The organism is Microbacterium sp. CSI-V (genome assembly GCF_001984105.1).
In the GTDB taxonomy this organism is placed as follows: Bacteria; Actinomycetota; Actinomycetes; order Actinomycetales; family Microbacteriaceae; genus Microbacterium.
On the sequence record NZ_MTQM01000007.1, the window covers coordinates 509731 to 565296 of the forward strand.

58 protein-coding genes and 1 tRNA gene (2 of these 59 cut by a window edge) are annotated in these 55566 nt (G+C 70.5%); 20 read left to right on the plus strand and 39 right to left on the minus strand.

The annotated features are described in order from the left end of the window. Positions 1-813 carry the start of a carboxypeptidase regulatory-like domain-containing protein gene (locus CSIV_RS06425; RefSeq protein WP_160897488.1) on the minus strand. Its footprint begins 2679 nt before the window's first position, so only the first 813 of its 3492 coding nucleotides appear in the window; the start codon lies at positions 811-813; its stop codon lies beyond the left edge, outside the window. A gap of 204 nt (positions 814-1017) precedes the next feature. Between CSIV_RS06425 and CSIV_RS17835 the strand changes: the two genes are divergently transcribed. Both CSIV_RS17835 and CSIV_RS06435 read left to right on the plus strand, forming a co-directional pair. Continuing rightward, positions 1018-1938, plus strand: a complete 921-nt coding sequence (locus tag CSIV_RS17835) for a D-alanyl-D-alanine carboxypeptidase family protein (RefSeq protein ID WP_160897489.1) — start codon at positions 1018-1020, stop codon at positions 1936-1938. Positions 1939-1955: 17 nt separating this feature from the next. Continuing rightward, on the plus strand, positions 1956-2582 hold the full coding sequence (locus tag CSIV_RS06435) for a DUF1684 domain-containing protein (RefSeq protein ID WP_077050558.1): 627 nt from the start codon (positions 1956-1958) through the stop codon (positions 2580-2582). Between the two features lie 3 nt (positions 2583-2585). On the opposite strand, the gene CSIV_RS06440 is transcribed toward CSIV_RS06435, so the two are convergent. The 3 genes from CSIV_RS06440 to CSIV_RS06450 all read right to left on the minus strand — a co-directional run bounded on the left by CSIV_RS06440 (position 2586) and on the right by CSIV_RS06450 (position 9546). Further along, a complete protein-coding gene (locus tag CSIV_RS06440; protein ID WP_077050559.1) occupies positions 2586-3650 on the minus strand; it encodes an SseB family protein in 1065 nt (354 codons plus the stop codon). A gap of 50 nt (positions 3651-3700) precedes the next feature. Further along, positions 3701-6136, minus strand: a complete 2436-nt coding sequence (locus tag CSIV_RS06445) for an ATP-dependent helicase (protein ID WP_077050560.1) — start codon at positions 6134-6136, stop codon at positions 3701-3703. Between the two features lie 80 nt (positions 6137-6216). Then, entirely contained in the window at positions 6217-9546 is a 3330-nt protein-coding gene (locus CSIV_RS06450; RefSeq protein ID WP_077050561.1) for a lamin tail domain-containing protein, read from the minus strand. 145 nt (positions 9547-9691) lie between these two features. On the opposite strand from CSIV_RS06450, the gene CSIV_RS06455 reads away from it, so the two are divergent. Further along, positions 9692-10099 (plus strand): YccF domain-containing protein, encoded by a 408-nt coding sequence (locus CSIV_RS06455; RefSeq protein WP_077050562.1) that lies wholly within the window; start codon positions 9692-9694, stop codon positions 10097-10099. A 3-nt stretch (positions 10100-10102) separates the two neighbouring features. On the opposite strand, the gene CSIV_RS06460 is transcribed toward CSIV_RS06455, so the two are convergent. Together CSIV_RS06460 and CSIV_RS06465 are read right to left on the minus strand one after the other, a co-directional pair. After that, positions 10103-11053 carry a hypothetical protein gene (locus CSIV_RS06460; RefSeq protein WP_077050563.1) on the minus strand — a complete coding sequence of 317 codons (951 nt, stop codon included), beginning with the start codon at positions 11051-11053 and terminating at the stop codon, positions 10103-10105. A gap of 59 nt (positions 11054-11112) precedes the next feature. Beyond that, a complete protein-coding gene (locus CSIV_RS06465) occupies positions 11113-11481 on the minus strand; it encodes a VOC family protein (RefSeq protein ID WP_077050564.1) in 369 nt (122 codons plus the stop codon). 55 nt (positions 11482-11536) lie between these two features. Between CSIV_RS06465 and CSIV_RS06470 the strand changes: the two genes are divergently transcribed. The 4 genes from CSIV_RS06470 to CSIV_RS18325 all read left to right on the plus strand — a co-directional run bounded on the left by CSIV_RS06470 (position 11537) and on the right by CSIV_RS18325 (position 13734). Beyond that, a complete protein-coding gene (locus CSIV_RS06470) occupies positions 11537-11977 on the plus strand; it encodes a MarR family winged helix-turn-helix transcriptional regulator (protein WP_077050565.1) in 441 nt (146 codons plus the stop codon). Positions 11978-12009: 32 nt separating this feature from the next. After that, positions 12010-12915 (plus strand): DMT family transporter, encoded by a 906-nt coding sequence (locus CSIV_RS06475; RefSeq protein WP_077050566.1) that lies wholly within the window; start codon positions 12010-12012, stop codon positions 12913-12915. Between the two features lie 7 nt (positions 12916-12922). After that, positions 12923-13588 carry a GntR family transcriptional regulator gene (locus CSIV_RS06480; protein WP_077050567.1) on the plus strand — a complete coding sequence of 222 codons (666 nt, stop codon included), beginning with the start codon at positions 12923-12925 and terminating at the stop codon, positions 13586-13588. 70 nt (positions 13589-13658) lie between these two features. Beyond that, a tRNA-Met gene (locus CSIV_RS18325) sits at positions 13659-13734 on the plus strand. A gap of 52 nt (positions 13735-13786) precedes the next feature. Here the strand turns inward: CSIV_RS18325 and CSIV_RS06485 are convergent. After that, complete coding sequence (locus tag CSIV_RS06485; protein WP_202969668.1) at positions 13787-14722, minus strand: hypothetical protein; 936 nt, start codon at positions 14720-14722, stop codon at positions 13787-13789. A 133-nt stretch (positions 14723-14855) separates the two neighbouring features. Continuing rightward, positions 14856-16187 carry a CotH kinase family protein gene (locus CSIV_RS06490; protein ID WP_238592341.1) on the minus strand — a complete coding sequence of 444 codons (1332 nt, stop codon included), beginning with the start codon at positions 16185-16187 and terminating at the stop codon, positions 14856-14858. A 64-nt stretch (positions 16188-16251) separates the two neighbouring features. On the opposite strand from CSIV_RS06490, the gene CSIV_RS06495 reads away from it, so the two are divergent. After that, entirely contained in the window at positions 16252-16767 is a 516-nt protein-coding gene (locus CSIV_RS06495; RefSeq protein WP_077050569.1) for a DUF1697 domain-containing protein, read from the plus strand. A 61-nt stretch (positions 16768-16828) separates the two neighbouring features. On the opposite strand, the gene CSIV_RS06500 is transcribed toward CSIV_RS06495, so the two are convergent. The 3 genes from CSIV_RS06500 to ykgO form a co-directional block, all read right to left on the minus strand. Next, positions 16829-17125 (minus strand): hypothetical protein, encoded by a 297-nt coding sequence (locus tag CSIV_RS06500; protein ID WP_077050570.1) that lies wholly within the window; start codon positions 17123-17125, stop codon positions 16829-16831. Then, positions 17122-17430 carry an ArsR/SmtB family transcription factor gene (locus CSIV_RS06505; protein ID WP_077050571.1) on the minus strand — a complete coding sequence of 103 codons (309 nt, stop codon included), beginning with the start codon at positions 17428-17430 and terminating at the stop codon, positions 17122-17124. Before CSIV_RS06505 ends, CSIV_RS06500 begins: the two co-directional genes overlap by 4 nt. A gap of 70 nt (positions 17431-17500) precedes the next feature. Beyond that, positions 17501-17623 carry a type B 50S ribosomal protein L36 gene (gene ykgO, locus CSIV_RS06510; protein WP_077050572.1) on the minus strand — a complete coding sequence of 41 codons (123 nt, stop codon included), beginning with the start codon at positions 17621-17623 and terminating at the stop codon, positions 17501-17503. An 84-nt stretch (positions 17624-17707) separates the two neighbouring features. On the opposite strand from ykgO, the gene CSIV_RS06515 reads away from it, so the two are divergent. Together CSIV_RS06515 and CSIV_RS06520 are read left to right on the plus strand one after the other, a co-directional pair. Then, positions 17708-18694, plus strand: coding sequence for a GTP-binding protein (locus tag CSIV_RS06515; RefSeq protein WP_077050659.1), 987 nt, complete (start codon positions 17708-17710; stop codon positions 18692-18694). Between the two features lie 58 nt (positions 18695-18752). Next, positions 18753-18950, plus strand: a complete 198-nt coding sequence (locus tag CSIV_RS06520) for a hypothetical protein (protein ID WP_077050573.1) — start codon at positions 18753-18755, stop codon at positions 18948-18950. A 37-nt stretch (positions 18951-18987) separates the two neighbouring features. Here CSIV_RS06520 and CSIV_RS06525 read toward each other — a convergent pair whose 3' ends face one another. The 4 genes from CSIV_RS06525 to CSIV_RS06540 form a co-directional block, all read right to left on the minus strand. Then, the gene (locus CSIV_RS06525; protein ID WP_077050574.1) at positions 18988-20067 is read right to left on the minus strand and encodes an ABC transporter permease; all 1080 of its coding nucleotides are present in this window, start codon (positions 20065-20067) and stop codon (positions 18988-18990) included. Beyond that, positions 20064-21029 carry an ABC transporter ATP-binding protein gene (locus CSIV_RS06530; RefSeq protein WP_077050575.1) on the minus strand — a complete coding sequence of 322 codons (966 nt, stop codon included), beginning with the start codon at positions 21027-21029 and terminating at the stop codon, positions 20064-20066. The genes CSIV_RS06525 and CSIV_RS06530 overlap by 4 nt, the downstream gene beginning before the upstream one ends. A gap of 237 nt (positions 21030-21266) precedes the next feature. Beyond that, positions 21267-22196 carry an NAD(P)/FAD-dependent oxidoreductase gene (locus CSIV_RS06535; RefSeq protein WP_077050576.1) on the minus strand — a complete coding sequence of 310 codons (930 nt, stop codon included), beginning with the start codon at positions 22194-22196 and terminating at the stop codon, positions 21267-21269. A 46-nt stretch (positions 22197-22242) separates the two neighbouring features. Then, positions 22243-23232 (minus strand): glycerophosphodiester phosphodiesterase family protein, encoded by a 990-nt coding sequence (locus tag CSIV_RS06540; protein WP_077050577.1) that lies wholly within the window; start codon positions 23230-23232, stop codon positions 22243-22245. A gap of 144 nt (positions 23233-23376) precedes the next feature. Here CSIV_RS06540 and CSIV_RS06545 point away from each other — a divergent pair, with 144 nt between their 5' ends. Together CSIV_RS06545 and ligD are read left to right on the plus strand one after the other, a co-directional pair. Further along, a complete protein-coding gene (locus CSIV_RS06545; RefSeq protein ID WP_077050578.1) occupies positions 23377-24264 on the plus strand; it encodes a Bax inhibitor-1/YccA family protein in 888 nt (295 codons plus the stop codon). 363 nt (positions 24265-24627) lie between these two features. Next, entirely contained in the window at positions 24628-25851 is a 1224-nt protein-coding gene (gene ligD / locus CSIV_RS06550) for a non-homologous end-joining DNA ligase (RefSeq protein ID WP_077050579.1), read from the plus strand. A gap of 97 nt (positions 25852-25948) precedes the next feature. On the opposite strand, the gene CSIV_RS06555 is transcribed toward ligD, so the two are convergent. The 8 genes from CSIV_RS06555 to CSIV_RS06590 all read right to left on the minus strand — a co-directional run bounded on the left by CSIV_RS06555 (position 25949) and on the right by CSIV_RS06590 (position 33987). Continuing rightward, positions 25949-27301: a glycosyltransferase gene (locus CSIV_RS06555; RefSeq protein ID WP_077050580.1), complete on the minus strand. Its 1353-nt coding sequence runs from the start codon at positions 27299-27301 to the stop codon at positions 25949-25951. Beyond that, positions 27298-27750, minus strand: coding sequence for a nitroreductase family deazaflavin-dependent oxidoreductase (locus CSIV_RS06560; protein ID WP_077050581.1), 453 nt, complete (start codon positions 27748-27750; stop codon positions 27298-27300). Before CSIV_RS06560 ends, CSIV_RS06555 begins: the two co-directional genes overlap by 4 nt. Before the next feature lie 14 nt (positions 27751-27764). Beyond that, positions 27765-28991 carry an MFS transporter gene (locus CSIV_RS06565; protein ID WP_077050582.1) on the minus strand — a complete coding sequence of 409 codons (1227 nt, stop codon included), beginning with the start codon at positions 28989-28991 and terminating at the stop codon, positions 27765-27767. Between the two features lie 227 nt (positions 28992-29218). Next, entirely contained in the window at positions 29219-30799 is a 1581-nt protein-coding gene (guaA, locus tag CSIV_RS06570; protein WP_077050583.1) for a glutamine-hydrolyzing GMP synthase, read from the minus strand. Then, complete coding sequence (locus CSIV_RS06575) at positions 30796-31317, minus strand: DUF3817 domain-containing protein (RefSeq protein WP_077050584.1); 522 nt, start codon at positions 31315-31317, stop codon at positions 30796-30798. The genes guaA and CSIV_RS06575 overlap by 4 nt, the downstream gene beginning before the upstream one ends. 10 nt (positions 31318-31327) lie before the next feature. Next, on the minus strand, positions 31328-32131 hold the full coding sequence (locus CSIV_RS06580; RefSeq protein WP_083735030.1) for an SURF1 family protein: 804 nt from the start codon (positions 32129-32131) through the stop codon (positions 31328-31330). Between the two features lie 79 nt (positions 32132-32210). Then, positions 32211-33326, minus strand: a complete 1116-nt coding sequence (locus CSIV_RS06585) for a GuaB3 family IMP dehydrogenase-related protein (RefSeq protein ID WP_077050586.1) — start codon at positions 33324-33326, stop codon at positions 32211-32213. Positions 33327-33372: 46 nt separating this feature from the next. Further along, positions 33373-33987: a TetR/AcrR family transcriptional regulator gene (locus tag CSIV_RS06590; RefSeq protein WP_077050587.1), complete on the minus strand. Its 615-nt coding sequence runs from the start codon at positions 33985-33987 to the stop codon at positions 33373-33375. Between the two features lie 72 nt (positions 33988-34059). Between CSIV_RS06590 and CSIV_RS06595 the strand changes: the two genes are divergently transcribed. After that, complete coding sequence (locus tag CSIV_RS06595; RefSeq protein WP_077050588.1) at positions 34060-35490, plus strand: DHA2 family efflux MFS transporter permease subunit; 1431 nt, start codon at positions 34060-34062, stop codon at positions 35488-35490. Between the two features lie 22 nt (positions 35491-35512). On the opposite strand, the gene CSIV_RS06600 is transcribed toward CSIV_RS06595, so the two are convergent. Both CSIV_RS06600 and guaB read right to left on the minus strand, forming a co-directional pair. Beyond that, positions 35513-36196: a TMEM175 family protein gene (locus CSIV_RS06600; protein WP_083735023.1), complete on the minus strand. Its 684-nt coding sequence runs from the start codon at positions 36194-36196 to the stop codon at positions 35513-35515. A 73-nt stretch (positions 36197-36269) separates the two neighbouring features. Continuing rightward, a complete protein-coding gene (gene guaB / locus CSIV_RS06605) occupies positions 36270-37772 on the minus strand; it encodes an IMP dehydrogenase (RefSeq protein ID WP_077050589.1) in 1503 nt (500 codons plus the stop codon). Positions 37773-38024: 252 nt separating this feature from the next. Here guaB and CSIV_RS06610 point away from each other — a divergent pair, with 252 nt between their 5' ends. From CSIV_RS06610 to CSIV_RS06630, 5 genes are read left to right on the plus strand one after another with little or no spacing between them, the layout of a single operon-like run. After that, positions 38025-39374: a branched-chain amino acid ABC transporter permease gene (locus tag CSIV_RS06610; RefSeq protein WP_077050590.1), complete on the plus strand. Its 1350-nt coding sequence runs from the start codon at positions 38025-38027 to the stop codon at positions 39372-39374. An 11-nt stretch (positions 39375-39385) separates the two neighbouring features. Then, positions 39386-40366 carry a branched-chain amino acid ABC transporter permease gene (locus CSIV_RS06615; RefSeq protein WP_077050591.1) on the plus strand — a complete coding sequence of 327 codons (981 nt, stop codon included), beginning with the start codon at positions 39386-39388 and terminating at the stop codon, positions 40364-40366. Then, positions 40359-41291, plus strand: a complete 933-nt coding sequence (locus tag CSIV_RS06620) for an ABC transporter ATP-binding protein (RefSeq protein ID WP_077050592.1) — start codon at positions 40359-40361, stop codon at positions 41289-41291. Before CSIV_RS06615 ends, CSIV_RS06620 begins: the two co-directional genes overlap by 8 nt. After that, complete coding sequence (locus CSIV_RS06625; RefSeq protein WP_077050593.1) at positions 41291-42073, plus strand: ABC transporter ATP-binding protein; 783 nt, start codon at positions 41291-41293, stop codon at positions 42071-42073. Before CSIV_RS06620 ends, CSIV_RS06625 begins: the two co-directional genes overlap by 1 nt. 35 nt (positions 42074-42108) lie before the next feature. Further along, the gene (locus CSIV_RS06630) at positions 42109-42915 is read left to right on the plus strand and encodes a hypothetical protein (protein ID WP_139340621.1); all 807 of its coding nucleotides are present in this window, start codon (positions 42109-42111) and stop codon (positions 42913-42915) included. A gap of 139 nt (positions 42916-43054) precedes the next feature. On the opposite strand, the gene CSIV_RS06635 is transcribed toward CSIV_RS06630, so the two are convergent. From CSIV_RS06635 to groES, 3 genes are all read right to left on the minus strand, one after another. Continuing rightward, a complete protein-coding gene (locus CSIV_RS06635) occupies positions 43055-44335 on the minus strand; it encodes an ABC transporter substrate-binding protein (RefSeq protein WP_077050595.1) in 1281 nt (426 codons plus the stop codon). A 138-nt stretch (positions 44336-44473) separates the two neighbouring features. Beyond that, positions 44474-45412 carry an EamA family transporter RarD gene (rarD, locus tag CSIV_RS06640; RefSeq protein WP_077050596.1) on the minus strand — a complete coding sequence of 313 codons (939 nt, stop codon included), beginning with the start codon at positions 45410-45412 and terminating at the stop codon, positions 44474-44476. Positions 45413-45527: 115 nt separating this feature from the next. Further along, on the minus strand, positions 45528-45824 hold the full coding sequence (gene groES, locus CSIV_RS06645; protein WP_076491199.1) for a co-chaperone GroES: 297 nt from the start codon (positions 45822-45824) through the stop codon (positions 45528-45530). Between the two features lie 131 nt (positions 45825-45955). Here groES and CSIV_RS06650 point away from each other — a divergent pair, with 131 nt between their 5' ends. Continuing rightward, positions 45956-47146, plus strand: coding sequence for a class I SAM-dependent methyltransferase (locus CSIV_RS06650; RefSeq protein ID WP_077050597.1), 1191 nt, complete (start codon positions 45956-45958; stop codon positions 47144-47146). Positions 47147-47158: 12 nt separating this feature from the next. Here the strand turns inward: CSIV_RS06650 and CSIV_RS06655 are convergent, their stop codons facing one another. From CSIV_RS06655 to tsaB, 4 genes are read right to left on the minus strand one after another with little or no spacing between them, the layout of a single operon-like run. Further along, positions 47159-47581 carry a hypothetical protein gene (locus CSIV_RS06655; protein ID WP_077050598.1) on the minus strand — a complete coding sequence of 141 codons (423 nt, stop codon included), beginning with the start codon at positions 47579-47581 and terminating at the stop codon, positions 47159-47161. Then, positions 47578-48681 (minus strand): tRNA (adenosine(37)-N6)-threonylcarbamoyltransferase complex transferase subunit TsaD, encoded by a 1104-nt coding sequence (gene tsaD / locus CSIV_RS06660; protein ID WP_077050660.1) that lies wholly within the window; start codon positions 48679-48681, stop codon positions 47578-47580. Before tsaD ends, CSIV_RS06655 begins: the two co-directional genes overlap by 4 nt. Next, positions 48681-49142: a ribosomal protein S18-alanine N-acetyltransferase gene (gene rimI, locus CSIV_RS06665; protein WP_202401054.1), complete on the minus strand. Its 462-nt coding sequence runs from the start codon at positions 49140-49142 to the stop codon at positions 48681-48683. Before rimI ends, tsaD begins: the two co-directional genes overlap by 1 nt. A gap of 38 nt (positions 49143-49180) precedes the next feature. Beyond that, a complete protein-coding gene (gene tsaB / locus CSIV_RS06670; RefSeq protein ID WP_077050600.1) occupies positions 49181-49816 on the minus strand; it encodes a tRNA (adenosine(37)-N6)-threonylcarbamoyltransferase complex dimerization subunit type 1 TsaB in 636 nt (211 codons plus the stop codon). 118 nt (positions 49817-49934) lie between these two features. Here tsaB and CSIV_RS06675 point away from each other — a divergent pair, with 118 nt between their 5' ends. Next, positions 49935-50852 (plus strand): alpha/beta fold hydrolase, encoded by a 918-nt coding sequence (locus CSIV_RS06675; RefSeq protein WP_077050601.1) that lies wholly within the window; start codon positions 49935-49937, stop codon positions 50850-50852. Between the two features lies 1 nt (position 50853). On the opposite strand, the gene tsaE is transcribed toward CSIV_RS06675, so the two are convergent. The 7 genes from tsaE to CSIV_RS18330 form a co-directional block, all read right to left on the minus strand. Then, positions 50854-51357, minus strand: coding sequence for a tRNA (adenosine(37)-N6)-threonylcarbamoyltransferase complex ATPase subunit type 1 TsaE (gene tsaE / locus CSIV_RS06680; protein ID WP_077050602.1), 504 nt, complete (start codon positions 51355-51357; stop codon positions 50854-50856). Continuing rightward, positions 51354-52475: an alanine racemase gene (alr, locus tag CSIV_RS06685; protein WP_077050603.1), complete on the minus strand. Its 1122-nt coding sequence runs from the start codon at positions 52473-52475 to the stop codon at positions 51354-51356. The genes tsaE and alr overlap by 4 nt, the downstream gene beginning before the upstream one ends. After that, positions 52472-52876, minus strand: coding sequence for a holo-ACP synthase (locus tag CSIV_RS06690; protein ID WP_077050604.1), 405 nt, complete (start codon positions 52874-52876; stop codon positions 52472-52474). The genes alr and CSIV_RS06690 overlap by 4 nt, the downstream gene beginning before the upstream one ends. A 74-nt stretch (positions 52877-52950) precedes the next feature. Next, the gene (locus tag CSIV_RS06695; RefSeq protein WP_077050605.1) at positions 52951-53445 is read right to left on the minus strand and encodes a hypothetical protein; all 495 of its coding nucleotides are present in this window, start codon (positions 53443-53445) and stop codon (positions 52951-52953) included. A gap of 39 nt (positions 53446-53484) precedes the next feature. After that, positions 53485-53970 carry a hypothetical protein gene (locus tag CSIV_RS06700; protein WP_139340622.1) on the minus strand — a complete coding sequence of 162 codons (486 nt, stop codon included), beginning with the start codon at positions 53968-53970 and terminating at the stop codon, positions 53485-53487. A 51-nt stretch (positions 53971-54021) separates the two neighbouring features. Beyond that, on the minus strand, positions 54022-54507 hold the full coding sequence (locus tag CSIV_RS06705) for a hypothetical protein (RefSeq protein WP_077050607.1): 486 nt from the start codon (positions 54505-54507) through the stop codon (positions 54022-54024). Positions 54508-54562: 55 nt separating this feature from the next. Further along, positions 54563-55566: part of a hypothetical protein coding region (locus tag CSIV_RS18330; RefSeq protein ID WP_202969669.1), annotated on the minus strand (this coding region is incomplete at its 5' end). Its footprint extends 962 nt past the window's final position; the window shows 1004 of its 1966 annotated nt.

The following is a 55566-nucleotide window of genomic DNA, read 5'->3' on the forward strand; positions in this document are numbered from 1 at the left end:
CTGGAGATCGTCGGTGCGCAGAAGGCGGAAATCGATGTCGCCGCCGCCGGCCGACGTGACGTGTCCGCTCACGCTCCCGGGCTTCTGCAGCACGACCTCCGAGGTGGTGTTTCCCGTCACCTCCAGCGACGAGGAGACACCGGCGAGGTCACCACTGGACGGATAGACGCGGAATCCGTACGGACCTGCCACCACACTGGTGAGGGACGCGTTTCCGGACGCGTCGGTCTGGCCCCAGTAGTAGTGCGAGTCGCCCGCCAGTTCCACGTACGCGCCCTGCTGCGCGACACCGCCTTCGTCGACGACATGCACCGTCACCGTGTAGGTGGCCTCCGACGCTCCTGCCTTCAGAGTGGTCGCCCCAGCGGACGGCGCGACCTCCGGAGCGTCGTCTGCCGGGGAGGGGCTCGCCGTCGACATCGTCACCGGCGCGCCGGCCACGATGTCGATTCCCGTCACGGCGGCCGCCTCGGCGACCTCAACAGTCTGCGCGTCGCCCAGGGTCGTGGCATTCGGCCAGAACACGGGGTCGGATCCCTGCGCGGCGACGGAAACGTAGTATTTGCCGGCGGGGAGATCGGGCACCGTATACCCGCCCTGCGAACCGGTCGTCGCGACGGCCGTCGTGCCTCCGTCGGCATCCGTGACCGACACCTGGGCGCCGGCGACCGCCGCCGCCGCGGGATCGGTGACCGTGCCCGAGATCGACCCGCTGCCCACCGACGTCGCCACGGGCGACGGGACGTCCGTCGCGGCAACGGCCGGAGCGCCCCCGAGTGCGAGCATTCCCACGAGCGCGCCCACGATCGCCACGCGTGCGCTTCGCGCGGTCGAGCGCTGTTTGACGTTGAACATCGTCCCCCCAGAGATGCGTCGCGAATCAGAGCTCGCGAAGTGCGTGGCAGACCGACGGCCCACCCGCTGAACCCGATTGTGTCGAAGGTGATCGCCCCGCACGATGGGGACAATGCCCCATCCCGCGCGGAGGTCACCGATCGATCCGCCTACGATGACGACGTGGATCGGGCTCGGGGGCGCATCGCGACGGGGCGTCGCTCGCTGGGCATCGCCGCACTGACCCTCGGAGCGACGCTCGTGCTGGTGTGCGGGACGTGGGCGCTCCTCGCTCTACAGCCGTCCGAGAACGGGGAGCCTCCGATCATCTGGCCGGAGACCGGAGCGGCGGCGGTGGGAGCGGGAGATCAGACCGCCCTCTCCCCCGGCGCCGAAACGGCCCGCCCCATCGCGAGCCTGACGAAGCTGATCGTGGCCCTGGTCGTGCTGGAGAGCGCCCCGCTGGATGCCGAGGATCCGGGGCCGACCTTCACGATGGATGCCGCGGATGTCGCCGCCTACGAGCAGGAGCGCGCCTCGGGTGGTCAGGCCCTTCCCGTGACGGGGGGCGAGGTGCTCACCGAGCACGACCTCCTCGAGCTCGTGGTGGTCGCCTCTTCGAACAACCACGCGCTGAGCCTGACCCGCCACGTATTCGGTGACGACACCCGCTTCCTCAGCGCCGCACGGTCATGGCTGTCGGCGCGAGGGCTGGATTCCGTCACGCTCGCGGACGCCACGGGCATGTCGCCCGAGAACCGCGCCTCCGCCGCCGACCTGCTCGATCTTGCTCGGATCGCGGAGGGTTCCCCCGTCGTACGCGCGCTCGCCGCGCAGGATCGGACGAAGGCCCTTCCCGCACCGGACGGCGGAGCGCGGCGATCCTTCGCGGCCACGAACGACATGCTGAACGCGATGGGCATCGACGGTCTGAAGACGGGGCACACCGATGCCGCGGGCTTCACGGCGGTCATCACGGCGCCCCTCGAGCAGAACGACCCGGACGGGCCGCGGGTCACCGTGGTCATCCTGGGCGCTCCCTCAGCGGCGCAGCGCAGCCTCGACGTCGCGCGCCTCCTCGCCTCCGCCCGGGGCGCCGGGTAGCGCCATAGGCTCGGAGCATGACCTCCCGCGCCGCCCGCACCGCCCTCGACGTCGCCGACTGGCGGCGCCGCGTCTTCGCGCTCTACGCCGCCGTGCGGGAGGCGGATGACCCCGAAGACGCGCACGAGCTGTGGCGGATCGAGCGCGACGCCCTGTTCGCCGAGCACCCGGCCACTCCCCTGCTTCCCGAACAGCGGGACGGCTTCGAGGGGCTGCCGCTGGCGCCGTACGACGCCGCCTGGCGGTTCGAGGCGACTCTGCTCGAGGCCGACGAGGCGTCCTTCGTGGCGACGACCGGCACCGACGGCGACGTCGGGTTCGAGCGCATCGGCCGCGTGGAGCTCCCGGACACGGGGTCGCTCGACGTGTGGCGCCTGACCTCGTACGGCGGCGGGCTGTTCGTCCCAGTGCGCGACGCGTCGGCCGGACGCCCCGGCGGCACCTACGGCGGCGGCCGCTACCTGCTCGACACGATCAAGGGCGCCGATCTCGGCACCGGTACCGCGCCCGACACCCTCGTGATCGACTTCAACTTCGCGTACAACCCGTCGTGCGCGTACGACCCCGCGTGGGCGTGCCCGCTCGCCCCGGTCGGCAACGTGCTGCCGGTGACCGTGCCGGTCGGCGAGCTCTACGGGGTGTGAGATCTACTCCGCGAGTGCCAGCACCCCGGCCAGGTCGTCGCGGTTCAGCCGGATCCATGGGCCGGCGGGGTCGACCAGCAGCCCGGTGAGACCGTCATCGCCCGCGAGCGCCTTCGCCAGCTGCTCGGTCTGCAGCGGCACGGCCTGATCTCCGCGGCCGAGCGCGAGCAGTTCGAGCGGGTGCGAGAACACCTCGAGGAACCGCTCGCCGGTCGCCGTGCGCGACTCGGCCACACCCACCGGGCCGCCCTCTTCGGACTGCGCGACGGCGATCCACAGCGGCGCCCCCGCGAGGACCGCGTCGACGATCGTGGATGCCGTCGACTCGGTGCGCTTCTCGCTGAGCGCCGTCTTGACCCGCAGGTCGGGGTCGGCCTCGGACACCATGCGTTCCAGGAGCGCCGTGGGCAGGACGGCGCGGGCGTCGCCCGAGCTGTGATCGAGGACGACACCGGCGTACGGGCCGCCGATGACGTGTCGCATGAGCGCCATGACCGGCTGCCCCATGGCCGAGGTGTCGCGGTCACCGTCGGCCTCGACGCTCTGGGTCAGGGCCCGACCGCTGCTGTAGGCGAGCACGAGCTGCTCGTCGCCGCGCGTCGCGACGGCGAGCGGAAGGTCCTTGCCCTCGGCGAGGAGTGCGCGGGCATCACCCTTGACGCGCAGGAAGACGTGCCCCTGCAGGAGCTGACGCGCGACGTTGAGGAGCTGTGCGGGTTCGGGCTGTCCGGAGATCTCCGCGAGGGCGATCGCCAGCAGCGCGTTGTCGCGCAGGCCGGGGATCGACTCGAGCCCTTCGGGCGCCTCCATCGGGCCCGGCTGGCGCGCCGAGGGCCGCGCGGCGACCGGCGGCGTCGAATCGGTGACGGGCGCCGCATCGACCGGAGCGCCGACGCCGCGGAACGACGACGTCGAGATGTTCACCTGCGGGACCGGAGCCGCGGGGGCCTCCGACGCGGGAGCATCCGCGGGGTCGACGGGCTGCTCGCCCGGTTCGATCACGTCGTCGGGGCGGTCGGCCGACACGTCATCGGAATCGGACTTCTTGCGGCGCGAGAAAAGTGCCATTGCTCGAGCCTATCCGTGGGCGGGCCTCGACCGGCGTGTCGCCGGAGGCCTCAGACCTTCGAGATCGGCGCGATCTTGACGAGGAGCTTCTTCGCGCCGACGGTGTCGAAGCGCACGTGCGCCACCCTCTTCGCGCCCTCACCGGTGATGGCATCCACGCGTCCTTCTCCGAAGTCGTCGTGACGGATGCGATCGCCGGCGGCCAGCTCCATGTCGCCGTTGTCGCGGACCTTCGCCGGAATGCGGTTCGGGAACTTGCTCGGGTCGGCGGGGGCCCGCTTCGGCAGGGGCACGAGGTCGTCGCCGTAGCGGCTGCCGCCCGTGGTCTGGCCGGGGCGCCGCCCGCGAGCGTTCAGCGCGCGCGACTGCATCCCCCCGCGGCCGTTGACGTCTCCGGGCGACTGGCGCCAGTCGATGAGATCGGCGGGGATCTCCTGCAGGAACCGGCTGGGCATCGCGACCGTGACCTCGCCGAACTGAGCGCGGGTCATCGCGAGCGAGACGTGCAGGCGCTTGCGGGCGCGGGTGATGCCCACGTAGAACAGGCGTCGCTCCTCCTGCGGTCCGCCCGGCTCGTTCGCCGAGATGCGGTGCGGGAGCAGGTCTTCCTCGACGCCCGTGAGGAAGACCGCGTCGTACTCGAGGCCCTTCGCGGTGTGCAGGGTCATGAGCGAGACCGAGCCGGATGCGTCGTCGAGGTCGTCGGCATCCGCCACGAGCGTCACCTCGGTGAGGAAGTCGATGATCGTGCCCTCGGGGTTGTTGCGCGCGAACTCGCGGGTCACCGCGACGAGCTCGTCGAGGTTCTCGAGGCGGGCTTCGTCTTGCGGGTCTTTGCTGGCGCGCAGCGCGTCGAAGTATCCGCTCTTGTTGAGCAGCAGCGTGAGCCCCTCGGTCACGGAGGTGGAGGGGGCGAGCTCACCGGATGCCGGGAGCATCACGGCCGTGGCCTCGCTCAGCACCGCGTCGAGCTGATCGATCGCCTTCTGCAGCTTCGGACCGACACCGAGCTGGGCCGAGTTGGCGAGGGCGTCGCGGAACGTGATGTCGTGCTCGGCCGCGTAGCGGGCGATCGCCGTCTCGGTCACGTCGCCGATGCCGCGGCGCGGGCGGTTGAGGATGCGCCGCAGTGCCATCGAGTCGGCCGGGTTGGCGACCGCCACGAGGTAGGCCAGGGCGTCCTTGATCTCGGCGCGCTCGTAGAACTTCGTGCCGCCCATGATCTTGTAGGGCACGGCGGAGCGGATGAAGATCTCTTCCAGCGCACGGGACTGCGAGTTGGTGCGGTAGAACACCGCCATCTGGGAGTAGTCGACGCCCTTGCGGTGCAGCGACTCGATCTCGTCGGCCACGAACTGCGCCTCGTCGTGCTGCGAGTACCCGGTGAACCCGATGATCGGATCGCCGGCTCCGACGTCGGTCCACAGCTTCTTGTCTTTGCGGTCGAAGTTGTTCGAGATGACCGCGTTGGCCGCCGAGAGGATGTTCTGTGTGGAGCGGTAGTTCTGCTCGAGGAGCACGACCTTGGCTCCGGGGTAGTCGCGTTCGAACTCGCTGATGTTGCGGATGTCGGCGCCGCGGAAGGCATAGATCGACTGATCGGAGTCACCGACCACGGTGAGCGACGCCCCGCTCTCCGCCTCCGGCTCGGCGTCGAAGATCATCATCCCGCCGCCGGCCGACATCGGTTCGGCGTCGCTGCCGGGCGGACGGGTCAGCTCGTGGATGAGCGCGTACTGGGCGTGGTTGGTGTCCTGGTACTCGTCGACCAGGATGTGCCGGAACCGCTTGCGGTAGACGTCGGCCACCTGCGGGAACGCGCGGAAGAGATAGACGGTCTGGGCGATGAGATCGTCGAAGTCGAAGGCGTTGGCCCGCTGCAGCTCGCGCTGGTACGAGCCGAAGATCTCGACGAACACGCGCTCTGCCGGGTCGCTCATGTTGGCGGACCGCGCGTAGGACTCGGCATCCGCCAACTCGTTCTTCAGCTTCGAGATGCGACTCTGCGTGCCGGCGGGGGTGAGACCGAACGCATCGCCCTCGTGCTCTTTGACGAGGCGTTTGATGAGCGCGCGGGAGTCTCCCGAGTCGTAGATCGTGAATGCCTTCGTGAAGCCGAACTGCTGCGCCTCGCGCCGCAGGATGCGCACACACGCCGAGTGGAAGGTCGAGATCCACATGCCGTCGGCCCGCTGACCGATGAGGCTGTGCACGCGCTCACGCATTTCACCCGCGGCCTTGTTGGTGAAGGTGATCGCGAGGATCTGACTCGGGTACGCCTCGCGCGTCCGCAGCAGCGAAGCGATGCGGCGCGTCAGCACGCTGGTCTTGCCCGACCCGGCTCCCGCCACGATGAGCAGCGCCTGCCCGCGGTAGGTCACGGCCTCGCGTTGCGGCCCGTTCAACCCTTCGAGCAGGTCGGCGTCGGGGCGGGCGTCCGCCGGGGCGGAGCCGCCGACGATGAGGGGGGTGGAGGCGTCGGTCATGTCGATGACAAGTCTAGGCGGGGGCTCCGACACCCCGCCCCGGTGCGGTGCCGCCGCAAGGACGGCACCGCACCCGGAGGTCAGACGCCGGCGCGCCGACGACGCACGGCCACCAGGACGATCCCGGCCACCAGCAGGATGCCACCCGCCACGGCCGCCCAGACCGCCGTGACCGCGCCGGTCGACGCCAGCGCGTCCGCCTTCTGCCCGGTCGAGGCAGCGGGCGACGACGACGCCGAGGGAGCGGCCGACGACGTCTCCGACGGCTGCGCGGTCGCGGTCGTCTCCGGCGTCGGGGTGGAGTCCGGAGTCGGCTCGGGGGTGGGAGTGGGCTCGGGTGTCGGGTCCACCGGGCCCGCGACGGCGGGCAGCGAACCCACGCGGAGCGCCCCCTGCGCGACACCGTCGGTGAACCACCACGCGGATCGCGTGGATGCTTCACCGAGAGCCACCGGCAGCGTGGCGAAGCCCTCGTTGTTGGTGTCGGGCAGGCCCGCCGGGCGCGAGACGCGCACGAGACCCGGCGTGTCCGTGCCGTTGAGCGTCACCTGGACCCCGTCGCCGTGGCATCCGTCGTCGCACATCGCCCACAGCACCCCGAGAGCCGTGTCCCAGTCCAGGGCCATGACGGCCGGGAGGCCGGGCACGATCTCGGCGACGAGCACGTGCGTGCCGTCGGCGTTCAACGCGAAGGCGTACACGTGGCCGTTGTCCTCCATCGCCGTGAAGAACAGCCCGTCGCCGTGTCCGGGGTAACGCGCGGGGTCGTAGAGCGCGCCGGTGTTCCGGTCGACGAGCGTCGTCTCCAGGTCGGCATCCGAGATCCACTCGACGGCCTCGAGCCCGACGTTGGCGGCCACCGCCGGGAGGGATGCCGTGAGGTCCCACTCCTGGCTGGCGACGACGTCGGGTCCGGGCGCGTTCGGGTCGACCTTGAGCACGGTGTTGCGGTTCACGCCCTTCGCGCTGTTGTCGCGCTCGGTCGCGAGGTACACGAAGCCGTCACCGGCGACCGTGATGCCCTCGGCATCCGGCCCCGCCGCCCCGGCGTTGCCGGCATCCTTCGGGAAGCGAGCGCGCCTGCCGTTCTCCCATCCCGCGACGGGGGTGGCCGAACCGTCCGCCGCGACGGCGAGCTTCCAGAAGGTCCCGGTGCCGTTGTCGACCGCCCAGAGGAACGTGCCGTCCGCCGTCACCTGGCTGTCCAGGCCCGAGCTGTCCGAGAGGAAGGTGGGGGCCGTGTCGACCACGCGCGTCTCGGGCGCACCGGGCCACTCGACCGCCGGGGCCTCGCAGACGTTGGCGGCGCCCTTGGTCACGGCGAACGTCACCGCGAAGACGCCCGTGGTGTCGGGGCAGCGGCCCCACGTGGTCGCGGCGTGCGCCGTCCAGGACGTGGAGTCGATGAGCGTGTCGCCCTCGAACAGGCGCACGGTGTCCGCCCCGCCGAGCCCGAAACCGAGGTCGGCCCGCTCCACCACGATGTAGCCGTGGGCGGCCAGCGTGGAGCCCGCGGGGAGCGTGTAGACGTGCGTGTCGTCGTCGTCCTTCAGCACGAGGCCCGCGGCATCCACCGCCGAGCCGGTCGGGTTCACCAGCTCGATCCAGTCGTCGGACGATCCGCCGTCGGACTCGACCTCGTTGATGCGAACGGGGCTGCCGCAGGCGTTGGGGAATCCCTTGGTCGACAGGGCGACGTCGCGCAGTTCGCCCACGCCGTCGGGGCAGCGCGCGTAGACACCCTGCGCGTGAGCGGTCCACGAGTACTCGACGACGGTGAGGCCCGACGCGTTCCGGATCGTCGCCGTGTCGGCACCGCCGAGGCCGAACGAGAAGTGGATGCCACCGTCGAAGACGAAGCGTCCCCCCGGGGCGAGCACGGTGCCGGCGGGCACCGGGGTCGTGTCGGCCACGTGTCCGACGGGGTCGTTGTCGACGAGGGTCCAGCCCGAGATGTCGACGGGAGCGGACTCGTTGTTGACGATCTCGACCCAGTCCGTCGCGTCGCCGTTGGACTCGACCTCGTTGATCACGACGTCGGGGAGGACGCACTCGTTCGCCGCGCCCGGAGTCGGACGCGCGAGCACGAACGCGCCCACGCCGTCGGGGCAGCGGGCGAGTGTCGCCGCGGCGGCGTCGCCGTCGATCGCGGCGTGGCCCTGCCAGGGCAGCGTGTCGTCGACGAGGGCGCCGGTCGGGTCGAAGAGCCGGATGCGGTCGGCGCTGCCGATCCCGATCGGGTCGCGGAAGGCGGTGCGCACTCCCCCGACGAGGCCCTCAGTGGCCTCGTCGACGACGAGGAATCCGCCCGCGGAGAGCGTGGTACCGGGGAGGAAGGTCCAACGGTGGTCGTCGGAGTTGTCGCGCAGCTCGTACCCCGTGAGGTCGAACGCCGTGCCGCCGGGGTTGTACAGCTCGACCCAGTCCGCCGGCTGCGAGTCGACCTCGTTGAGCCGGACGCTCGCGGGAACGGTCGGTGCGGCGCAGACGTTCGACGATCCCAGCGTCACCTCGGTGGCCGGCGCCCAGGCACCGGTTCCGTCGGGGCAGCGGGCCCAGGTCGCCAGGGCGGCGGTGTTGGTGTACGCGTACGAGTCGACGACGGTACCGGCCGCGTCGTAGAGCACGACCTCGTCACCCTTGCCGAGGCCGAAGGAGAAGTCGGTCCCGTTGACCAGCACGAGGAAGGCGTTCGGCGCCAGCACCGTCCCCGCGGCGATCGTGCCGAACTCGCTGCGCTTCTCGTCGCTGACCTTCCATCCGCCGATGTCGACCGGGGAGGAGCTGGAGTTGTACAGCTCGATGCTGTCGGACGCCACGCCCGAGACCGCGTCGTAGACGATCTCGTTGACGACGACGTCCGAAGTCGGCGCGGGGCCGGACGTCGGGGTCGACGTCGGCGACGGGCTCGGCGAGGGCGTCGACGTTCCGAAGGTGTTCGCGGCGCCCTTGGTGGGCTCGGCGGTCTCGGTCCACTCGGGTGAGCCGCCCGGGTTGTAGCCGTAGGTGGTCGCCGCGTGCGCCGTCCACGAGCGCGAGTCGACGAGCGCGCCGCTCGCGTCGAACAGTCGGGCGGAGTCGTTGGCGCCGAGGCCGAAGTCGAAGTTGCCGACACCGCCCTTCTCGTCGATGACGTAGACGCCCCCGGCCGGAACCGACGCGTCGGCGCCGAAGACGAACGCGTGCGTGTCGTCGGAGTCCTTGAAGGTGTAGCCGGCGAGCGAGATCGGCGACGATGACGTGTTGATGAACTCCACCCAGTCGCCGGGAGTACCGCCGCTGGACTCGACTTCACTGATGTGGATGCCACCGGGCTCGGCGGCGAGCGACGGCAGGGGCAGAGCGACGACGGTGGCGGCGCAGACGGCGCTCGCCGCCGCGGCCGCGAGGGCACGACGCAGGGTCGACATGACACTCCTCGGGGATCGGGTCCTGTCACTGCACCACGCACGGGTGGACCGGAACGTCCTAGACGGTGTGCAGGAGGTGAACAGTCGGTCCGACACCGATCATCGGCATCCGGAGATGCGCCGATGAGCACGAGAGAATGAGAGCATGCGCCTGATCCTCAACATCCTGTGGCTCGTCCTCTCGGGGTTCTGGCTGTTCCTCGGCTACCTCGCAGCCGGGATCGTGCTCTGCATCCTGATCCTCACGATCCCGTGGGGCATCGCGTCGTTCCGGATCGGTTTCTACGCGCTGTGGCCGTTCGGACGCGAGATCGTCGCGAAGCCCACCGCGGGCGTCGGATCCTTCCTCGGGAACGTCGTGTGGGTCATCCTCGCCGGGTGGTGGCTCGCCCTCGAGCACATCGTCACCGGACTTCTGCTGTGCATCACGATCATCGGCATCCCGCTCGGGATCGCGAACTTCAAGCTCGTGCCGGTGTCGCTGATGCCGCTCGGCAAAGAGGTCCGCGACATCCGTCGCGGCGGCCCGTTCGACCGGACGCTCGCGGGCTGACCCTCAGGACGACGAGACGCGCCGCCGCCGCTCCTCCGCCCTAAGGGGCAGAGCGAGGACGATACCGGCGATGGTCATGAGCGCCGCGACGACCGCGGCGACGACGAGGGCCTCGGTGGGGAATCGCGTGTCGTACAGACCCGTCATCCGAGCGAGGTGCCACGGCAGCACCCCGATCTGACTGTTCCACCCGCGGAGAGCCTCGGTCGCACCGATCACCGCGGCGGTCGCCGTGGGCAACGCGAACACGGCCCCCACCCCCGCGAGGGCGACTCCCGCCGCGCGGCGCCGACCCAGCTGCGGCTCGAGCGACCACCCGGCGACGACGAACACCCAGCCGACGAGGCCGAGCACGATCGCGAGGTAGAGCACCCGAACCGTGCCGATGCTCCAGAGCGTGGGCCACACGCCCTCCGGTCCCGAGAACGAGAGCGCGGCCAGGGTCACGATGCAGCGCAGCACGAGGGCGCCGCCGACCGCGGCGATGACCGGCCACGGCGAGCGCGTTCCCAGAAGCAGCCGGACGGCGAGGGCGAACACGAGCCACCCCGCGACGGCGAGCACGACGCTTCCGACCCCGTCGCCGCGCGCCTGGGTGATGCGCGTCGCCACGAGCAGGACACCGGGGATGAGGATCATGAACCAGCGGTCGAGCGGAAGGACGCCCAGCGTCGACTCGCGGGCACGCCAGGGACGGGTCGACGCGATCCACGTCGCGCGGGCGGCGGCGGCCCCGGGCCGTCCGACCAGTCGCGTCCGAGCCGCGAGCATGCCGATCACGACCCACGCCACCGCGAGGACCAGCAACACGCGGGCGACCCACTCGGTCGCACCGTCGACCTCGATCGGCATCCGGGTGAACGGATCGACCAGCAGTGCCAGCACGACACCGATGATGAGGAGCACAGCGACGGTCCCCAGGGCCAGGATGCCTCGTCCCGCCGTCGTCGCCATGCACCCACGTTACCCGCCGTTGCGGGGCGCTTCCGCCGCCCGCGGCACCGGGCCCGGCGTCACGCGCGGTCGTGAAGCGTGACGTGATAGCCGTCGGGGTCGGCGAAGGCGAATGTGCGGCCGAACGGACCGTCGACGGGTGCGGCGACGATGCGGTGGCCGCCGTCGACGAGCGCATCGTGGATCGCCTGGGCGTCGGTGGCGTGGAGCCACACCGCGACGCCGACACCCGGCTGCGCGACGGCGGCGAGGTCGGTGCCGGGAACGAGGTCGCGAAGGGCGAACGCGATCGGGGCGGTATCGAACACCACCGCGTGCGGCGGCCCCGCGGGCGAGCGCACGAGACCCAGGTACTGCTCGTAGAACGCGCGGGAGGCATCGAGGTCGCGCACCTGCAGGGAGAGGAAGTCGGGGCCGGTGACGGGCATGGGTTCCTTCTTTCGTGTCAGTTTTCTGACACGAAGCGTATGTCAGAATACTGACATGGCGCAAGAGGTGATCAACCTGGACAGCTCGCTCGGCTATCTCTTGAAGGAGGCGGCGAGCGCCCTGCGGGCCGCGATGGAAGACGTCCTCCGCCCACTGGGCATGACGATCACGCACTACTCCTGCCTCGAGCTCCTCGCCCAACGCCCCGGTTCGTCGAACTCCGATCTCGCTCGCGGCGCGTTCGTCACCCGTCAGTCGATGAACGTCCTTCTGCAATCCCTCGAGCGCGATGGCGTGGTGGAGCGCCCGGCGACGGCACCCTCGGGCAAAACCCTCCCGACCCGCCTCACCGAGAAGGGGCGCCGCGACCTCGCGGAGGCGAGCGCCGCCGTGCGGTCGGTCGAACGCCGCATGCTGGGCGGAATGACGGATGCCGAGCAGGCGGCGGCACGGGCGGCGTTGCGCTCGATGGTGCAGGCTCTGCGCCAGGACTGACGCGTAACGCCGGATTGTGTAACAATCCTTCCATGCTTCCCGCCCTCGCGGTCCTCGCCGCCGCGCTCTGCTTCGCCACGACCGGCACGGCGCAGGCGCTCGCCGGCGTCGACGCCTCTCCCCTGGCCGTCGGCGCCGCGCGCATCGTGGTGGGCGGCGGCATCCTCGGGATCATCGCCCTGCTGCGGAGACGCCCGCGCCCGAGCGCCCGCACGGCGAAGGGTCCGACGGCGGTGCTCATCGCCGTCGGCGCCGCGGGAGTGCTGGCCTACCAGCCGTTGTTCTTCCTCGGCACCCGCGAGAACGGCGTCGCCATCGGCACGGTCGTCGCTCTCGGCTCCGCCCCCATCGCGACGGGGATCGTGGATGCCGTCCGCTCGCGCCGCCTGCCGTCGGCCCGGTGGATGCTCGCCACCGCCGTCGCCCTCGCCGGCGTCGTCCTGGTGTCGGGGGTGACCGGCGGCGCTGTCGCCCTGGCCCCCGGCGGACTCCTCGCCTCCGCGGGCGCCGGGATGTCGTACGCCCTCTATACGGTGTGCGGAAAGGCGCTGATCGAGAGGGGGTGGGACTCCACGCGCGTCATGGGAACCGTCTTCGGTACCGCGGCCGTCGCGAGCGTCCCCGTGCTGCTCGCGGCCGGAACGTCGTGGCTCCTCACCCCGAACGGCCTCGCGCTCGCACTCTGGCTCGGCATCGTCACCACCGCCGTCGCCTACCTGCTGTTCGGGTGGGGTCTGGCGCGGCTGACCGCCGTGACCGTGTCCACACTGACACTCGCCGAGCCTTTGGGGGCGACGATCCTCGGGCTCCTCGTGCTCCACGAGAACCTCACCGCCGTGAGCGCGATCGGCCTCGCGCTCATCGCGGTCGGGCTCGCCGTCGTGTCGGCTCCGTCCCGTCGACGTGAGAAGGTTCCGGATGCCACGGCCCCGGCGTGATCCTCCGATGCTCCCGCCCTCACCGCGAGGTGGCGCGGGCACTCCCCCCGGCCCCGGCCCGCGCACGGCGGACATCGTCGCGGGCGCGCTGCGCGACGGCATCCTGTCGGGCGAGCTCGCCCCGGGCACACCGCTCCGAGAGGAGGAGCTGAGCGCGACCCACGGCGTTTCGCGTCACACCGCGCGGACGGCCCTCGCGACCCTCACCGCTGAGCGGCTCGTCACCGCGGAGCCGTACCGCGGCGTCCGGGTGTCGCTCCTCGACGACGCGGCCCTCGTCGCCCTGCAGCAGCTGCGGTGCGCGCTCGAGACCGAAGCCCTGCGGATCGTCCGAGACCGTGGCATCCGCCCCGCCGACGCCGACACCGCCCTCGACGCGCTCGCTGCGGCCGAGGCATCCGGGGACTGGCCCGCGACGCTCGACGCGCACGCGCGAGTGCACCGGGCCCTCGTGGATGCCGCCGACTCCCCCCGCATCGCCGAGGAGTACCGGCGTCTCGATTCCGAGATGCACCTGCTGCTCACGCACGTCCGCCCGGCGTACAGCGCCGGCGCGTTGACGACCGAGCACCGCGCCTACGTCGAGGCGGCGCTGGCCGACCCCGAGCACGCGGTCCGCGCGCATCTGGAGCACTCGACGCGGATGATCCTGGAGGGTCGGCGCGTCCCGTGACGACACATCCCGTCACGGGACGAAACGCCCGTTGGCGATGCCGTGGGGCCGGGTTAGCGTGGGGGCACATCGCGGCGATCCGGGCGGTCCCGGGCCTCGGCTCATAACCGAAGGCGTGGCGGGTTCGACTCCCGCCGTCGCGTCCACTTCTCCATCCGCCGGGCGCCAGCGGCGCCAATTACGGCGGGATGCGGCCCCCTATGTCAAGTCACCAGCCATCCGCGCTCGACGATCCTCTTCACGCTTCGAGTACGCGGCCGCTCGGATCGCGTCGTCCGATTCCAAGCCCGTTCCGAGCGCCCCGCCGATGGTCGCCACCGACGCGACGAACCAGGTGAGCACGAACAGATCGCCGTAGCCGAATGATGCGCCGAGCGAATCGCCCATGACCGTCGGGTCGAGGACGAACAGTGCCCAGGCCAAATTCACGACGTAGAGGCCGAGATAGCAGATGACGACTCCGACGGTGAGAGTCAGCAGAGTCGAGGTGTTGTAGAGACGAGATCTTTCCCGAGCCTGCGCTGAATCGTCTTCGGGACGGTCCCAGAGTTCTCCGTCGATCACGATCCATGTGATCACGATCGCGATGGACACGATGGTCGCCACCGCGAGACGCCACCCCGACAGTGACGCGGCGAGCAGCCACACCGTCGGCTCGATCGTTGCGACCGCTCCGGTTGCCAATGCCGCGACGAGTGCGGATTTGAGCCCTGCTGCCAGCAGCCACGGACGGTTCGCCAGCACCATGCCCAGGAGCACCCGCCCCCGGGCGCTGACCCCGGGGAGGGGCAGACGCTGCTCTTCAGGCATCATCGGCTCCGCCATGCCACTGACGAGTCCTCGGACGGCATGGCGGGCACGCGTGCCCACCCGGAAGCCGCCGAGAGCGGGGAGGGAAAGCACCGCGGACTGACGCCGGGGGTCGATCGCGGCCAGCAAGTAGCGGCCGTCCACGTCACGCAACGGCAGTTCGGTCACACCGATGACGAGGTCCCACGCCTTTTGCTCGGCATGTGCCCGCAGTCGCGCCAAGGCGACGTCGACGTCCTCAGACCCCAGGGTGAAGGGTTCGCTCATGATCTCGATATCCCAGACCTGCACGTCAGCTCCCGCCGGCGGGACGAGGTCGGTCATTCGGCGAGCGACTTCAGTGGGCGAGGCCGGATCCGCAACGAGACCCACACGGATCGGCTCCATCTCCGCAACGTACACCCGGCGTTGCCTGAGGGAGCGTCCGCTCCTACCCCGACCGGCCAGGTAAAGCCCGCTACTCGCTGAAGTACTGCGCGACCGAGCTCGCCTCCGAGCTCACCACGTCCGACGAGACGAGATCCGACGCACCTTCCTCGAGCGTCTGCGTCCATGAGTCGAGCACGTTCTGCGCCAGCCCCGACATGTAGAGCTCCTGCGTCAACCGGTCGAGTTCGCATTGGTACAGCGCCGTGAAGGTCGCGTTCGCCAGGAACCGCTCGGAGAGCACGTTGCTCCCGCCTCCCCGACCGCCACCGCCTCCCCCCTGTGCCTGTCCTTGCGCCTGCCCCTGGCCTCGGCCCTGCCCCTGCCCACCGCCGCCGGGTGACGCGCCGAAAGCGAGGTTGAGGTCCCACGAGACCACCGTCATGAGGCCGGTGCTCGCGTCGTACGAGAGATAGGAGTTGTTTCCGGGGCCATCGATGTCGTCGAAGTTGTCGACGAGTTCCTGGAAGGCGAGGTAGGTCGCGAACGAGGTGACGTCGAGGTGCTGTCCGAGTTCCGCCTCGAACGTCGCGTCGTCCGACTCGTTGACGAACTGGAGGAAGTCGATCAGAGGAGTCAGGTCGTCCTCTCCCGCCTCCTGGTCGAAGACGTCCGTGTACGACTCGGGATCGTCACCGCGATAGGAGTAGTCGCCGCCGGTCTCGGCCTTGTACAGCGCGGTCGATCCGGTGAGGGCGCGCTCCACCCACGAATCGTCGGGGTTCTCGACGACGAGGCGCAGCGCCTCGGCCCCGTTCACCTCCACCCGGGTCGCCACCGCCTGCTCGGACGCGAGGCCCGAGGCTTCCAGGAGATCCAGTGCGACCGCCTCATTGAGCGAGGTCTCGGAGCTGTTCCCACGGATGACGAATTCGACCGACCCCTCGTACTCCTGTCCATCCACGAACTTGTCGAGGTCGATGATCCAGGGCAGATCCTCGGGGTTCTCGGAACTGAGCTCCGCGTCCGCGTCGGTGGAGAGCCCCTTCAAGGACGAGTTGCCTTTCAGCTTCAGCCCGACGTTCTCGAAGGTGGCACCGTCGATGACGACGGTCGCCTCGATCCACTCCTTCTCCCCGGTGTCGATGTACGCCGCGATGAGCGCGTCGTAATCGTCTTGTTCGTACGAGATCGAGAGGGAATGCACGACGGATTGATCCCAGAACCCCTGTCCCGAGACGACCGCGCTCGTCGATGCCTCCGACGAGGCATCCGTCGGGACGCTCGTCGCCGCATCGGTCGAGACCGCGGAGCTGCAGCCCGCCACCAGGACCACCACGGCGACCGATCCCAGCGCGGCGGTCGCAATCCTCTTTCGTCGCATCATGCCGCCGATGACACCAGGAGCTTCTAAACCCCCCACGAAGCGCGCCTATGCGCCGTCGATGAGCCGAGCCCGACACCTCGCCCCGCGCTACCCTCCCCCCATGCGCCACGTCGCCTTCGTCCGGAATCTCAACCAGGGTCAGCGCGGGCACGTCACGACCGCCGACCTCGTCGCGGCCTTCGTGGAAGCGGGATGCCACGACCCCGCGCCCTTCCAGAGCAACGGCACCGTGGTGTTCGCGGGCGACGCCGAGCGCGCTCAGGACGCCGCCCTCGTCCTGGCCGCGCGAGCGGGCGTGGAGCGCGAGATCTTCACTCTGACGCTGGGCGAAGTGCGGGCCATCGTCACCGACCACGCGCCGGCCCCCGATGCCGCACGCCGCGAGCTGACCCTGCACGCGGGCGGTCCCATCACCCTCGGCCCGCGAGCGCAGGATGAGGCCGCCCGGCGCCGGTGCACGCTGCTCGAAAGCGCGGACGGCTGGACGGTGACGCTCAACGAACGCGAGCGCGAGTCGAACGCGACGCCCGTCATCGAACGCCTCAGCGGTGCGGCCGCCACGTCACGCGGGCTGCCGACGTTGGTACGACTCATCGCACGACTCGGGCACACATGACGACGGTCCGCTCCTCCGATGGAGGCGCGGACCGTCGAAGTCTCGAGAGGCGCGACGAGTATCAGTGCTCGTCGTAGTGGTCGGCGTGCGCCGCGTGGCGGTGGCCGTCGTGGACGTAGTCCACGTGGTCGTCGTGCGCGACGGCCTCGTGGCCGCACGCGTCACCGTGGGCGTGGTCGTCGACGCCGTGCTCGGCCTTCGACTCGTGCTCGTCGTAGTGGTCACCGTGGAGCGCGTGGTGGTGCGTGCCGTGCACGTAGTCCACGTGGTCGCCGTGCTCGATCTTCTGGTGACCGCAGTCTTCGCCGTGGGCGTGCTCGTCGACGGAGTGCTCCGCGTGCGTTTCGGTGGTGCTCATTGCTCGTTCCCCTGCTCGTTCGGTTCTTGGACGTGGGCGATCGCATCGAGCACGACGTGGGCGACGTGCTGGTCGGCGAGGGCGTATCGGATTTCTTTGCCCTCACGCTCCGAGGTCACGAGCCCGGCCTGGCGCAGCGTGCGGAGGTGTTGCGACACCAACGGCTGCGACAGCCCGGCCCCGTCGGCGAGCGCGCCGACGGTGAGCGGTTCGCGGCTCAGCAACCACACCAGCGCGAGGCGGGATTCGTTGCCGAGGACCCTGAACAGCTCAGCGGCCTCGGAGAGCCCGGCGATCTTGTCCACGCCTCAAGAACATCAGACGCATAAACGAATTGCAATGTGTCTACACAATCGGGAACGGTTCTCGTTCGCGTTATCCCTGCCGGCCCTTCCACCGCGGGTTCAGCTTGTTGATCACGAACACGCGCCCGCGGCGGCGGACCACCTGCGCGCCGGGCTGGTTCTTCAGCGACTTGAGCGAGTTGCGGACCTTCATGGCATCCTCCTGTTGATAACCGTTCTCAATAACAAGATAGGCTGTCCCCCGATTCCCGACAAACGAAGGGCGGATGCCGTGGAGATGACGATCGTGACGATGGGCGTGTGCGCGCCCGAACGGCGGGCCTACGCCGAACGCCTCGCCGTCGCACTGGACCGCCCGTTGCACGTGGCCACCCGGAGCTCCGCGCCCGCGCTCCCCCACCCGCGGCCCCGGGCCACCGACGCACACACCGTGGTCGACCTCGGCACCGACGTCGACCTGCTTCACGCGGTCGCCGCGCGGGGCGGGGTCGACGTCGAGGCGGTGTGCGTCGTCGATGCGCGGCACATGATCGGCGACCTTCTCGACGACGCTCCGCTCGAGGCGTCCACCGCGCCGGGCGACTCGCGCGGCGACGTCGGCGCCCGTGCCCGACAGGCAGCCTTGGCACTGGAGATCGCCACCCGGATCGTGTGGGTCAACTGGGAGGCGGTGCCCACCGCCGCCCTCGCGGTGCAGATGGCGCTCGCGTCGCACCTCAACCCGGGCGCGACGCTCCGCCTCACGCGCGATCCGCTCGCCGATCTGTCGGCCGGTGTCCCGCGCGCGCACGAGACCGAGGTGCTCGAGCGGGCCGGGTGGGTCCGCGCGCTCAACGACGAGCACGACCCTTTCATGCGCGACAACCGCGTGAGCACGCTGCGCTACGACCAGGTGCGCCCGTTCCACCCGGCGCGCTTGCAGGCCGCGCTCGACCGGCTGGACGACGGTGCCGCGGGCCGGCTCGTCCGCTCGGCCGGGTTCTGTCGCGTGGCGTCGCGACCCGGCATCCTGGCCCGCTGGGAGCACGTGGGGTCGGCGATGTGGATCGAACCGATCGGCACCGACGACGGTCGTATGGGCCTCGGGCAGGAGATCGCGTTCACCGGGCTCGACCTCTCCGCGCCGCGGCTGCGGCACCTGCTCGACCGCGCCGCGCTCACCGACGATGAGCTCGCGGCCGGCCCCCAGGCGTGGGTCGCGTTCGCGGACCCGCTCCCGGTCTGGCCGACGGTCGACCTGACGATCCCGGATGCCACGGACTAGGACCCCCGTCGTGTCAAGCCGCTCGCCGGTCCCCCGCCCATGGGGCACCGTGGGCGGCATGAGCACACCTGATCTGCCCTCCCGTCACTCCGACGACGCCCGCGCCGACAGCGCCGCCCCCACGGATGCCGTCACCGACGACGTCCGCGAGGACGCAGCCCAGGCCGAGGAGAACGTCGACCTCGACGACCACACCGGAGACACGCTCCGCGACGCCGACGACCCGGGCTTCCCGGCCGCCGACGGACACGCCTGACGCGGTCGCCCCTCGGACGCGCCACCGCTGAGGCGACTCAGGCGATCCGCGTCCCCGGCGGCAGCCGACGCGCCGGCGTCCGCGTGCGGGCGATGCCCCACGCGAGCAGGCCGGCGGCGAGGACCAGCTGCAGGAACAGCCCGACGAACCAGCTCGGTACGGTTCCCGCGATCTGGTCCTCTGTCGACCGGCCCTCGAGCGACCCGTTGGCGCAGTAGTCGTAGGACTGCGCCGTCTCGGGCGGGATCTGGGCCAGACGCACGCCGGTCGCGATCTGCGAGAACAGGTCGGAGGGGTTGCCGTACTGGTCGTACGTCGGCGGCGTCGCGTCCGCGAGGATGACGAACGGGTTGGCCGCGAGCACGCCCCACACGCGGTCGAACCGGGGCACCTCGGTCGTGTAGGTAGAGGTGGTGCACCCGATCTCGTCTGGTCGCGGACACTCGGTCGCGTCGTTCTCCATGTACGGGTCGCACCCCGCGGGAACCGCGTTCCAGTCGAGGTCGCGCGTGGTGATCGTCTGCTCGGTCCGCAGCGCGGTCCCTCCGAGACCGAAGGCGATCAGCGTCCCCAGGGTCAGCGCCGCCACCAGCAGGTACGTCGTGGCGACCGAGAAGACCGGCCGCGCCACGATCGCGCTCACACCGACCCCGATCGCCGCCACGACGCCGACTTCGAGCACCAGGATGCCGAGCGACGAGGCGATCACCGCGGGGTTGAGCTCTCCGACGAACGTCGCCACCACGAGGAACGGCAGCGCGACGACGAGGAACGCGAGCCCGGAGATCCATGCCGCGAGGAACTTCCCGAGCACGATCTCCGTCGTCGTGACCAGAGTCACCTGCACGGGCGCGAGGGTCGCGGCATCCCGATCGCCGTTGACGGCGCTGCCGCTCAGCGTCGGCGACACCAGCAGAACGAGCAGCAGCACGAACATGATGACGAGCGAGTAGAACCAGCCGTTGCCGCCGGTGCTGAGCGAGAACGACGAGAACGACAGGGTGAGCAGTGCGAGCAGGATCACCGCGAAGATCCCGAGCAGCACGTACCAGCCCACCGACCGCACGCGCTGACGCAGGTCGATACCGATGACGGTTCCGAGGCGGCGGGCGTTCATTCGGGGCTCCCCTCGGCCGCGGCGCCTCTTCGCAGATCGAGGAAGGCGTGTTCGAGATCGCCCACCGCGGGGGCGTATTCGACGACCGGGATGCCGGCTCCCACGAGCGCCCGCAGACCCGCCACCGCCGCCGACTCGTCGGCGAACGACACGAGCAGGTCGCGGCGGTCGACACCCACGTCGTCCGGCGTGCGCCCGAGGGCGGCCGCGACGGCGTCGCGGTCCGAGGCCGTGCTCCGAGACGCGTCGGCCGCCAGTCGCACGCGCCACACGCGGAGGCGGGTGGTCGCCGCGGCCACGCGGTCGCGCCCGACGGTCCGCCCGTCGAGCAGGAACACCGCGTCGTCGACGACCTCCTCGAGCTCGGACAGCACGTGACTCGAGATCAGGATCGTGCGTCCCTCGTCGGAGAGTCGCCGGAGCAGCACGCGCAGGTCGATGCGTGCCTGCGGATCGAGTCCGGACGCCGGCTCGTCGAGCAGCAGCACTTGCGGCTCGTGGACGAGGGCGCGCGCCAGCGCCAACCGTTGCTTCTGACCGCGGGAGAGCACACGCGCGGCGGAACCGCTGAGGGGAACGAGGTCCACGAGCTCGAGCAGCCGGTCGGCCCGCACCCGCGCGTCGGCGCGAGACAGGTCGTAGAGCTGGGCCGTGGCGATCAGCACCTCACGCGCGGTCAAAGTGGGCCATGCGCCCAGCGAGTCCGGCATCCAGCCAAGCAGGCGGCGTGCGCCGGCCGGATCGGCCACGGGATCGACCCCGCCGATGCGCACCTCGCCGCCGTCCGGCCGGAGCAGCGACGCCAGCATGAGCAGCAGCGTCGTCTTGCCCGATCCGTTGGGTCCGACGAGCCCCGTCACCCGCCCCGGCTCGGCGGTGAACGTCACGTCCGCCACCGCCGTCACGGCGCCGAACGCCCGTTTCACTTGCACTGCTTCGATGCCCGCGCCCCCTGCGTCCATGCCCCCACCCTACGGGCGCATGCCGGCATGCCCTGTGGTTCGGGGCGTCGCCTCAGGATGCCGCGAGCGCGCGGCCGAGCGCGTCGTTCCGGAACGCAGCGCCCCGAGCCGGTCGCGGCGCACCGACCCGCCGTCCCACACCACGCATAAACGCGATCCACGCGCATAAACGCGTTGGCAGCGCGTTTATGCGTGGGAATCGCGTTTATGCCGATGAGGCGGAGAGGTTCTGGCGCCTCAGGATGCCGCGAGCGCGCGGCCGAGCGCGTCGCCCGACGCCCATGCCGTTCGGACGGCGGCCGACTCTCCCCACGCGTCGCCGCAGAGCGACAGCCCGGGCGAGCGGAAGAACGGCTCGCCGGTCGTCCGGGTGGGGCGCGCGAAGGTCCAGCGGTGGGCGACGGCCGAGACCGGCTCGCCGTCGATGCCCAGCAGACGCCGCGTCGCCGCGGCGACCGGCGGAATCGCGGCATCCGGGTCGTCGAGATACCGCCGCGCCGCGGCGCCCGTCGTATGCACCACGAGCACCGGGGCGCCGTCCCCGCGACGGTCGCCGTCGTCCGCGAGGAACGCGACCTCGGGGTCGCCGTTGACGAACGCGCCGTGCAGGTCGGCGGGCCAGCGGCGCTCGTCCCACCGCAGCACGACCGCGATCACCGGCTCCCACTCCTGGGGCGCGACCGGGATGCCATCCGTCAGGCGCCGCGCCTGCGGTTCGGGCATCGCGAGCACCACCTCGCCGGCATCCAGCCCGTCCACGCGGAAGGGTGCCGCGTGGGCGACCTCGCGGCCCGACTCCACATCAACGTCGTCGGTGAGATCGAGCACGAGTGCGCGCGAGCCGCCCGGCGCCGCCCATCGCAGAGGTCCGGTCTTGCGGGTGACCGACCCGTCCGCGTCGATCGCCGAGAACGTGTCGGTCCACCCTCGCGCGACCCCGCGGGCCTCCCAGTCCGCCGCCACCCGCGCGAACCGCTCGTCGCCGCCCACGACGAAATACGACGCCCCGAGGTCGACCGCGCGTCCGTCGATCGTCCGGCTCGACAGCCGCCCGCCCGGCCTGCGCCCGCGGTCGATCACGCGGACCGAGCCCCCGGCATCCCGCACCGCCCGTGCGCACGCCAGCCCCGAGATCCCGCCACCCACCACTGTCACGTCCACCGTCATCCCGTCATCCTCACCGCCGGGTCGGAGTGCCGACCGGGGCTTGCGCCTACGCCCGGAAGAACGCCACGCCCAGGTCGGGGTGGTCGACGAAGATGCCGTCGAGCGCCGCCTCGCGCAGCACGGACCACTCCCGCTCGTAGTCACCGAACGCAGCCGACGCGCCGCCGCGTCGGAAGCCCGGCAGCAGGAACGGATTCTCGGGGCGGCACGTCCACGTGAACACCCGCAGCCCGCGCCTCTGCGCGTCCGCGACGAACGGCGCGGGGCCCCGCACCCTGCCCAGCCGGTCGGGGGCGAGGATCAGCCGCTTGTCGGGGCTGATGCCGTCGACCGCCTCGGCGAGCGCGTCCAGGCCGGCCGGGGTGAGCATCGACGCGTACGACGCCGCTCGGGCACCATCGCGCTCCCTCAGGTCCCACGGTGCCCCGCTCGCCTCGATCAGTTGCACCAGCGGAGCCCGGATGCCACGCTCCCGCAGCCGCTGCAGGACGAGCGGCTCGAACGACTCGATGACCAGGGCGGGGTCGTCCCACCAGGCGGCATCCCGGAGCTCCCGTTCGACGAGCTCCGCCATGTCGAACCCGGCGCGGGCGAAGAAGGCCGCGTGCTTGATCTCCAGCACCACGCCGACGCCCCCCGCCCTCGCGAGGTCGAGCACGTCGCGGAGGCTCAGCACCGGGTCGACGTCGTCGTGCTCCGCGCTCCCGGGCCGCAGCGTGGGAATCCGCTCGCGGCAGCGGAGCGATTCGACCTCCGACCAGGTGAAGTCCTCGGTGAACCACCCCTCGAGCCGGTCGCCGTCGACGACGCCGGTCCGACGGCGCGCGGCGAACTCCGCGCGCGTCGACACGTCGGTCGTGGAGCCGATCTCGTTCTCGTGGCGGACGACGAGCACCCCGTCCTTCGTGGGCACGACGTCGGGCTCGACGGCATCGACCCCCGCGGCGATCGCCCGCTCGTACGACGAACGGGAGTGCTCGGGGAGATACCCGGGAGCACCTCGGTGACCGATGATCAGGGGGCGCTCGACTGGCACCGGCCCAGGCTATCCGGCGAGCCGACGGACGCCGCTCGCTCATAGCAGAATCCCAGTCCGTCCCGGGATTCTCGCGGCATCCTCAGCTAGTGTTGGTCTACAGCACGGTGCTGTGATCATCAGCAATTTGGAGTGTGAGTCCCTGTGGCCCTCAACAACCCGGCCTTCAACAACCCGGCGTTCCAGGACCCTCGTGGCGGAGCCCAGACCCGTTACAGCCCCCCGCCGGCCCAGTCGATGACCGCCGCCGCTGCGGCCGCCGAGACGGCGAACATCGAGGGCATGTATTCGGCCCCGTCCGCGGGCGCGGTGCAGACCGACCGCATGACGGTCGAAGACACCGTCTTCAAGACCCTCGGCCTGTTCGCCGTCCTCGTCGTCACCGCCGTCGTCGGCTGGATCTGGACGATGAGCAGCGTCACCGTCGCGAACCCCAGCCCGAACATCGCCCCGATGCTCATCGGTGGCCTCGTCGGCTTCGTCCTCGCGATGGTCGCGACGTTCAAGAAGAAGCCGTCGGTCCCGATCTTCATCGCGTACGCGGCGTTCGAGGGTCTGTTCATCGGTGGTATCTCGGCGTTCTTCGAGTTCATCTACCCCGGCATCGTCGTGCAGGCCACCCTCGCGACCCTGTCGGTCGTGGGTGTGACCCTCGCCCTGTTCGCCAGCGGCAAGATTCGCGCCTCCAAGCGCGCCACCAAGATCTTCATGATCGCGATGGTCGGCTACCTCGTCTTCAGCCTCATCAACGTCGGCCTGATGCTCTTCAACGTCCCGCTCGCCGGCGGCGCGTTCGGTCTGCTCAGCGACGTGAAGCTCTTCGGCATCCCGCTCGGTGTCATCATCGGCGTCTTCGTGGTCATCATGGCCGCGTACTCGCTGGTGCTCGACTTCGACCAGATCCAGCGCGGCGTCCGCAACGGCGCCCCGCGCGTCTACGGCTGGGTCGGCGCCTTCGGCATCATGGTCACCGTCGTGTGGCTGTACGTCGAGATCCTGCGCATCCTCGCGATCCTGCGCGGCAACAACTGACGCACCGTTTCGCACGAAGGGCCGTCCCGTTCGGGGCGGCCCTTCGTCGTTCCGCTCTAGGGCGTCTCCATCGCCCCGGCCAACCGGTTCAGTGCCCCCGGCGCCGCCCTGCCCCGCCCTGCGCTGTCGTTCGGTGTCCAAGACACGCGGACGCATCGCCATGGCATCCGCGTGTCTTGGCCACTGAAGTGGGAACCGCACGGCGTGAGACCTCAGCCCACATTTCGGTGTCCAAAACACGCGGACGCACCGCTGTCGCACCCGCGTGTCTTGGACACTCGACGCCGGCACGGCCGCCGCACCCGCATCTGCCGCGTCCGCAAGGGAGTCCCACCCCGGATGCCACGGGGCTACCCTCGCGACATGAGCCCCGCGAAGACGCCCCCGACGGTCCTCGACGTCGCCGGGCACGAGGTCCGGGTCACGAGTCCCGACCGCGTCGTGTTCCCCGAGCCGGGCCTGACCAAGCTCGACCTCGTCCGGTACTACCTCGCGGTCGCCGACGGTGCCCTGCGCGGCGCGGGCGGTCGGCCCATGGTGCTGAAGCGGTTCGCGAAGGGTCTCGACCAGGAGCCGTTCTTCCAGAAGCGCGTCCCCGAGAACCACCCCGACTTCATCGACACGGCGACCCTGCACTACGCCTCGGGGACGTCCGCCGAGGAGACGGTGATCCGCGACGCGGCGGGTCTCGCCTGGATCGTGAACCTCGGATGCCTCGACCTGAACCCCCACCCGGTGCGGGCCGAAGACCTGGACCATCCCGACGAGCTCCGCATCGACCTCGATCCCATGCCCGGGGTCGACTGGGCGCAGATCGTCGACGTCGCCTTCACCGCGCGGGACGTGCTCGACGACCACGGCCTCGTGGGCTGGCCGAAGACCTCGGGCTCGCGAGGGCTGCACATCCTCGTTCGGATCCGTCCGGAGTGGGAGTACCCCGATGTCCGCCGCGCGGCAGAGATCCTCGCCCGCGAGGTCGAGAATCGCGCACCCGGTCTCGCGACGGCGCGCTGGTGGAAGGAGGAGCGCGGGGAAAGCGTGTTCGTCGACTTCAACCAGAACGCGAAGGACCGCACCGTGGCATCCGCGTACTCGATCCGCCCGCTTCCCGACGCGCGGGTGTCGACGCCGCTCACGTGGGAGGAACTCCGCGAACGACGCCCCGAGGAGTTCACGGTGCTCACGGTGCCCGAGCGCTTCGCGGCGACCGGCGACCCGCACGAGGGCATCGACGCCGCCCCGGGTTCGCTCGACGGACTCCTCGCCCTGGCCGAGCAGATGGGGCCCGCCGAGAAGCCGCCGCGCGGATCGGACGGCTCGGGGCGCCGCGCCTCGACGATGCCCCTCATCGAGGTCGCCCGCACGAAGACAAAGCCCGAGGCGCTCGACGCCCTCGAGCAGTGGAAGGGTCGGCATCCCGAAACGGCGGCGGCGCTGCATCCCGCCGACGTGATGCTCGACGGCATGCGCGGCTCGAGCTCGCTCTGGTACCGCGTGCGCATCAACCTGCAGCACGTCCCGGATGCCACCCGCCCGCCGCAGGAGCCGTTGATCGCCGACTACGACCCCTGGGCTGGCCGCGGCTGACGCACCGCACCCCGGTCGAGTGTCCAAGACACGCCGTTCGGGTCGCCCGCCAACGGCGTGTCTTGGACACCGAACGGGGCGAGAGCGCCGGCTCGCCCTACCGGCGCGTCGGGCGAGACAACGCGTCGGCGGCCGCGGCGGCGAGCGTCTGCATCGCGCGCGCGGGACTCAGGGCCGCAGCGGACGCCCGAGCCTCGCGGGCGAGACGCCGCCGCAACGCCGCATCGCCCAGCACCCGCACCAGGGCTGCGGCGAGCGCGTCCTCGTCGCCGTCGGGCACCAGGATGCCGCCCCCCTCGGCGAGCATGTCGCGCGGGCCGTAGCGGATGTCGTAGGCCACGACGGGAACGCCGTGCGCGAGGGCCTCGGCGAGCGCGAGCCCCTGTCCTTCGAACGCGGAGGTCGTGAGATACGCCGACGCGGAGTCGAGAACGGCGCCGGGGTCGAGCGTCAGCCCGCGCAGCGACACCGACTCGCTGAGCCCCAAATCGGTCACGAGCGCCTCGAGCGCCGCGCGCCCGGGGCCGGCTCCCCACACCTCCAACCGGGCGGCCGGCAGCTCCGCGACCACCCGCGCGAAGGCCCGGATCGCGTGGTCCACCCGCTTCCCAGGCGCGAGTCTGCCGAGCACCACGGCGGGGCCCTCCGGCGCGTACTCGGTCTCGTCCGGCACCGGGATGCCGTGCGGCGCGACGACGTCGACCCGGCCGTCGCCGAAGCGCGCCCGCACGTCGTCGTGCTGCCATGCGGTCGGCCAGAGCACCGCGTCGAAGCGGGAAGCCGCCGCCAGCCATCTCTCCCAGAGCGCGTTGACCGGCGCGTCGGCGGTGAAGGGCGGCTCGAGGTGGATCGTGTGGACGGTGTGGAGGATCCGCACGTCGGGGTCGACCCAGTCGACGATCAGCTCGCCGAGCTGTCGCGACTCGCAGACGAGCACGATGGGTCGGTCGACCTCCGCGCGCAGCCCGGAGACCACGTGCGCGAGCCATGCGCGGTACAGCGCGCCGAACCCGTCGATGACCCCCGCCGCGGCGCCCGCGGCATCTCGCACGACGATCGGTGCGGTCGAGAGGTGCCAGTGCGGATCGATGACGTTCGGCAGATCGACCGCACCGGCGGCGACGCTCCGATACTCCAGCGCCGGATCGGCCGCGCCGGGCCGAGCGGCCGCGCGCAGCCAGTCGGCTGCTCCGCCTTCCGGGCTCACGGCCTCGTCGAACAGATTCCGGAAGACCTCGGATGCCGCTGCCGCCCCGCGCCGCACGAACTCCGCGCGGTGTTCGGCGTGCGCCTCCCCCTCGCCCGGGTCGACCGTCAGCAGCAGCGCCGGGGCACCGGCATCCGCCATCTGCCGCGCGCGGGCGAGAGTCGAGATCGTGTACCCGCCGTCGAGGTCGGGGATCAATCGGCTCGAGAGGATCAGGTACCACGCGTCCGGGAAGCCGGTCATCGACGGCCCTCCGAGCGCAGCCGGAAAACCGGGAACCCGGGCGCGATCTCCCTCAGCCGTTCCTCCGGCGAGTTCTTGTCGACGCCCTCGAAGAAGCGGCCGACCTCCCACGCCCACGCGACCAGGTACGCGCGCAGGATGGGCGGCTTCTCGGCATCCGGCACCTCCTCGGCCCGGAAGACCTCGACCGACCGCCCCGCGCGCAGCTCACCGCCTCCGGCCGCGCGGAGGTTCCGCACCCACTGAGTCGTCCCGCGCGGAGCGACGAGGTAACGGTCGCCGGCGACGCGGAGAGGGTTCACCGGCGTGGTGCGCCACTCCCCCGACGAACGGCCCCGGACGGCGAGCACCCGGCTCCCCGCGAGGGGCAGCCCCGCACGGGTCAGCGCGGCCACCGCCGCGTTGAAGACGGTGTCGAGTCGGGTCGGCCGCACGAACCTGTCACTCATGCCCCCATCCTCCCCTACGACCCCACTCCCATCGAGCGGATGGATGCCGCCTTCGGTCGGGCCGACAGCAGTGCCTCGCCGGTCGCACCGAGCACGAGGGTCGCCGCACAGCTCACGGCCATCACGGTGAACCCGAGCACGGGGCCTGCGGCATCCAGCCCCACTCCCGCGAGGGTCGACCCCAGCGGAATGCCGGCCCCCAAGCCCAGCGACGGGTACGCGAGGAGTTCCGTGACGCGGTCGCGGTCCGCCCGCGACTCCACGAGAGCGAACCCCGCGACCAGGACCGGCCCGATGAGAGCCCCGACCACCGCGGCGACCACCAGTGCCGCGAGGCTGTCGGCGACGAACGGCAGAGCGGACCCTGCGACGGCGAGCAGGACGCTGCTGCGGAGCCAGCGGGCGCGCAGGGAGCCCCGCTGCCGAAGAGCGCCGTAGACGAGCGCGCCGGCGGTGTTCCCGACGGCGAGGGAGGCCATCAGGAGCCCGGCCAACCACGGAGCACCGGCTCGGTCCGCCCAGGAGACGGCGGTGACGTCGAATGAGCCGAACATCGCTCCCACCCCGACCCAGGCGACGGTCACCGGAAGGATGCCGACCGGGGGCAGGAGGCGTGGACGCGGACCGGTGACGGCGACGCGGGGCGGTTGCGACCCGCGCAGCAGGCCGAGCCAGAGGAGCCCGATCGCGCCCACCATCACCACGACGGCGATCCCGACCTGCGGGGCGGCCGCCGCGGCGATCAGCGTGAGGACGGGCGGGGCGATGACGAAGACGCTCTCGTCGGCGATCGATTCGAGGGCGTAGGCGCTGTGCCGCCGCTCAGGAGGGACGAGGGCGCCCCACCGCGCGCGGACCGCGGGTCCGACGTCGACCGAGACGGCGCCGGCGACCACCGCCATCCCGAACCACGTCACGACCGGTGTCGCGGCGAGCACCGCCCACACGAGCATCACGACTGCGAGCGACAGCGTCAGGGCGGCGAGGAGCAGCACGGGGCGCTGCCCGCGGCGATCCATGAGTCGGGACCACAGCGGGCCCGCGAACGCCGTGCCGACGACGAACGCGGCGCCCACTCCACCCGCGAGCGCGAAGCTCCCGGTCGCGGCCTGGACGAGCAGCACGATGCCGAGGTTGAGCGTTCCGCGCGGGAAGCGGGCGACCCACCCCGCGAGGGTGAACCAGGGGGCTCCGGTCACGCGCAGCACGTCACGGTAGCCGGAGAAGTCGATACGGGTCACGGGAGACTTGTGCCGTTCTGGCCGGACGAACCCGGGAGATTCCCGAGGGCTGATCGCCGACGCCTCCAACGTATACCTTCGCCGCTGACGACAGAGCGCCCCCGCCGCCGTCCGGTGGAGGGGTGTCGTCTTCCGGTCGATCGGGGTAGGGGCCCTGCTCTCGATCGGAAGACGACACCCCGGAGCCGGACGACGGCGGGGGCGCGGGAGCCGGTGTCAGACCCGGCTCACTCCCATTCGATCGTCCCCGGCGGCTTCGACGTCACGTCGAGCACCACGCGGTTGACTTCGCGCACCTCGTTGGTGATGCGGTTCGAGATCTTCGACAGCACGTCGTAGGGCAGACGCGTCCAGTCGGCGGTCATCGCGTCCTCGCTGGAGACGGGGCGCAGCACGATCGGGTGACCGTAGGTGCGGCCGTCGCCCTGCACGCCCACCGAGCGCACGTCGGCCAGCAGCACGACGGGGCACTGCCAGATCTCGGCATCCAGGCCGGCCTTCGTCAGCTCGGCGCGGGCGATGGCGTCGGCCTCACGCAGAATCTCGAGGCGGTCAGCGGTGACCTCGCCCACGATGCGGATGCCAAGACCGGGCCCCGGAAAGGGCTGCCGGCCGACGATGGCCTCGGGGAGGCCGAGCTCGCGACCGATCGCGCGGACCTCGTCCTTGAAGAGGGTGCGCAGCGGCTCGACGAGCTCGAACTGCAGGTCTTCGGGGAGGCCGCCGACGTTGTGGTGCGACTTGATGTTCGCGGTTCCCGCGCCGCCGCCGGACTCGACGACGTCGGGGTACAGCGTGCCCTGCACGAGGAACCGGATCGGCTCGCCGTCGGCCTTCGCCTCGGCGACGAGGTCGGCCTGGACCTTCTCGAACGCGCGGATGAACTCGCGGCCGATGATCTTGCGCTTCTCTTCGGGGTCGCTGACGCCGGCGAGGGCGTTCAGGAACGTCTCGCGCGCGTCGACGGTGATGAGCCGCACACCGGTGGAGGCGACGTAGTCGTTCTCGACCTGCTCGCGCTCGCCCTTGCGGAGGAGCCCGTGGTCGACGAACACGGCGACGAGCTGGTCGCCGACGGCTTCGTGCACGAGGGCGGTCGAGACGGCGGAGTCGACGCCGCCCGACAGCGCGGACAGCACGCGGCCGGTGCCGACCTGCTCGCGGATGCGGGCGACCTGCTCAGCGATCACGTTGCCGCTGTTCCAGTCCGCCGGGAGCCCGGCCGCCTTGTGCAGGAAGTTCTCGATGACCCGCTGGCCGTGGTCGGTGTGCTTCACCTCGGGATGCCACTGCACGCCGTACATGCGGCGGGCGTCGTTCGCGAACGCCGCGACGGGCGTGTGCGCGGTGCGCGCGAGGACCTCGAACCCCTCGGGGGCGCGCGAGACCTGATCGCCGTGGCTCATCCAGACGTTCTGCTCGACGGGCTGTCCCTCGAGGAGTGTGCCTTCGGTGACGACCGTGGCATCCGTCGCACCGTACTCGCGGAGACCGGTGTTCGCGACCTCGCCGCCGAGGGCCTGGGCCATCACCTGGAATCCGTAGCAGATGCCGAGCGTGGGCACGTCGAGGTCGAACACGCCACCGTCGAGCCGCGGGGCACCCTCTTCGTACACCGACGAGGGGCCGCCGGAGAGGATGATGCCCACGGGGTTCTTCGCGGCGATGTCGTCGGCCGTCGCGGTGTGCGGGACGATCTCGCTGTAGACACCGGCTTCGCGGACGCGGCGGGCGATCAGCTGCGCGTACTGGGCGCCGAAGTCGACGACGAGGACGGGACGCTGCGACGTTTCGGTCTGTTCGGTCACCGGGTTCCTTCCGGGGCGGGGACGGGAGCGGATGCCTCGGCGGCTTCGCGCTCGGCGAGGTAGGCGCGCACGCTGCGGGCGGTGCGCACCTCGAGGATGAAGGAGAGGAAGGGCACGACGCCGCCGAGCGCGAGGAACACGAAACGGCGGAACGGCCAGCGCATGAGACTCCACACGCGGAAGCAGGAGAAGAGGTACACGACGTAGAACCAGCCGTGGATCACGAGGATCGCGAGCGAGATGTTCACACCGTCGCCGGTCGAGAGGATCTCGCAGCCGCTGCCACCCGGCACGAACAGGGAGAACCACTGGCATCCGGGTCCGGGGATGGCATCGGCGAACCACAGGAAGCCACCGGATCCGCCCAGGAAGAGTTCCTTGTGGATGGGCGTGTACTTCACGATCATCTCGGCGACGAGCAGGAGCAGGCCGGTACCGGTGATGATCGAGCAGATCTGGTAGAACTTCAGGGCTCCGCGGATCGCCGGGAACGAGGCGAGCTTGGGGGCGCGGGGCATGGATGCCAGTCTAGTCGCGGGATTCCGCGGAACCCGCCGCGAGGGCCTCGGACTGTTCGTCCTCGAGATCTTCCACTTCCTTCTCCCACGCGTCGCGGGCGAGGCGGTACCAGAGGTACAGGGCGAAGCCGGCGAAGATGGCCCACTCCACGGCGTAGAAGATGTTCAGCCAGTTCACGCTCGAGCGCTCATCGGGAGCGGGCGAGTCGATGGCATCCAGGGGTCCGATCGCGGACTGCGACGCGAGATAGGGACGGTAGACGGCGACCCCGTCGACGTCGTGCCAGCGCCCCAGCAGCACGGCCGGAGACATCCGCGACATGGTCTGCGGGTCGACCCCCGCCGGCGGGCGGCCCGGACCCTCGTCCGAGATGAGACGCCCGGTCACCGTGACGATGGCGTCGGGATCGGACTCGACCTGATCCTGGAGGGCGTCGACGGCGTTCCGCGCCGAGGCGGCATCGCTCGCCCAGCCCACGGCGACCGCGATCGAGGTGGGCGTCGCCACCCCGTCGAGTCGCAGCTGACCGGTGACCCAATACCCCTCGACACCGTCGTTGTACCGGGACGAGACGACGAGGAAGTCGTCGGGGATCCAGCGACCACTGGCCTCGACCCGCTGCCCGACGAGGGGCTCGGGCAGATAGGCGCCCGGCTGCGCGACATCGGCGAGCGGTCGCACGATCTCTGTCTGGCCGGGCTCGGCGGGGGCCGTGTCGATCGCGCGGCCGAGCTGCCACTGCCCGAGCCACGCCAGGAGGCCGGCGACGACGAGCGAGAACGCCAGGAGCGCCAGCCAGCGCGGGCGCAGCATGACCTCGCGCAGGGTCGGCGGGAAGACCTGGCGGGGCTCCTGCTCGAGCGCGGTGGGAGAGGTCACGCGGTCTCCGGCATCAGTGTCCGTAGGGCGCGACGACGACCTCGACGCGCTGGAACTCCTTGAGGTCGGAGTACCCGGTCGTGGCCATCGACTTCCTGAGCGCTCCGATGAGGTTCGCGGTGCCGTCGGCCACGGGGGCGGGGCCGTACAGGATCTGCTCGAGCGGACCCACGCGGTCGACCGCGACGCGGTGGCCGCGCGGCAGCTTGGGGTGGTGCGCCTCGGGACCCCAGTGGAAACCGCGCCCCGGGGCGTCGGTGGCCCGCGCGAGCGCGACGCCCAGCATGACCGCGTCCGCACCCATGGCGAGCGCCTTGACGATGTCGCCCGAGGTTCCGACGCCGCCGTCGGCGATGACGTGCACGTAGCGGCCGCCCGACTCGTCGAGGTAATCACGGCGGGCACCGGCGACATCGGCGACCGCGGTGGCCATCGGAGCGTGGAGGCCGAGGGTCGCGCGGGTCGTGGAGGCGGCGCCGCCGCCGAAGCCGACCAGCACACCCGCCGCGCCCGTGCGCATGAGGTGCAGGGCAGCGGTGTAGGTGGCGGCCCCGCCGACGATCACCGGAACGTCGAGGTCGTAGATGAACTTCTTGAGGTTCAGCGGCTCGGCCACGCTCGAGACGTGCTCGGCGGAGACGGTCGTCCCGCGGATGACGAAGAGGTCGACGCCCGCGGCGACGACGGTCTCGTACAGGTCGTGGGTGCGCTGGGGGGTCAACGCTCCGGCGACGGTGACCCCGGCGGCGCGGACCTCGGCGAGACGGTCGCGCACGAGCTCCGGCTTGATGGGCTCGGAGTAGAGCTCCTGCATGCGCCGGGTGGCTTCGGAGTCGGGGAGGCCCGCGATCTCGGCCAGCAGCGGTTCGGGGTCGTCGTAGCGCGTCCACAAGCCCTCGAGGTCGAGGACGCCGAGACCGCCGAGGCGGCCCAGCTCGATCGCGGTGCGGGGGCTCACGACGGAGTCCATCGGGGCGCCGAGCACCGGGATCTCGAACGGGAACGCGTCGATGGTCCACGCCGTCGACACGTCTTCCGGGTTGCGCGTGCGGCGCGACGGCACGACGGCGATGTCGTCGAAGGTGTAGGCGCGGCGGGCACGCTTGGCGCGGCCGAGGTCGATCTCCATGGTCACTCCCCCAGCCTACCCGCCCGCATTTTGCCGGTCGGCGTGCTCACCAGGGTTCGTCCGCCCGGGGCGCCATCGAGAGCACACGCACCTTGTCGGTCGGAAAGCAGGCGTCGAAGAGCTCGTGCACCCGCGGGTCGGTGTCGTAGTCGTCGGCGAGGCGCAGACCGAACATCGAGTTGATCATCATGCCCTGGGCCAGGAACGCCTGGGCGGACTGGACGTCGAACCCAACGTGGCGCAGGAACTCCCACACGCGCGCGAAGCCGTCACGGGCACGCGGTCCGATGACCGGGTGAGCGCCGAGCAGGAACGCGTGCGACAGGGTCTGATGCAGACCCCGCACCTGCAGGAGACCGATGTAGGCGTGGCCGACGCGTTCCGGCAGCTCACCCGGGCTCGCACCCTCGGCGGCCGCGGCGAACGCGCCCAACAGGCGGTCCAGGGCGGCTTCGAGTGCGGCGACGAAGAGGTTCTCCTTCGTGCCGAACAGACGCACGACGTACGGCTGGGAGATCCCCGCCGCACGGGCCACGTCGTCGGTCGTGGTGCCCACGTATCCCTTGGCGCCGAACACGGCGAGCGCGGCGGCCAGGATCTGCTCCCGCCGCTCCTCCGAGCTCATTCGGCGCGCGGGCGCGGAGTCTGTCGGTGACGGCATGTTGACAGGTTATCAGTCGATTAGTACAGTGACCTCAGATTTGTTATCAGTCGATTACAACAAGGAGCTCTCGTGAACACTCCCCCTCGATCGCGCCCGTTCGTCTGGGTCGTGATCGCCGCGTCCCTGCCGATGTTCATGGCCACCCTCGACAACCTCGTCATGACCAACGCCCTCCCCGTCCTCCACAGCGAGCTCGGCGCGAGCATCGAGGAGCTGCAGTGGTTCGTCAACGCGTACACGCTCGCTTTCGCGAGCCTCATCCTCATCGCCTCCGCCCTCGGTGATCGCTTCGGACGGCGCACGGCGTTCGTCGTCGGCATCGTCGCCTTCGGGGTCGGGTCCGTGCTCGCGGCGCTGAGCGTCGACCCCGCTCAGCTGATCGCGGCACGGGCGGTCCAGGGACTCGGTGCGGCAGGCGTCATGCCGCTGTCCCTCGCCCTCCTCAGCGGCGCCGTCGCCCCGGAGCGTCGACCTCTCGCCATCGGCATCTGGGGAGGCATCTCCGGTCTCGGCGTCGCGGTCGGACCGCTCGTGGGCGGCGCGGTCATGGAGGGGTGGAACTGGCAGGCGATCTTCTGGCTCAACGTGCCCGTCGCCATCGTGGCGATCCCGCTCGCCCTGTGGGCTCTCCCCAACGCGTTCGGCGACCGCGCGCGCATCGATGTCGTCGGAGCCGTCCTGGCCGGAAGCGGCGTCCTGGCCCTGGTGCACGCGATCGTCCGCGGCAACGACGACGGGTGGGGCTCGGCATCCGTCGTGGTCGAACTCGTGCTCGGCTCGCTCCTGGTGATCGCGTTCGTTGGCTGGCAGCTGCGGACCCGATCGCCCCTCGTGCCCCTGCGGTTGTTCCGCGACCGGTCCTTCTCGGTCACGAACGTGGTCGGCTTCGCCTTCAGCTTCGGGACGTTCGGTGCGGTGTTCCTTCTCATCCAGTTCCTGCAGGTGGTGCAGGGGTCGACCCCGTTCGAAGCGGCGCTGCAGACGACTCCCTGGACCCTCGCTCCCATGGTCGTCGCGCCGCTCGCCGGCATCTTCGCCCCGCGGGTCGGAACGCGTCCGCTCATGATCGCGGGGCTCCTGCTGCAGGCCATCGCCCTCGGTTGGATCGCGCTCACCATGTCGGCCGAGGTCGAGTACGCCACGCTCGTGCCGCCGTTCATCTTCGCGGGAGTGGGCATGGGACTCGTCTTCGCTCCGTCGGCGACGGCGTTGCTCGCCACACTCGACGTCGTCGACCACGCGAAGGCGTCCGGCGTCAACTCCACCGTGCGCGAGATCGGGCTGGCGCTCGGGACCGCCGTCATGACGGCCATCTTCGTCGGCGCCGGCGGGCAGCTGGTGCCGGACCTCTACGTGGATGCCGCCCGCCCCGCGATCTTCGTCGGCTCGGCGGTGCTGCTGGTCGCCGCCGGCCTGGCCCTGCTCCTCCCCGCCGGCCGCTCGCCGCGCGCGGTGGTCGACCCGCAGGCGGCACCCGCGGAACCGTCGCTGGCCCGCTGACGCCGAACCGCGCGAGGTCCCCTCAGTCCGTCCCGCTCGACGCCCCCGGTTCCGCCGGGGGCGTCGAGCGCGTGGCGGTAGGATCGGTCGGCGCGTCCGCGCCGCGCAGCCTCCGGGTCAGCGGCCCGTCGAAGAGGAACAGCAGGAACCCGGCGGACCCGACCAGAGGACTCACCGCGACCGCGAGCCCGCTGAGGATCACGGCGCTGAGCGCCGCACGTCCGAGGCGCCTCGCATCGTCGCGCGAGAGGTCGGGGATCGCGCCCGAGCGCAGCGCCCACGTCCACTGGAGCCAGCCCACGAGGATCGCCAGGAAGAAGTTCACCGGCAGCAGCAGGCGACCGAGCAGGAACTCGGAGTAATCGGTGTCCAGCGACGTCGTGAACGGGACCAGCACGATCAGCAGCAACCGGAGATTGTTGATCCACATCCCCGCGTTGTCGATCCGCACGATCCACTCGAACTGACGCACGTGCGTCATCCACATGATGCAGAGCACCAGGAAGCTGATGACGAACGAGAACACCGGATGCCGCATGTCGAGCAGGGCGCCGGCGAGGTCGGCATCCGAGGCCACGTCGCCGAGCGACTGCGACGTGAGGTCCAGCACGAGCAGCGTCGCCGCGATCGCGAAGACGCCGTCCGTGTACGCCTCGGTGCGTCGGGCCGAGACGGTGACCGAGGGATGCCTCTCACGTCGGATCATTCGCACAGCGTAGCCGCGCGCCCGGAACGCCGAAGGGCCGGGCGATCGCTCGCCCGGCCCTTCGGAATCCCGATTACTTCTTGTAGTTCGGAGCCTCGACGACGATCTGCACGTCGTGCGGGTGCGACTCCTTGAGTCCCGCCGAGGTGATGCGGACGAACTTGCCCTTGGTCTTCAGCTCCTCGACCGTGCGGGCGCCGACGTAGAACATCGACTGCCGAAGACCGCCGATGAGCTGGTACGCCACCGCGGCGACGGGCCCGCGGTACGGGACCTGACCCTCGATGCCCTCGGGGATCAGCTTGTCGTCGCTGGGGACGTCGGCCTGGAAGTACCGGTCCTTCGAGTACGAGGTCTTCTTGCCACGGGTCTGCAGCGCACCCAGCGACCCCATTCCGCGGTACTGCTTGAACTGCTTGCCGCCCTGGAACACGATCTCGCCCGGAGACTCGTCCGTGCCGGCGAGCAGCGAACCGAGCATCACGGTGTCGGCACCGGCGACGAGCGCCTTGGCGATGTCGCCCGAGTACTGCAGGCCGCCGTCGGCGATCACCGGCACGCCCGCCGGGATCGCGGCCTGCGCGGCCTCGTAGATGGCGGTGACCTGCGGCACGCCGACACCCGCGACGACACGCGTGGTACAGATCGAGCCCGGACCGACGCCGACCTTCACGGCGTCCACGCCGGCGTCGATGAGCGCCTGAGCGCCCTCGCGCGTGGCGACGTTGCCGCCGATGACGTCGACGTGCGCGAACGACTCGTCCGCCTTCAGTCGACGGACGATGTCGATGACGCCGGCCGATTGCCCGTTGGCGGTGTCGACGACGAGCACATCGACACCGGCGTCGCGCAGGGCCTCGGCGCGCTGCCACGCGTCGCCGAAGAAGCCGATCGCCGCGCCGACGCGCAGGCGGCCCTGCTCGTCCTTGGTCGCGAGCGGGTACTTCTCGCTCTTGTCGAAGTCCTTGATGGTGATGAGGCCCGCGAGCTTGCCGTCGTCGTCGACGAGCGGCAGCTTCTCGACGCGGTGCTTGGCGAAGGTGGCGATGACGTCGTTCGCGTGGATGCCGACGGGGCCGGTGATGAGGCCCTCCTTCGTCATCACGTCCTTGACCAGGGTCGTCTGGCGCTCGAAGCCCGAGACGAATCGCATGTCGCGGTTGGTGATGATGCCGACCAGGACGCCGTCCGGGTCGATGACCGGCAGACCCGAGATGCGGTACTGCGCGCACATCGCGTCGACCTCGGCCACGGTGGCATCCGGGGTCGTGGTGATCGGGTTCGAGACCATGCCGGACTCGCTGCGCTTGACCTGGTCGACGATCGCCGCCTGGTCCTCGATCGAGAGGTTACGGTGCACGATGCCGATGCCGCCCTGGCGGGCGATCGCGATCGCCATGCGGGCCTCGGTCACGGTGTCCATCGCGGACGACAGCAGCGGGGTCGCGACGGTGATGCGACGGGTGAGCCGCGACGACGTGTCGGCCTCGCTCGGGATGACGTCCGTGTGCCCCGGCAGGAGCAGGACGTCGTCATAGGTCAGTCCGATGAAACCGAAGGGGTCGTGCTGCTCCATGGATCCTCCTGCGCGCGCGGCGCCTGTTCGAAAAAGGACGACGTCGGCCGGTGCGCGCGAAGCGCTCCGCCATGAATTCTAAGCGCCGCGAGGGGCGGAATCATTCCCGAGTCGCCGCTCGCGCGGGCGGCTTCGCCACGACACGGTTCGCTAACGGCGACGAGCCGAAACACGAACGACACATTACGCTCGTAGCGTCGATCGTCGAAGCTGACGAAACGACATCGTCAGCGCTGCCGAACTGGAGACTCCGTGGGTCATTCCTCCCCCACCGCGACACGATCGCGCACCCTTGCCCGCCCAGCCCTCCTCATCGTGTCGCTTCTGGCGAGCGCGGTCGCGGCCCTGAGTCTGTTCCTGGCCGCACCGGCTCACGCGCAGACCACACCGCCTCCCACCCCGGCGTCGACGCCCGGCACGGTCGACGTCGCGACCCAGTACACGATCGGCGGCATCATCCGCAGCGGAGACGAACCCGTCGAAGGGGTCGAGATCGCGGTCGAAGGCTCCGGCTTCTCGGAAGTCGGCACCACGGGTGCCGACGGCCGCTGGTCGGTCGCCGTCCCGGGCCCGGGCCAGTACACCGCGAAGCTCAACGTCGACTCGCTGCCCGACGGCGTCGCCCCGCGCGACCCCGAGAACATCACGCGCGACGTGACCGTCGGCACCACCAACACCGTGAACGTCCTCTTCCCCACCGGCGAGGGCACCGCGGCGACGGGGTCGATCTGGGAGACCCTCTTCTCGCGCTTCATCTACGGCCTGAACTTCGGGCTGCTGCTCGCCCTCGCCGCGATCGGCATCTCGCTCATCTTCGGCACGACCGGTGTGAACAACTTCGCGCACGGCGAGATGCTGACCTTCGGCGCGATCATCTTCTACGTGTTCACCTCGCTCGGCTGGAACCTGCTCCTGGCCGTGCTGCTCACGGTGGCGCTGTCCGCCGCCCTCGGCTGGACACAGGATGCCGTGCTGTTCAAACCTCTCCGCAAACGCGGGGTCGGGTTGGTCCAGGTGCTCATCGTGACGATCGGCCTCTCGATCGTCCTGCGGTACCTGTACCTCTACTTCTTCGACGGCGGCACGCGGAACATCGACACCGGGATCACCGACAACGTCACGATCGGTCCGGTGACGATCACGCTCACGTCGCTGATCAGCATGGGCGTCAGCGTGGTCATGCTCGCCGCGGTCGCCTACTTCCTGACCCGCACCCGCATCGGCAAGGCGACCCGCGCGGTCAGCGACAACGCCTCGCTCGCGGCGGCATCCGGAATCAACGTCGACCGCGTCATCCGCATCGTCTGGGTCCTCGCGGGCGCACTCACCGGCCTCTCGGGCGTGCTCTACGGCCTGTACCGCGGTGTCACGTGGGACATGGGCTTCGCGATCCTCCTGCTGCTGTTCGCGGCGGTGACCCTCGGTGGTCTGGGCAGTGCCTTCGGCGCCCTCGTCGGCTCGCTCATCATCGGCATCATCACGGAAATGTCCACCATCGTCATCCCGCCGGACCTCCGGTACGCGGTGGCCCTGATCGTGCTCATCGGCGTGCTGCTGTTCCGGCCGCAAGGTGTGCTCGGTCGTAAAGAGCGGATCGGCTGAGGAAGAACGACATGGACTGGCTCTCAATCTTCAACAACGCCGCCGGCGAGCTCATCAGCCCGACGACGGCCGCCTACGCCCTCGCGGCGATCGGCCTCAGCGTCCACTTCGGCTACGCGGGTCTGCTGAACTTCGGTCAGGCCGGCTTCATGGCCGTCGGCGCCTACGCCTTCGCCATCGCCACGCTGTCGTTCTCGGCCCCCGTGTGGCTGGCGATCCTCGTCGCGATCGTCGCCTCGGTGCTGTTCGCCTTCATCCTCGGCATCCCCACCCTGCGGCTGCGCGCCGACTACCTCGCCATCGTGACCATCGCGGCGGCCGAGATCGTCCGGTACGTGGTCTCGACGGTCGGGCTCACCGACATCACCGGCGGTTCGCAGGGCCTCAACGGGTACAACCGCGAGTTCCAGAACATGAACCCGCTCCCCGGCGGCACCTACGGCATCGGGCCGTGGACCTACTCCGCCAACGACTGGTGGGTGCGCCTGTTCGGCTGGGGGCTCGTGATCCTCGCCACTCTGCTGGTGTGGCTCCTGATGCGCAGCCCGTGGGGCCGCGTCGTCAAGGGCATCCGCGAAGACGAGGATGCCGTGCGCAGCCTCGGCAAGAACGTCTACTCCTACAAGATGCAGGCGCTCGTGCTCGGCGGCGTGATGGGCGGTCTCGCCGGCGTGGTCTTCATCCTCCCGCGCGCTGTGCAGCCCGGTAACTACGGAACCGCGCTGACGTTCTTCATCTGGACCGCGCTGCTGCTCGGCGGCGCCGCGACCCTCCTCGGACCCATCGTGGGCGCCGCGCTCTTCTGGGTGCTGCTGTCGCTGTCCAACGGCATCATCGTCGGGCTCCGCGACATCGGCGTCCTCGGCTTCATGAGCTCGACCCAGACCGGGCAGGTGCGCTTCATCATCGTCGGGATCGGGCTGATGCTCCTGGTCATCTTCCGGCCACAGGGCATCTTCGGCAACAAGAAGGAGCTGTCGTTCAATGTCTGACACGACCGTCACCCACCCCCTGGTGAAGGGCGAGGTCGGCCCCGGCTGCGAGAAGGTCGACCCGATCGTCGTCGCCGACGGAGTCACGCGGCAGTTCGGCGGGCTGAAGGCCGTCGACGTCGAGCACCTCGAGATCCCCCGCGGGCAGATCACCGCCCTCATTGGCCCGAACGGCGCCGGAAAGACCACGCTGTTCAACCTGCTCACCGGGTTCGACAAGCCCAACACCGGCCGCTGGAGCTTCGAGGGGTCCAACCTCGCCGGGGTGCCCGCGTTCAAGGTGTCGCGCAAGGGCATGGTCCGCACGTTCCAGCTGACCAAATCGCTCGGTCGACTCTCCGTGCTGCAGAACATGCTGCTCGGCGCACGCGGGCAGAAGGGCGAGAACATCTTCCGGGCCATGATCCCCGGGATCTGGAGCTCGCAGGAGAAGTCGAACACCGAACGCGCTGACGACCTGCTGCGCCGGTTCAAGCTGGATGCCAAGCGCGAGGACTTCGCCGCGTCGCTCTCCGGCGGCCAGCGCAAGCTCCTCGAGATGGCGCGCGCGCTCATGAGCGACCCGACGCTCGTCATGCTCGACGAGCCGATGGCCGGCGTGAATCCGGCGCTCACGCAGAGCCTGCTCGGCCACATCCTCGACCTGAAGAAGGAAGGCATGACGGTGCTCTTCGTCGAGCACGACATGCACATGGTCCGCCACATCTCGGACTGGGTCGTCGTCATGGCCGAGGGCCGCGTGGTCGCCGAGGGCCCGCCCGAGACGGTGATGAGCGACCAGGCGGTCATCGATGCCTATCTCGGCGCGCACCACGACACCGACCTGGGCGACATGACCACGTCGCAGATGGAGACCATCCAGGCCGAGGCCGCCGCCGAAGCCGAAGCCGACCTCGTCGCCGACGAGAAGGACGGGAAGCTCTGATGACCGACACCGCAACCGCAACCCGCACCGCGGTGCTGCGTACCGACGACCTCGTCGCCGGCTACCTGCCCGGTGTGAACATCCTCAACGGGTGCACCGTCGATGCCTACCAGGGCGACCTGATCGGCATCATCGGCCCGAACGGCGCCGGCAAGTCGACCCTGCTGAAGGCCATCTTCGGCCAGGTCAAGATCCGCGGCGGTGCCGTCCTGCTCAACGGCGAGGACATCACCGCGCTCAAGGCCGACAAGCTCGTCGGCAAGGGCGTCGGCATGGTCCCGCAGAACAACAACGTGTTCCCGAGCCTGTCGATCGAGGAAAACCTGCAGATGGGGCTCTTCCAGCGCCCCAAGGTCTTCGCCGAGCGCTTCGAGTTCGTCACGGGCCTGTTCCCCGAGCTCGCCAAGCGCCGCCGTCAGCGCGCCGGCTCGCTCTCAGGCGGTGAGCGGCAGATGGTCGCGATGGGTCGCGCGCTCATGATGAACCCGTCGGTCCTGCTCCTCGACGAGCCCTCGGCCGGCCTCTCCCCCGTTCGCCAGGACGAGACGTTCCTCCGGGTCGCCGAGATCAACCGCGCCGGCGTGACGATCATCATGGTCGAGCAGAACGCCCGCCGCTGCTTGCAGATCTGCCACCGGGCGTACGTGCTCGACCAGGGCAAGGACGCGTACACGGGCACCGGGCGCGAGCTGCTCACCGACCCCCGCGTCATCGAGCTGTACCTCGGCACGCTGGCCGCCGACGAGGACGCCAAGCGCGACGCACGGGAGACCGAAGCCTGATCCGCGCGCGTCCCGTGGGGGCGACGCTCACCCTGGTGGGCGTCGCCCTCGCGGGATGCTCCGCGGCTCCTCCCCCCGGCATCCCGACGGGCCTGACGGTCGCGGTCATCCAGCAACGCGGCGACATCGCGCCGGGCCGGGTGCAGCTCCGGGTCGACAACGGTTCGGATGAGACGGTGACGATCGCAGCCGCCACACTGGCGGCGCCGGCGCTGGCTTCCCCGGCCGCGTGGGATGCCCTCCGCGCGGAGACGCTCGCGCCCGGCCGCATCCTGGACCTTCCGGTGACCCTTCCCGCCCTGCGCTGCGGGTCGGGCGACGGGGCGGCCCGCGTGACCCTCGAGACGACGATCGGCGGCATCTCGGGTACGTCCGAGGTCGACGCCGACGATCCGCTCGGCATCCTCGCCCGCCTGAGCGCGACACAGTGCGACCGCGACGATCTCGCGGCCGTGGCGGAGGTCGCGGCCACGGCCGCTTCGCCCCGCGGAGACGGGACGGCCGACCTGACGATCTCGATCACGCCGACGGGCGGAGACGGCGCGCCGATCGAGCTCGAGGCGCTGCGGGGCACCCCGCTGCTGCATTTCGCCGGAGGGGAGGAAGCGGGGCTCGACACGACCGTCTCCCCCGGCGATGCCCCCTCGACGCTGACGGTGGCCGTGACGCCGCGCCGGTGCGACCCGCACGCGATCGCGGAAGACAAGGTCGGAACGCTCTTCGACCTCGTCGCCCGCGTCGACGGCCGCGAGGTGGTGGTCTCGCTGCCGCGCCCGCAGGCGGTGGCCGACGACCTGCTCGCCTTCACCGCCGCCGCCTGCGGCCTGGCGCCCGCGGCCTGACCGCCGCGCGTGCCGCGTGAGGGGTCAATATCTGTCGCCTGAGAGCATTTGAAGCGACAGATATTGACCCCTCGCGCGCGGGACGCAGACAGAAGGGCCCGGATGCCGTGGCATCCGGGCCCTCCCTGATCGGATCAGATCACTCGTTGAGCGAACCGAACTCCGTGTTCAGCAGGGTGTACTTGTTGTCGGCACCGTACTGGTAGATGCCGATGTACGCCTCGGTCGGGTCACCGTTCGCGTCGAACGTGATCGGGCCCGAGACACCGTCGTAGTCGATGTCCTTGCCGTCGTTGATCAGCGTCAGGCAGTCCGCGAAGGTCGTGCACTTCTCGCCGCCCTCGGTGACCGACTGCAGGTTGTCACGGATCGCCGTGCCCGAGTCGTCCTTGGCCTGCGCCGCAGCCAGGGCCGCGACGATGACCGCGTCGTACGACTCCGGCGCGTAGCTGAAGTCGGTGAGCGCCGGGTCGACCTCGAGAAGACGGCTCTGGAAGGCGGTGTCGGCCGGGTTGCCGGGCAGCGTTCCCTTGGCGCCCTGCAGCGTGCCGGGCTGGAACTCGTACGAGTTGGACAGGTTGCCGTCGACGAAGTACACCTTCGACCCCGGGAAGCCCTGCGTGTTCACCAGCTGCGGGATGATCGAGGAGGTCTCCTCGAACGCGATGACCGCGATGGCGTCGGGCTTGGCGGCCAGGAGCTGGTCGACCTGCGACGTGAACACCGTGTCGCCCGGGTTGTAGGGAACCGCGACCGAGACCTCGCCGCCGGCAGCCTCGACGGCCTTGGTGGCGTTGTCCTTCAGGCCGGTGCCGTACGGGTCGTTGATGTAGATGATGCCGACGTTGGCAGCACCGTCACCGGTCATGAGGTTACCGAGCACGCGACCCTGGAGGACGTCCGAGGGGGCGGTACGCCAGTAGTACCCGTCGTCGGCGTACGTCGTGAAGTCGGGCGACGTGTTGGCCGGCGAGATCTGGACGATGCCCGCGTTGACCAGCTGGTCGACGAACGTGAACGACACACCCGAGGACGCGGCACCGATGACGACGTCGGCTCCGGCGCTGACGAGCTCCGTCGCCGACTGCGTGGCGATGTCGGTCGTCGTGTCACCCGAGTCGCGCTCGGTGAGCGTGGTCTTGAACGGGAACGCGTCGCCCGTGGCCTCGATGTCCTTGATCGCGAGCTTCACGCCGGCGACCTCGGGCGGGCCGAGGAAGGCGAGGTTACCGGTGGCGGGCAGGATCGTGCCGACGCTGAACGTGCCGTCGGCCTTGGACACGGCGCCTCCGCTGGACGATGCGCTGGGGGCGGCGGCGTCGCCGCCACCGGCGCAACCGGCGAGGACGAGCGCGCTGGCACCGACCAGAGCGAGACCGCCCAGGACCTTGCCGGCACGCGAACGCGTGAAGACGCTCATAGTGCTCCTTGCTGTGGATGAACGTTGGACGGCACAGGGGTGCCGTCTGGTGTCCTAAACCTAATCGTCTCCACGTTTTCGTCGTGTTGCCGTTCGTTAACGATGTGCGTCGCCGAGGTCACGGCGTCATAACGCCCTCTAGACGGGTTCGCTGACATCCGATATTGCGGTCCGGCGCCGACGCGCCGCCACGAGCGAGTCGATGCTGAGAATCGTCAGCGCGACCCAGACCAGCCCGAATCCGATCCACCGCTCGAGCGTCATCGGCTCGTGCAGCACCCACACGCCGATCCCGAACTGGATGATCGGCGCGACGAATTGGATGAGACCCATGACCGTCAGCGGCGCCCGGCGAGCGCCGGCCGCGAACAGCAGCAACGGAATCGCGGTGATCGCTCCCGCCGATGCCAGCAGGGCCGTGTGCAGTGGGCCGTTCGCGCCCATGGTGAGCCCGCTCGTCACGGCCACGAGGATCAGCTGCACGACGGCGACCGGGAGCAGCCAGAAGGATTCGAGGGTCAGACCGCTGACGGCATCCACCGACGGGCCGATCTGCTTCTTGACCAGTCCGTAGACGCCGAACGACAGCGCCAGCGTCAGGGCGATCCAGGGGAATGCCCCGTAACCGACGACGATCACCATCACCGCGGCCACCGACAGCCCGATCGCGATCCACTGGACCGGACGCAGCCGCTCGCGGAGCACCGTGACCCCGAGCAGCACCGTGACGATGGGGTTGATGAAGTAGCCGAGGCTCGTCTCGATCACCCGGTCGTTCAGGGCGCCGTAGACGTAGGTCTGCCAGTTGACGTAGATGAGGGCGCCCGCCAGCGCCGTCAGGCCGAGGAGGCGGGGCTGCCGGACGATCGCGAGGAAGGGGCGCCACGCGCGCAGGACCGTCAGCAGGATCAGGCAGAACAAGAACGACAGCAGGATGCGCCACGCGACCAGCTCCCACGGACCGGTCGGCTCGAGCTGCAGGAAGTACAGCGGCAGCACGCCCCACAGCAGATAGGCGGCGAAGGCGAAGAGGCCGCCGCGGACGGATCCCGAGGCGGGCGGCGAAGCGGGGGTCACTGCCTCAGCCTAGGCGCGGGCGCCGACGCGGATCTGCCGGACACCGCGCATTCCGCGCCAAAAGCAGAACCCCGGATGCCGAGGCATCCGGGGTTCTACGGAAATCGCAGAGCGATCAGCGCACGACCACCGCGAGGACGTCGCGAGCCGAGAGCACCAGGTACTCGTCGGCGCCGAACTTGACCTCGGTCCCGCCGTACTTGCTGTAGAGCACGCGGTCGCCGACGGTGACGTCGAGGGGGACACGGTTGCCGTTGTCGTCGATACGGCCGGGTCCGACGGCGACGACCTCGCCCTCCTGCGGCTTCTCCTTGGCGGTGTCGGGGATGACGAGACCACTCGCGGTGGTCTGCTCAGCCTCGACCTGCTTGATGACGATGCGGTCCTCGAGCGGCTTGATGGAAACCGACACGGTCTACCTCTTCTTTCTCGTTACAGAAGACTTGTCAGCACTCACGCGGGGAGAGTGCTAATCCGAGTGTAGAGAAGCGTTGGCACTCACGCAACGCGAGTGCCAACAGAATCGACACCTAGGCTGGGCCGGTGGAGATCGCCGAGCTCACCGCCTTGCTCACCGCCGAGGGCCTGTCCCTGCTCGACGAGCTGGGTCCGCTCACGACGACCGACGAAGCCGCGCGCGCGGTGTCGCGACTGCGGGCCGCCGGCCACTCCCCCGATCTCGTAGCCGCCGTGGTGGGCCAGGCCCGTCTGCGCGTGAAGGCCGCCGCGAAGTTCGGTCCGTTCGCCGACCGCATGCTCTTCACCCGGGCGGGACTGGAACAGGCGACGCGGCTGTCCATCGCCGCCCGCCATGCGGGGCGGTTCCGCGCGGCCGGCGTCTCGTCGGTGGCCGACCTCGGCTGCGGGATCGGCGGAGACGCCCTCGGCCTCGCGGGGCTCGGCATCCGCGTCGAAGCGGTCGACGCCGACGAGGTCACGGCCGCGATCGCCGCGTACAACCTCGCGCCCTTCGGCGACGCCGTGACCGTGGCGCACGGGCGCGCGGAAGACGCCGACCTCGGCGGAGTGGATGCCGTGTGGCTCGACCCCGCGCGACGCACCGCCGGGCACGGCGAGACGCGGCGCGTGTCGGCCGACCAGTGGTCGCCGTCACTGGACTGGGTGTTCGGGCTGCTGCAGGCGCGACCCGGCGGGGTGAAGCTCGGGCCGGCGTTCGACCGCGAACTGATCCCTGACGACGTCGAGGCGCAGTGGATCAGCGCCGACGGCTCGACGATCGAACTCGTCCTCTGGTCGGGACGTCTCGCTCGCGAGGGTGTGCGCCGCGCCGCGCTCGTCGTGCGAGGCGACGACGTGTGGGAGTTGACGGCTCCCGCCGACGCGCCCGACGTCGAGCCGCGCGAACTCGGCGCCTTCGTACACGAGCCCGACGGCGCCGTCATCCGCGCGCGACTCATCGGCGAGGTCGCCCGCTCCCTGGATGCCGGGATGCTGGCGCCGGGCATCGCCTACCTGACCTCCGACGCGGCGCTCACGAGCCCGTTCGTCTCGTCGTTCCGCGTCCGCGAGGAGCTCCCGGCGGACACGAAGAAGCTCGCGCGGGCGCTGCGGGAGCGCAACATCGGCACCCTCGAGATCAAGAAGCGCGGGGTCGACGTCGACCCCGCCGTGCTGCGGCCCCGCCTGTCGCTGCGGGGCGACGAGTCGGCGACGCTGCTCATGACGCGCGTCGCGGGGCGCCGCGTCGCGCTCCTCGCCGACCGCGTGGGCTGATGGGCCCGGAGATCAGACCGTCGAGAGCTGCGGCAGCGCCCAGATCAGCCAGCCGCCGCTGAAGATCACCGACAGCACGGCGAGCGCGAGCGCCCAGATCGCGACGCGGCGACTGTCGTGCGCGCGGCGCAGCGAGATGATCGACATGACGATCGCGACGACGCCGAGGGGCAGCAGAACGCCGGCGAACAGCGACGCGACGAGAGCGGCGATCGCGACGGCCAGGGCCCACGGCGCGACGGACGGTGGCGCGACCGGGGCCGGCGGACTCCAGGGCACGACGTGCTCGCCGAACGCGGCGCGCTCGAGCTGCGCCGTGGGCAGCCGGTGGTCGTCGAAGGCGTCGCCCGCGGCGATCTGCTCGGCCGCGGTGGGGGCTCCCTCCGCCTCGGCCGCCTTGAGCGCGCGCCGGCTCGGCGGCTGCGTCTCGCTCACGAGGCCGCCCGTGCGGTCAGGGGCGCCGGGGCCGTGGCATCCGGATCCTCCGCCACCTGGATCTCGGTCACCGGAAGCGTCGAATCGGCTCCGAAGGCGAGGGTCGACGGGCGGCGTCCCGAGGTGATGAGTTCGGCGGCGAGCGCGGCGATCATGGCGCCGTTGTCGGTGCAGAGCCGCAGCGGCGGGATGCGCACCGAGACGCCGGCGGCGGCGGCGCGCTCGAGGGCGACATCGCGCAGACGCTTGTTGGCGATCACTCCCCCGCCGAGGAGCAGGCGCGGCACCCCGTAGCGCTCGCACGCGTCGAGGGCCTTGGTGACGAGCACATCGACGACGGCCTCGCGGAACGACGCCGCGACGTCGGCGACCGGCACCGGCTGCCCCGCCGCTTCGTGCTGCTCGACCCACCGGGCCACGGCGGTCTTCAGGCCCGAGAACGAGAAGTCGTAGCGGTGGGATGCCATGTCGGAAGCGCGCGAGAGCCCGCGGGGGAAGCGGATCGCGGTCGGATCACCCGAAGCCGCGGCACGATCGATCTCGGGGCCGCCCGGGTACGGCAGCTTCAGCAGGCGCGCGACCTTGTCGAAGGCCTCGCCGGCCGCGTCATCCATCGTCTCGCCGAGCAGCTCGACGTCGCTGGTGAGATCGCGGACGAGGAGCAGGGACGTGTGCCCGCCGCTCACGAGCAGCGCGACGGTGGGGTACTCCAGCTCGCCGGCGTCGGCGTCGAGGATGTCGGCGGCGATGTGACCGACGAGGTGGTTGACGGCGTAAAGCGGCTTGTCGAGGGCGACCGCGAGGCCCTTGGCCGCACCGACGCCGACCATCAGGGCACCGGCGAGTCCGGGGCCGCTCGTGACGGCGACGGCGTCGATCTCGTCGAGCGTCACGCCCGCCTCGGCGAGCGCCGCGTCGATCGACGGCTGCAGGGCCTCGAGGTGCGCGCGGGCGGCGACCTCGGGCACGACACCGCCGTAGCGGGCGTGCTCGTCCATGCTCGAGGCGATCGTGTTGCTCAGCAGCTGCCGACCCCGGACGATGCCGATCCCGGTCTCATCGCAACTGGTCTCGATGCCGAGCACGAGGGGCGCGTCCATCAGCACCATCCCTTTCCGGTCGTCGCCGCATCGTCGGGCGTGCGGCGGGCCGCCCACGCGCGCAGGTCGAGCTGCATCACGATCGCGTCGACGTCGTCGGGCTGGTAGTACCGCGGGCGCCGCCCGACCTCGGCGAACCCTTCCGAGGCGTACAGGGTCTGGGCGACGGGGTTGTCGGCGCGCACCTCGAGGAACACGTCGTGCACGCCGCGCCGCTCGGCTTCTTCGAGGAGTTCGGCCAGCAGCGCACGCCCGCGGCCGCGGCCGCGCGCGGTCTCGGCGATCGTGATCGTCTGGATGTCGGCATCCTTCGCCCCGCGGACGGCGCGGAGCCCGGCGTAGCCGACGAGCCGACCGGCCTCTTCGACGACGACGTACCAGCCGTGCGGAGACGCAAGCTCTTCGCGCATCATCGCCGGGCTCCACGCGTCGGTCGGGAAGGACGCGTGCTCGAGCGCCATGATGGCGTCGAGATCGTCGAGCGCCGCCGCGCGCGTGCTCACGCGCTCACCCGCTTCGGGGCGTGGGCGGCGACGACATCGGGGCTGCGCAGATACAGCGGCTCGGGGCCGGCGAGGGCGCGGCCGGCGTCCAGCGCGCGCGCCCCGACGAGCGCGATCATCGCGGCCGAAACGCTCGTCGCGTCGTGACGCACGGCTCCGGCCTCGGCGAGGCGGGCGTCGAGGTCGTCGCGGGGGCTGAGCGTGGCATCCATGATCCGGATCGGGAGTCCGTCGTCGTCGACGCCGTCGTAGACGCTGTACGCGAACTCCTTGCGGCGGGCGTCGGTGACGACGGCGAAGCGGGGGGTGTCGGTGCCCGTGAGGGCGTCGGCGAGCAGGATGCCAAGGGCGACGCCGTCGTGACTCGGCACGGGGACGACCGGGATGCCACGCCCGAGAGCGAACGCGCGCGCGGTCGCGATGCCGACGCGCAGCCCCGTGAACGGCCCCGGGCCCATGCCGATCGCGACGTGCGTGGGGGTCGGCACGGCCTGCGAAGCTCGGCGCAGCAGGTCGCCGATCACTTCGGCATGCCCGAGAGCGTTGGCGCTCTGCTCGTCGGCGAGCACTTCCCCGTCGTGCGCGATCGCCGCCACCGCGGTGCCGAGGGAGGTGTCGATGCCGATGATCACCGTTCCAGGGTATCCGGGCCGCCCGACACCGGTGCCCGCGTGTCGGGCGGCCGTAGATCGCAGGAATTGCCGGAGTTCTGCAGGCATCCGGCGAGGCGCTCGGCTCCGAACAAGAGACATGGAAAGACAGTTGCGCCGACTGGTGGTGCCGACGGCCGTGGGACCGGTCGTCGCTCACGCCGGTCGACGCTCCACCGGCACCGTCGCGACGGTGCTGCTGCACGGCGCCGCGGGTTCGTGGAGAACGTGGATACCGCTGCTCAGCGCGGCCGATCGGCTCGGCATTCCCCTCGACGACGTCATCGCGATCGACCTGCCCGGGTGGGGCGAGTCGCCCGGTCCGATGCCCGATCCCGCGGCCGCCGCGGAGGCGGTTGTCGCGGTGGCGCGCGCCCTCGGCTATCCGCGATGGCGCGTCGTCGGGCACTCCCTGGGCGCTGTGGTCGCCCTCGACGTCGCGGCGCGGTTCCCGGCGCAGACCGTCGCCGTCGGGCTCGTCTCCCCCACCGGCGCCGGGGTGCGCGCCGTGGTCGGGCGGCCCGCGACCGGATGGCTGACGCTCCCCGCATTCGGGGGCATGGTCGCGGCGATGGCGATCCTCCGGAGCCTCGGTCCCCTCGCGCGGCCGCTGCTGCACGGGCTGCGCCGCATCGGCGCACTGCGGGTGTTCGCCCGACCGCTGTTCCGGCATCCGGACCGCGTCGACCCGGCCGTCTCCGACGCGCTGGCTGACGAGATCCGCCCGGCCGCCTTCCTCGACGCGGCGCGGGCCGCCCGGACGCACGACGACGAGGCGTGGAAACGGATCACCGCACCGGTGCGCGCCGTCCGCGGACGCCACGACGTCTTCGCCGGGCGCCAGGACGCACGCGACGCGCGTCGCCGAATTCCCGGCTACCGCGAGACCGTGCTCGAGGACAGCGGGCACTTCGCTCACGTGGAGCAGGCGTACGAGACACTCCGCGCACTGCGGGACGTGTGGACCGCCGAGCCTGACCGCCGCTCGCCCTCGAAGCGCGACCGGCAGCCCACCTGAACTACGGCCTCCGCGAGATCGTCACCGTCCGCGGAGCGTCCGCATCCAGGTCGAGGGTGTGCGGGGCGATCTCGCCGCACGCGTTGTCGACACCGCGTCCGCCGGTCTGCCGGGAGATCTCGATCTCCCACCAGTGGTCGGCGAGGTGGTCGGCGACGCCGCGGCCCCATTCCACGATCACGACGGAGTGCTCCACGTCGATGTCGAGGTCGTCGAGCTCGACGGCGGCGCCGAGCCGATAGGCATCCACGTGCACGAGAGGGGCGCCACCGACGAGCGACGGATGCGTCCGCGCGATCACGAACGTCGGGCTCTGAACCGGACCCCGGATGCCAAGCCCCTCACCGATCCCGCGGGTCAGGGTCGTCTTGCCTGCGCCGAGAGGACCGGTGAGCACGACCACGTCGCCGGGCTCGAGGGCCCGGCCGAGCGCGCGCCCGAGCTCCTCCATGTCGGCGGGGCCGGCGACCTGGCGCTCGCCCCGCAGCTCGTCAGGAACGCTCACGCCCCGACCTCCCGTCGCGGCACGCGCGCGCCGATGCGCGTCACGATCTCGTAGTCGATGGTGTCGGCGGCATCCGCCCAGTCCTTCGCCGACGGCACGCCGAGCGTGGGGTCGCCGAACAGCACCGCCTCGTCACCGACGGCGACGGGGTGGTCGCCGACATCGACGACGAACTGGTCCATGGCGATGCGGCCCGCGACCGTGAAGCGCCGGCCGTTGATCGTCACGGGGCCCCGATCCGACGCCTGGCGCGGCACGCCGTCCGCGTACCCGAGGGGGACGAGCGCCAGCGTCGTGTCGGTCTCCGTGCGGTACGCGTAGCCGTACGAGACACCGGTGCCGGCGGGCACGCGGCGGACCGCGGCGACCGCACCGCGCAGCGTCATCGCGGGACGAAGGCCCAGATCCGCCGAGGACCGGTCGTGGAACGGCGAGATGCCGTAGATGCCGATGCCGATGCGCACCGCGTTCAGCCGCGCCGCGGGCAGGGCGATCGCGGCGTGCGTCGCCGCGATGTGCCGCAACGGCGGGTTCAGCCCGGCGGCCGCCGCGAGCACGACGCCCTCCTCGAACTTCGCCAGCGCGGCCAGGTCATCGGCCTCGCTCGTGTTCGACAGGTGAGAGAAGAGCCCGACGACGCGAAGGCGCCCGATGCGCTCGAGGCGCGCGGCCTCGGAGAACACCACGCGCCAATCCGCGGGCGCGATGCCGTTGCGCGACAGACCCGTCTCGATCTTCAGGTGCACGGCCGCGGGCCGATCGCCCTGCGCCGCGTCGCCCGCGCGCAGCAGCTGGTCGATGTCGGAGATGCCGAGCTCGATGTCCTCACGGACGGCTTGGGCGAACGACGCTCCGGGGGCGTGCAGCCACGCGAAGAGGGGCGCGCGGATACCCCGGCGCCGCAGGGCAAGCGCTTCGTCGATGTCGGAGACGCCGATGCGCGTCGCGCCGCCGCGGAGCGCCGCGACGGCGGCGCGATGGGCACCGTGCCCGTACCCCTCGGCCTTGACGACCGCGATGACCTCGACGCCGGTCAGGCGACGCAGGTGCCGCACGTTCTCGGCGATCGCGTCGACGTCGATCAGCGCTTCGCGCAGGACTCCGGATGCCATCCTCATGCGACGCCCTCCCGGGTCGGTTCAGCGGGCCCGGCCTCGGACGCGGAGGGGCCCGCCTCGGCGATGACGTACGCGGTGGCGAGCGCCGCGTCGTGCGACATCGACAGGTGCAGTGCGGTGATTCCGCGCGCGGACACCGTCGCCGCGGTCTCGCCGGTCAGCGTGAACGTCGGGCGACCCGAGGGCTCGGGCGTCACCTCGATGTCGGTCCAGTACACCCCGTCGGACCCGCCGAGCGCCTTGATCAGCGCCTCCTTCGCGGCGTAGCGGGCGGCCAGAGAGCGGGGCTTGAGCAGCCGCTCCGCCGGCGCGAAGAGGCGCTCGAGAAGGCGCGGGGTCCGCGCGAGCTGCTGCTCGAAGCGCGGCACGTCGACCAGGTCGACGCCGATTCCGACGATCATGCGCCCTCCCTCCCTGGCATCCTGTCCATTCTGCCGTGAGGACGGTCGTCGGGCCGCGCGCCGGAGGGGCAGTCTCAGGATGCCGGCTGGGTCCGGTCGAAGCGGGTGATCGACGCCCACTCCCCGAACTCCGGCACCGGCTCCCAATGAGTGGACACGTCGATGTCGCGGTAATCCGCCTCCTCGATCACGTTCGCGACCTTGTCCGACCGGCGCCAGTGCATCGACCCATCCGGGCGATACCGGTAATTCGTGTTCGTCACGCACCCCGACCGGATGTAATACGTCGACTCATCCGGGTAACGGAAATCATAGATCTCCTCCAGGAACATCACGCCGGCATCCGTCTTCCCGAACAGAAACTCAAAACGCACCCGGCACAACTGATCGTAGAAACTCACACTGATGAACCCACCCTGCGGGGTGACCTCCATCGTGTACTCCGGCGCCGCCCCATCCGGAACACCATCCGCATACGCCGCGACGCTGAACCAGTCATCCTTGCCACCTTCGAGGAAACACTGCCTCGCTTGTTCCTCGCCGACCACACCGCCGATACGCAGACGCATATGGTTCCACGCCCTGCCGTACACGGTCCGCATCCCCCGCTACGCCCCCACCGGCTGAGTCCGGTCGAAGCGGGTGATCGACGCCCACTCCCCGAACTCCGGCACCGGCTCCCAATGAGTGGACACGTCGATGTCGCGGTAATCCGCCTCCTCGATCACGTTCACGACCTTGTCCGACCGATACCAATGCATCGACCCATCCGGCCGATACCGATAATTCGTCGTCAACACACTCCCCGACCGCGTGTAATACGTCGACTCATCCGGGTAACGGAAATCATAGATCTCCTCAAGGAACATCACGCCCGCATCCGTCTTCCCGAACAGAAACTTAAGTCTTATACGACATAATTGATCGTGAAAACTCACACTGATGAAGTTCAGCCACGGATTTATCTCCATCGTGTACTCCGGCGGCGCGCCATCAGGAACACCATCCGCGTACGCCGCTACACCAAACCATTCTCGCTCGCCCCCCTCGGCGTATCGCCGCCGGGCCTCCTCAGCATCAATCGGAAGACCCATGACGCGATCCTCGTCATCCCAGAGGCGCCCGTAAACAAGCCGCATCCCCCGCTACGCCCCCACCGGCTGGGTCCGGTCGAAGCGGGTGATCGACGCCCACTCCCCGAACTCCGGCACCGGCTCCCAATGAGTGGACACGTCGATGTCGCGGTAATCCGCCTCCTCGATCACGTTCGCGACCTTGTCCGACCGGCGCCAGCGCATCGACCCATCCGGACGATACCGGTAATTCGTGTTCGTCACGCACCCCGACCGGGTGTAATACGTCGTCTCATCCGGGTAACGGAAATCGTAGATCTCCGTTAGGAACATCATTCCATTTTCATGCTTCAGAAAAAGGAATTTGAAACGGATACGACAGAGCTGATCATGGAAGCTTACGCTGATGAAGTTTCGCCCTGGGTTGATTTCCATGGAGTATTCGGGCGCCGCCCCATCGGGAACGCCCTCTGCATATGCCGCGACCCCGAACCACTCCTCCTCGTTCCCTTCATCGAACCGGCGGCGCGCCTCACCCTCCGTGATGACACCCCCCATGACACGTGAGCGACTGTTCCAGGCCCTTCCGTAAACGGTCCTCAATGTCGTTCTCCTACTCATAAGTGCGTCCGCGCACGTCTCGAATTATCACTGGAGGATCGAAGGTTCTGCAGTAGGCGACCAAGGACTGAGGCACGTCCGAGTGTTGAATCGGCACCTCGAGGATCGGGTCCCCGTCCAGCAGCCGCCCATCCGCGAGCAACGTACCCGGCGAATACTTCCGTTCGATCTCCGCGATGTACCGCTTCGCGGTCTCCTCCGATATCTCGCTCAGCTGGGTGTACTTGCGCGACACGATATCTTCACCCTCTATGTACGAGTCGAGTCGCTTCCCGTCCGCCGTGAGCACCTCGTTCTCAGGGTATCGGGGGCGCTGTTCGTAGTCGAAGGCGACACCGTTCCACCGCTGCCGCTCCCACGGCAGCAGGTCGTCGCGGTCGAGGATACGTTGCAGCCATTCGGGGGTGTGCTCGAACCGGGGATGCACGGCGGCATCCACGCCCCCGCCGGAATGTGCAGCGCCTTCGGGGTCCGTCCCCGGCGGAACGTCGTCGTGCGGGCCGTGACCCGAGAGGTCGTCCGGGGTCCCGCTGTGGAGATCGTCGCCGGGGCCGGCGCCGATCCCGTCGTCGCCATGGCCCCAGCCTCCGCCGCTCCCGCCATGGCCCCCACCACGCCCGCCCCCCGCGCTGTCGGCAACGGACCCGGGTCCGCCGCCCGAGTCGGCGCCACCGCCCGTCTCGGGCCGCGGAGGCGACTCGTCGACGATCGAGGCGACCGGCCCGGGTCCGGTCTCGCCACGGACCCCACCCGCGGCGACAAGCTCGGGCTCCCGGACCGGGGCAACGGCATCCACCGCTCCGCCCCCGCGAGGCTCGGGCCACGCACCCGGCGGCAGTTCGATGCGCCCCGCAGGCAGAGCACTGGTCGGCGGGAACTCGTAGACGGGGATGCCATTGTCGGTGCGCGCCACCACCGTGTTCATGTCGACGCCCGCGTCCTGCAGCGTCCGCATCGCCGTCTCGGCGTCCGGAAGCGTCAGAGGCGGCGCGACGT

What these genes read in the sequence shown, in the direction of transcription:
- CSIV_RS06435 (WP_077050558.1), top strand. Translation starts at nt 1,956, where the DNA reads ATGACCTCCCGCGCCGCCCGCACCGCCCTCGACGTCGCCGACTGGCGG.
- CSIV_RS06440 (WP_077050559.1), bottom strand. Translation starts at nt 3,650, where the DNA reads ATGGCACTTTTCTCGCGCCGCAAGAAGTCCGATTCCGATGACGTGTCG.
- CSIV_RS06445 (WP_077050560.1), bottom strand. Translation starts at nt 6,136, where the DNA reads ATGACCGACGCCTCCACCCCCCTCATCGTCGGCGGCTCCGCCCCGGCG.
- CSIV_RS06450 (WP_077050561.1), bottom strand. Translation starts at nt 9,546, where the DNA reads ATGTCGACCCTGCGTCGTGCCCTCGCGGCCGCGGCGGCGAGCGCCGTC.
- CSIV_RS06455 (WP_077050562.1), top strand. Translation starts at nt 9,692, where the DNA reads ATGCGCCTGATCCTCAACATCCTGTGGCTCGTCCTCTCGGGGTTCTGG.
- CSIV_RS06460 (WP_077050563.1), bottom strand. Translation starts at nt 11,053, where the DNA reads ATGGCGACGACGGCGGGACGAGGCATCCTGGCCCTGGGGACCGTCGCT.
- CSIV_RS06465 (WP_077050564.1), bottom strand. Translation starts at nt 11,481, where the DNA reads ATGCCCGTCACCGGCCCCGACTTCCTCTCCCTGCAGGTGCGCGACCTC.
- CSIV_RS06470 (WP_077050565.1), top strand. Translation starts at nt 11,537, where the DNA reads ATGGCGCAAGAGGTGATCAACCTGGACAGCTCGCTCGGCTATCTCTTG.
- CSIV_RS06475 (WP_077050566.1), top strand. Translation starts at nt 12,010, where the DNA reads ATGCTTCCCGCCCTCGCGGTCCTCGCCGCCGCGCTCTGCTTCGCCACG.
- CSIV_RS06480 (WP_077050567.1), top strand. Translation starts at nt 12,923, where the DNA reads ATGCTCCCGCCCTCACCGCGAGGTGGCGCGGGCACTCCCCCCGGCCCC.
- CSIV_RS06485 (WP_202969668.1), bottom strand. Translation starts at nt 14,722, where the DNA reads ATGACCGACCTCGTCCCGCCGGCGGGAGCTGACGTGCAGGTCTGGGAT.
- CSIV_RS06495 (WP_077050569.1), top strand. Translation starts at nt 16,252, where the DNA reads ATGCGCCACGTCGCCTTCGTCCGGAATCTCAACCAGGGTCAGCGCGGG.
- CSIV_RS06500 (WP_077050570.1), bottom strand. Translation starts at nt 17,125, where the DNA reads ATGAGCACCACCGAAACGCACGCGGAGCACTCCGTCGACGAGCACGCC.
- ykgO (WP_077050572.1), bottom strand. Translation starts at nt 17,623, where the DNA reads ATGAAGGTCCGCAACTCGCTCAAGTCGCTGAAGAACCAGCCCGGCGCG.
- CSIV_RS06515 (WP_077050659.1), top strand. Translation starts at nt 17,708, where the DNA reads ATGACGATCGTGACGATGGGCGTGTGCGCGCCCGAACGGCGGGCCTAC.
- CSIV_RS06520 (WP_077050573.1), top strand. Translation starts at nt 18,753, where the DNA reads ATGAGCACACCTGATCTGCCCTCCCGTCACTCCGACGACGCCCGCGCC.
- CSIV_RS06525 (WP_077050574.1), bottom strand. Translation starts at nt 20,067, where the DNA reads ATGAACGCCCGCCGCCTCGGAACCGTCATCGGTATCGACCTGCGTCAG.
- CSIV_RS06530 (WP_077050575.1), bottom strand. Translation starts at nt 21,029, where the DNA reads ATGGACGCAGGGGGCGCGGGCATCGAAGCAGTGCAAGTGAAACGGGCG.
- CSIV_RS06535 (WP_077050576.1), bottom strand. Translation starts at nt 22,196, where the DNA reads ATGACGGTGGACGTGACAGTGGTGGGTGGCGGGATCTCGGGGCTGGCG.
- ligD (WP_077050579.1), top strand. Translation starts at nt 24,628, where the DNA reads ATGAGCCCCGCGAAGACGCCCCCGACGGTCCTCGACGTCGCCGGGCAC.
- CSIV_RS06555 (WP_077050580.1), bottom strand. Translation starts at nt 27,301, where the DNA reads ATGACCGGCTTCCCGGACGCGTGGTACCTGATCCTCTCGAGCCGATTG.
- CSIV_RS06560 (WP_077050581.1), bottom strand. Translation starts at nt 27,750, where the DNA reads ATGAGTGACAGGTTCGTGCGGCCGACCCGACTCGACACCGTCTTCAAC.
- CSIV_RS06575 (WP_077050584.1), bottom strand. Translation starts at nt 31,317, where the DNA reads ATGCCCCGCGCCCCCAAGCTCGCCTCGTTCCCGGCGATCCGCGGAGCC.
- CSIV_RS06580 (WP_083735030.1), bottom strand. Translation starts at nt 32,131, where the DNA reads ATGCTGCGCCCGCGCTGGCTGGCGCTCCTGGCGTTCTCGCTCGTCGTC.
- CSIV_RS06585 (WP_077050586.1), bottom strand. Translation starts at nt 33,326, where the DNA reads ATGGAGATCGACCTCGGCCGCGCCAAGCGTGCCCGCCGCGCCTACACC.
- CSIV_RS06590 (WP_077050587.1), bottom strand. Translation starts at nt 33,987, where the DNA reads ATGCCGTCACCGACAGACTCCGCGCCCGCGCGCCGAATGAGCTCGGAG.
- CSIV_RS06600 (WP_083735023.1), bottom strand. Translation starts at nt 36,196, where the DNA reads ATGATCCGACGTGAGAGGCATCCCTCGGTCACCGTCTCGGCCCGACGC.
- guaB (WP_077050589.1), bottom strand. Translation starts at nt 37,772, where the DNA reads ATGGAGCAGCACGACCCCTTCGGTTTCATCGGACTGACCTATGACGAC.
- CSIV_RS06615 (WP_077050591.1), top strand. Translation starts at nt 39,386, where the DNA reads ATGGACTGGCTCTCAATCTTCAACAACGCCGCCGGCGAGCTCATCAGC.
- CSIV_RS06620 (WP_077050592.1), top strand. Translation starts at nt 40,359, where the DNA reads ATGTCTGACACGACCGTCACCCACCCCCTGGTGAAGGGCGAGGTCGGC.
- CSIV_RS06625 (WP_077050593.1), top strand. Translation starts at nt 41,291, where the DNA reads ATGACCGACACCGCAACCGCAACCCGCACCGCGGTGCTGCGTACCGAC.
- CSIV_RS06635 (WP_077050595.1), bottom strand. Translation starts at nt 44,335, where the DNA reads ATGAGCGTCTTCACGCGTTCGCGTGCCGGCAAGGTCCTGGGCGGTCTC.
- tsaD (WP_077050660.1), bottom strand. Translation starts at nt 48,681, where the DNA reads ATGGACGCGCCCCTCGTGCTCGGCATCGAGACCAGTTGCGATGAGACC.
- rimI (WP_202401054.1), bottom strand. Translation starts at nt 49,142, where the DNA reads ATGGCGCTCGAGCACGCGTCCTTCCCGACCGACGCGTGGAGCCCGGCG.
- CSIV_RS06675 (WP_077050601.1), top strand. Translation starts at nt 49,935, where the DNA reads ATGGAAAGACAGTTGCGCCGACTGGTGGTGCCGACGGCCGTGGGACCG.
- alr (WP_077050603.1), bottom strand. Translation starts at nt 52,475, where the DNA reads ATGAGGATGGCATCCGGAGTCCTGCGCGAAGCGCTGATCGACGTCGAC.
- CSIV_RS06690 (WP_077050604.1), bottom strand. Translation starts at nt 52,876, where the DNA reads ATGATCGTCGGAATCGGCGTCGACCTGGTCGACGTGCCGCGCTTCGAG.
- CSIV_RS06695 (WP_077050605.1), bottom strand. Translation starts at nt 53,445, where the DNA reads ATGCGTCTGCGTATCGGCGGTGTGGTCGGCGAGGAACAAGCGAGGCAG.
- CSIV_RS06700 (WP_139340622.1), bottom strand. Translation starts at nt 53,970, where the DNA reads ATGGGTCTTCCGATTGATGCTGAGGAGGCCCGGCGGCGATACGCCGAG.
- CSIV_RS06705 (WP_077050607.1), bottom strand. Translation starts at nt 54,507, where the DNA reads ATGGGGGGTGTCATCACGGAGGGTGAGGCGCGCCGCCGGTTCGATGAA.